General features: G+C 61.9%; 55 protein-coding genes (2 of these 55 only partly in view). 29 read left to right on the forward strand and 26 right to left on the reverse strand.

Annotated features, from left to right (window positions below; all coding sequences use genetic code 11):
* On the forward strand, positions 1 to 419 hold the end of the coding sequence (locus BM026_RS13075) for a carbohydrate porin (RefSeq protein ID WP_092246063.1). It extends 847 nt beyond the left edge of the window; 419 of the gene's 1266 nt are visible here — the last part of the coding sequence; its start codon lies off the left edge, out of view; it ends in the stop codon at positions 417 to 419.
* A gap of 6 nt (positions 420 to 425) precedes the next feature.
* On the opposite strand, the gene rpiB is transcribed toward BM026_RS13075, so the two are convergent.
* On the reverse strand, positions 426 to 908 hold the full coding sequence (gene rpiB, locus BM026_RS13080) for a ribose 5-phosphate isomerase B (RefSeq protein WP_170856088.1): 483 nt from the start codon (positions 906 to 908) through the stop codon (positions 426 to 428).
* A gap of 256 nt (positions 909 to 1164) precedes the next feature.
* Here rpiB and BM026_RS13085 point away from each other — a divergent pair, with 256 nt between their 5' ends.
* From BM026_RS13085 to dhaL, 5 genes are read left to right on the forward strand one after another with little or no spacing between them, the layout of a single operon-like run.
* Positions 1165 to 2652, forward strand: a complete 1488-nt coding sequence (locus BM026_RS13085) for a sugar ABC transporter ATP-binding protein (protein ID WP_093127979.1) — start codon at positions 1165 to 1167, stop codon at positions 2650 to 2652.
* Positions 2649 to 3626: an ABC transporter permease gene (locus tag BM026_RS13090; RefSeq protein WP_076954377.1), complete on the forward strand. Its 978-nt coding sequence runs from the start codon at positions 2649 to 2651 to the stop codon at positions 3624 to 3626. The genes BM026_RS13085 and BM026_RS13090 overlap by 4 nt, the downstream gene beginning before the upstream one ends.
* Positions 3627 to 3640: 14 nt before the next feature.
* Entirely contained in the window at positions 3641 to 4399 is a 759-nt protein-coding gene (locus BM026_RS13095; RefSeq protein WP_071494914.1) for an SDR family oxidoreductase, read from the forward strand.
* Positions 4400 to 4435: 36 nt separating this feature from the next.
* Positions 4436 to 5437, forward strand: coding sequence for a dihydroxyacetone kinase subunit DhaK (locus BM026_RS13100; RefSeq protein WP_093528896.1), 1002 nt, complete (start codon positions 4436 to 4438; stop codon positions 5435 to 5437).
* A 3-nt stretch (positions 5438 to 5440) separates the two neighbouring features.
* Positions 5441 to 6088: a dihydroxyacetone kinase subunit DhaL gene (gene dhaL / locus BM026_RS13105; protein ID WP_071491482.1), complete on the forward strand. Its 648-nt coding sequence runs from the start codon at positions 5441 to 5443 to the stop codon at positions 6086 to 6088.
* 85 nt (positions 6089 to 6173) lie between these two features.
* Here dhaL and BM026_RS13110 read toward each other — a convergent pair whose 3' ends face one another.
* Both BM026_RS13110 and BM026_RS13115 read right to left on the reverse strand, forming a co-directional pair.
* The gene (locus tag BM026_RS13110) at positions 6174 to 7151 is read right to left on the reverse strand and encodes a sugar-binding transcriptional regulator (RefSeq protein ID WP_093513751.1); all 978 of its coding nucleotides are present in this window, start codon (positions 7149 to 7151) and stop codon (positions 6174 to 6176) included.
* Positions 7152 to 7239: 88 nt separating this feature from the next.
* Complete coding sequence (locus BM026_RS13115) at positions 7240 to 8412, reverse strand: XylR family transcriptional regulator (protein ID WP_058427030.1); 1173 nt, start codon at positions 8410 to 8412, stop codon at positions 7240 to 7242.
* 139 nt (positions 8413 to 8551) lie between these two features.
* On the opposite strand from BM026_RS13115, the gene xylA reads away from it, so the two are divergent.
* The 4 genes from xylA to BM026_RS13135 all read left to right on the forward strand — a co-directional run bounded on the left by xylA (position 8552) and on the right by BM026_RS13135 (position 13814).
* Positions 8552 to 9868: a xylose isomerase gene (xylA, locus tag BM026_RS13120; protein ID WP_071491485.1), complete on the forward strand. Its 1317-nt coding sequence runs from the start codon at positions 8552 to 8554 to the stop codon at positions 9866 to 9868.
* Between the two features lie 263 nt (positions 9869 to 10131).
* Positions 10132 to 11124 carry a D-xylose ABC transporter substrate-binding protein gene (gene xylF / locus BM026_RS13125; RefSeq protein WP_071491486.1) on the forward strand — a complete coding sequence of 331 codons (993 nt, stop codon included), beginning with the start codon at positions 10132 to 10134 and terminating at the stop codon, positions 11122 to 11124.
* Positions 11125 to 11129: 5 nt separating this feature from the next.
* Positions 11130 to 12677: a D-xylose ABC transporter ATP-binding protein gene (gene xylG / locus BM026_RS13130; protein WP_093513753.1), complete on the forward strand. Its 1548-nt coding sequence runs from the start codon at positions 11130 to 11132 to the stop codon at positions 12675 to 12677.
* The gene (locus BM026_RS13135; RefSeq protein WP_092246075.1) at positions 12678 to 13814 is read left to right on the forward strand and encodes a sugar ABC transporter permease; all 1137 of its coding nucleotides are present in this window, start codon (positions 12678 to 12680) and stop codon (positions 13812 to 13814) included.
* Between the two features lie 95 nt (positions 13815 to 13909).
* Here the strand turns inward: BM026_RS13135 and BM026_RS13140 are convergent, their stop codons facing one another.
* The 6 genes from BM026_RS13140 to BM026_RS13165 form a co-directional block, all read right to left on the reverse strand.
* Positions 13910 to 14503, reverse strand: a complete 594-nt coding sequence (locus BM026_RS13140; RefSeq protein ID WP_092246078.1) for a LysE family translocator — start codon at positions 14501 to 14503, stop codon at positions 13910 to 13912.
* Entirely contained in the window at positions 14504 to 14671 is a 168-nt protein-coding gene (locus tag BM026_RS29580) for a rubredoxin (protein WP_081049337.1), read from the reverse strand.
* An 18-nt stretch (positions 14672 to 14689) separates the two neighbouring features.
* Positions 14690 to 15520: an iron-containing redox enzyme family protein gene (locus BM026_RS13150; protein WP_256575420.1), complete on the reverse strand. Its 831-nt coding sequence runs from the start codon at positions 15518 to 15520 to the stop codon at positions 14690 to 14692.
* 445 nt (positions 15521 to 15965) lie between these two features.
* Positions 15966 to 17216 carry a glycoside hydrolase family 68 protein gene (locus BM026_RS13155; protein ID WP_071491491.1) on the reverse strand — a complete coding sequence of 417 codons (1251 nt, stop codon included), beginning with the start codon at positions 17214 to 17216 and terminating at the stop codon, positions 15966 to 15968.
* A 251-nt stretch (positions 17217 to 17467) separates the two neighbouring features.
* Complete coding sequence (locus tag BM026_RS13160) at positions 17468 to 18406, reverse strand: pectate lyase family protein (protein ID WP_093528899.1); 939 nt, start codon at positions 18404 to 18406, stop codon at positions 17468 to 17470.
* A 243-nt stretch (positions 18407 to 18649) separates the two neighbouring features.
* Positions 18650 to 20149 (reverse strand): CoA-acylating methylmalonate-semialdehyde dehydrogenase, encoded by a 1500-nt coding sequence (locus BM026_RS13165; protein WP_092246087.1) that lies wholly within the window; start codon positions 20147 to 20149, stop codon positions 18650 to 18652.
* Between the two features lie 109 nt (positions 20150 to 20258).
* Between BM026_RS13165 and BM026_RS13170 the strand changes: the two genes are divergently transcribed.
* From BM026_RS13170 to BM026_RS13185, 4 genes are all read left to right on the forward strand, one after another.
* On the forward strand, positions 20259 to 21197 hold the full coding sequence (locus BM026_RS13170; protein ID WP_092246090.1) for a LysR family transcriptional regulator: 939 nt from the start codon (positions 20259 to 20261) through the stop codon (positions 21195 to 21197).
* 68 nt (positions 21198 to 21265) lie between these two features.
* Positions 21266 to 22210, forward strand: coding sequence for an ornithine cyclodeaminase family protein (locus tag BM026_RS13175; protein WP_093127964.1), 945 nt, complete (start codon positions 21266 to 21268; stop codon positions 22208 to 22210).
* Positions 22207 to 23340, forward strand: coding sequence for an NAD(P)/FAD-dependent oxidoreductase (locus BM026_RS13180; RefSeq protein ID WP_092246096.1), 1134 nt, complete (start codon positions 22207 to 22209; stop codon positions 23338 to 23340). The genes BM026_RS13175 and BM026_RS13180 overlap by 4 nt, the downstream gene beginning before the upstream one ends.
* Positions 23340 to 23966, forward strand: a complete 627-nt coding sequence (locus tag BM026_RS13185) for a helix-turn-helix transcriptional regulator (protein WP_071491497.1) — start codon at positions 23340 to 23342, stop codon at positions 23964 to 23966. The genes BM026_RS13180 and BM026_RS13185 overlap by 1 nt, the downstream gene beginning before the upstream one ends.
* A gap of 188 nt (positions 23967 to 24154) precedes the next feature.
* Here the strand turns inward: BM026_RS13185 and BM026_RS13190 are convergent, their stop codons facing one another.
* Positions 24155 to 24931 (reverse strand): ABC transporter substrate-binding protein, encoded by a 777-nt coding sequence (locus tag BM026_RS13190; RefSeq protein WP_093528902.1) that lies wholly within the window; start codon positions 24929 to 24931, stop codon positions 24155 to 24157.
* A 262-nt stretch (positions 24932 to 25193) separates the two neighbouring features.
* Here BM026_RS13190 and BM026_RS13195 point away from each other — a divergent pair, with 262 nt between their 5' ends.
* The gene (locus BM026_RS13195; protein WP_093513758.1) at positions 25194 to 26876 is read left to right on the forward strand and encodes an AMP-binding protein; all 1683 of its coding nucleotides are present in this window, start codon (positions 25194 to 25196) and stop codon (positions 26874 to 26876) included.
* A 57-nt stretch (positions 26877 to 26933) separates the two neighbouring features.
* On the opposite strand, the gene BM026_RS13200 is transcribed toward BM026_RS13195, so the two are convergent.
* A complete protein-coding gene (locus tag BM026_RS13200; RefSeq protein WP_093528905.1) occupies positions 26934 to 28895 on the reverse strand; it encodes a methyl-accepting chemotaxis protein in 1962 nt (653 codons plus the stop codon).
* A 315-nt stretch (positions 28896 to 29210) separates the two neighbouring features.
* Here BM026_RS13200 and BM026_RS13205 point away from each other — a divergent pair, with 315 nt between their 5' ends.
* From BM026_RS13205 to BM026_RS13215, 3 genes are read left to right on the forward strand one after another with little or no spacing between them, the layout of a single operon-like run.
* Positions 29211 to 29666, forward strand: coding sequence for a (2Fe-2S)-binding protein (locus BM026_RS13205; RefSeq protein ID WP_058427060.1), 456 nt, complete (start codon positions 29211 to 29213; stop codon positions 29664 to 29666).
* Entirely contained in the window at positions 29666 to 31885 is a 2220-nt protein-coding gene (locus BM026_RS13210; RefSeq protein WP_093528908.1) for a xanthine dehydrogenase family protein molybdopterin-binding subunit, read from the forward strand. The genes BM026_RS13205 and BM026_RS13210 overlap by 1 nt, the downstream gene beginning before the upstream one ends.
* A gap of 16 nt (positions 31886 to 31901) precedes the next feature.
* Positions 31902 to 33245, forward strand: a complete 1344-nt coding sequence (locus BM026_RS13215; RefSeq protein ID WP_093528911.1) for a c-type cytochrome — start codon at positions 31902 to 31904, stop codon at positions 33243 to 33245.
* A gap of 2 nt (positions 33246 to 33247) precedes the next feature.
* Here the strand turns inward: BM026_RS13215 and BM026_RS13220 are convergent, their stop codons facing one another.
* Together BM026_RS13220 and gabP are read right to left on the reverse strand one after the other, a co-directional pair.
* On the reverse strand, positions 33248 to 34324 hold the full coding sequence (locus tag BM026_RS13220) for a choline metabolism transcriptional regulator GbdR (RefSeq protein WP_093528914.1): 1077 nt from the start codon (positions 34322 to 34324) through the stop codon (positions 33248 to 33250).
* Positions 34321 to 35730: a GABA permease gene (gene gabP / locus BM026_RS13225; protein ID WP_093528917.1), complete on the reverse strand. Its 1410-nt coding sequence runs from the start codon at positions 35728 to 35730 to the stop codon at positions 34321 to 34323. The genes BM026_RS13220 and gabP overlap by 4 nt, the downstream gene beginning before the upstream one ends.
* A gap of 347 nt (positions 35731 to 36077) precedes the next feature.
* On the opposite strand from gabP, the gene BM026_RS13230 reads away from it, so the two are divergent.
* From BM026_RS13230 to BM026_RS13275, 9 genes are all read left to right on the forward strand, one after another.
* Complete coding sequence (locus BM026_RS13230) at positions 36078 to 36359, forward strand: BrnT family toxin (protein WP_058427065.1); 282 nt, start codon at positions 36078 to 36080, stop codon at positions 36357 to 36359.
* A 3-nt stretch (positions 36360 to 36362) separates the two neighbouring features.
* On the forward strand, positions 36363 to 36737 hold the full coding sequence (locus tag BM026_RS13235) for a BrnA antitoxin family protein (RefSeq protein ID WP_058427066.1): 375 nt from the start codon (positions 36363 to 36365) through the stop codon (positions 36735 to 36737).
* A 4-nt stretch (positions 36738 to 36741) separates the two neighbouring features.
* The gene (locus BM026_RS13240) at positions 36742 to 37185 is read left to right on the forward strand and encodes a GNAT family N-acetyltransferase (RefSeq protein ID WP_093528920.1); all 444 of its coding nucleotides are present in this window, start codon (positions 36742 to 36744) and stop codon (positions 37183 to 37185) included.
* Positions 37186 to 37295: 110 nt separating this feature from the next.
* Positions 37296 to 38396, forward strand: coding sequence for a serine hydrolase domain-containing protein (locus tag BM026_RS13245; RefSeq protein ID WP_093528923.1), 1101 nt, complete (start codon positions 37296 to 37298; stop codon positions 38394 to 38396).
* A gap of 126 nt (positions 38397 to 38522) precedes the next feature.
* Positions 38523 to 39308 carry a flagellar basal-body rod protein FlgG gene (gene flgG / locus BM026_RS13250; protein WP_093528926.1) on the forward strand — a complete coding sequence of 262 codons (786 nt, stop codon included), beginning with the start codon at positions 38523 to 38525 and terminating at the stop codon, positions 39306 to 39308.
* 63 nt (positions 39309 to 39371) lie between these two features.
* Positions 39372 to 40121 carry a response regulator gene (locus BM026_RS13255; protein ID WP_092246127.1) on the forward strand — a complete coding sequence of 250 codons (750 nt, stop codon included), beginning with the start codon at positions 39372 to 39374 and terminating at the stop codon, positions 40119 to 40121.
* Positions 40118 to 41179 (forward strand): ATP-binding protein, encoded by a 1062-nt coding sequence (locus BM026_RS13260; RefSeq protein ID WP_071491517.1) that lies wholly within the window; start codon positions 40118 to 40120, stop codon positions 41177 to 41179. The genes BM026_RS13255 and BM026_RS13260 overlap by 4 nt, the downstream gene beginning before the upstream one ends.
* Positions 41180 to 41400: 221 nt before the next feature.
* Complete coding sequence (locus BM026_RS13270; RefSeq protein WP_092246136.1) at positions 41401 to 41703, forward strand: hypothetical protein; 303 nt, start codon at positions 41401 to 41403, stop codon at positions 41701 to 41703.
* 232 nt (positions 41704 to 41935) lie between these two features.
* Positions 41936 to 43972: an NADH:flavin oxidoreductase gene (locus BM026_RS13275; protein WP_093528929.1), complete on the forward strand. Its 2037-nt coding sequence runs from the start codon at positions 41936 to 41938 to the stop codon at positions 43970 to 43972.
* Here the strand turns inward: BM026_RS13275 and BM026_RS13280 are convergent.
* A complete protein-coding gene (locus BM026_RS13280; RefSeq protein ID WP_093127919.1) occupies positions 43969 to 44640 on the reverse strand; it encodes a TetR/AcrR family transcriptional regulator in 672 nt (223 codons plus the stop codon). The genes BM026_RS13275 and BM026_RS13280 overlap by 4 nt on opposite strands.
* A gap of 139 nt (positions 44641 to 44779) precedes the next feature.
* On the opposite strand from BM026_RS13280, the gene BM026_RS13285 reads away from it, so the two are divergent.
* Entirely contained in the window at positions 44780 to 45556 is a 777-nt protein-coding gene (locus BM026_RS13285; RefSeq protein ID WP_170856089.1) for a hypothetical protein, read from the forward strand.
* 68 nt (positions 45557 to 45624) lie between these two features.
* On the opposite strand, the gene BM026_RS13290 is transcribed toward BM026_RS13285, so the two are convergent.
* From BM026_RS13290 to BM026_RS13305, 4 genes are read right to left on the reverse strand one after another with little or no spacing between them, the layout of a single operon-like run.
* The gene (locus BM026_RS13290; RefSeq protein WP_093528935.1) at positions 45625 to 46473 is read right to left on the reverse strand and encodes an alpha/beta fold hydrolase; all 849 of its coding nucleotides are present in this window, start codon (positions 46471 to 46473) and stop codon (positions 45625 to 45627) included.
* Positions 46474 to 46485: 12 nt separating this feature from the next.
* A complete protein-coding gene (locus BM026_RS13295; protein WP_093528938.1) occupies positions 46486 to 47778 on the reverse strand; it encodes an NAD(P)/FAD-dependent oxidoreductase in 1293 nt (430 codons plus the stop codon).
* A 43-nt stretch (positions 47779 to 47821) separates the two neighbouring features.
* Positions 47822 to 48244, reverse strand: coding sequence for a RidA family protein (locus BM026_RS13300; protein ID WP_092246152.1), 423 nt, complete (start codon positions 48242 to 48244; stop codon positions 47822 to 47824).
* A gap of 34 nt (positions 48245 to 48278) precedes the next feature.
* Positions 48279 to 49418, reverse strand: a complete 1140-nt coding sequence (locus BM026_RS13305; protein ID WP_092246154.1) for an ornithine cyclodeaminase family protein — start codon at positions 49416 to 49418, stop codon at positions 48279 to 48281.
* A gap of 187 nt (positions 49419 to 49605) precedes the next feature.
* Between BM026_RS13305 and BM026_RS13310 the strand changes: the two genes are divergently transcribed.
* On the forward strand, positions 49606 to 50421 hold the full coding sequence (locus BM026_RS13310; protein ID WP_071491526.1) for a helix-turn-helix domain-containing protein: 816 nt from the start codon (positions 49606 to 49608) through the stop codon (positions 50419 to 50421).
* 11 nt (positions 50422 to 50432) lie between these two features.
* On the opposite strand, the gene BM026_RS13315 is transcribed toward BM026_RS13310, so the two are convergent.
* The 8 genes from BM026_RS13315 to BM026_RS13350 all read right to left on the reverse strand — a co-directional run.
* Complete coding sequence (locus BM026_RS13315) at positions 50433 to 51374, reverse strand: helix-turn-helix domain-containing protein (protein WP_092246157.1); 942 nt, start codon at positions 51372 to 51374, stop codon at positions 50433 to 50435.
* Positions 51375 to 51448: 74 nt separating this feature from the next.
* Positions 51449 to 52228, reverse strand: coding sequence for a 2-keto-4-pentenoate hydratase (locus BM026_RS13320; protein ID WP_093528942.1), 780 nt, complete (start codon positions 52226 to 52228; stop codon positions 51449 to 51451).
* Positions 52225 to 53832: a bifunctional 3-(3-hydroxy-phenyl)propionate/3-hydroxycinnamic acid hydroxylase gene (locus BM026_RS13325; protein WP_093127892.1), complete on the reverse strand. Its 1608-nt coding sequence runs from the start codon at positions 53830 to 53832 to the stop codon at positions 52225 to 52227. The genes BM026_RS13320 and BM026_RS13325 overlap by 4 nt, the downstream gene beginning before the upstream one ends.
* Positions 53833 to 53894: 62 nt before the next feature.
* Positions 53895 to 54497, reverse strand: a complete 603-nt coding sequence (locus BM026_RS13330; protein ID WP_071491530.1) for an amino acid synthesis family protein — start codon at positions 54495 to 54497, stop codon at positions 53895 to 53897.
* A 10-nt stretch (positions 54498 to 54507) separates the two neighbouring features.
* Positions 54508 to 54966: a VOC family protein gene (locus BM026_RS13335; RefSeq protein ID WP_071491531.1), complete on the reverse strand. Its 459-nt coding sequence runs from the start codon at positions 54964 to 54966 to the stop codon at positions 54508 to 54510.
* A gap of 11 nt (positions 54967 to 54977) precedes the next feature.
* Complete coding sequence (locus BM026_RS13340; protein ID WP_071491532.1) at positions 54978 to 56018, reverse strand: beta propeller repeat protein; 1041 nt, start codon at positions 56016 to 56018, stop codon at positions 54978 to 54980.
* Between the two features lie 12 nt (positions 56019 to 56030).
* Positions 56031 to 56825 (reverse strand): SDR family NAD(P)-dependent oxidoreductase, encoded by a 795-nt coding sequence (locus BM026_RS13345; RefSeq protein WP_071491533.1) that lies wholly within the window; start codon positions 56823 to 56825, stop codon positions 56031 to 56033.
* 27 nt (positions 56826 to 56852) lie between these two features.
* Positions 56853 to 57125, reverse strand: the 3' end of a protein-coding gene (locus BM026_RS13350) for an aldehyde dehydrogenase family protein (protein WP_093528945.1). 1218 nt of this gene lie beyond the right edge of the window; 273 of the gene's 1491 nt are visible here — the last part of the coding sequence; the start codon falls outside the window, past its right edge; its stop codon occupies positions 56853 to 56855.

The raw sequence follows: 57125 nt of genomic DNA on the forward strand, positions 1-57125 counted from the left end.
TGATCGACCAGGCAGTGTGGGCCTCGGACTCATCCGCCGGCCGTGTGCTGCACGCCTTCGGCCAGTATTCCGCCGCCAGCGAAGCGGCCTCGCCGTTCAGCAAGTGGTACGGCGCAGGCGTGGTGCTGTACAAGCCGTTCGAAGGCCGGCCGCGTGACACCCTGGCCCTGGGTTATGGTCGCGCCGTGCCGAACCCGCGCAGCCGCGAGGTACAGGAACTGGCCGCCTTCAAGGCCGGGACCGACTATCCCGACCTGAACAATGCCGAACAACTGATCGAACTCAGCTACGGCTACCAGGCCACCCCCTGGCTGACCCTGCGCCCGGATGTGCAATACATCATCGAGCCGGGTGCGTTTTCCGGTGACAACATCGACAACGCCCTGGTGCTGGGCCTGCAGGTCAAGGCGGTGTTCTGAAGCGACTCAGTCGTCTGATGGCAACGCCCTGTTCGCCTGCTCGAGCGCAGTGATGCGCTCGACTTTCCTCCCGGAGCGCTCCGCTTCGAACTCCGATTCCAGGAACACTTTGACGATGCTCTTGGCCAGCTCGGGCCCGATCACCCGCGCACCGATGGACAGGATCTGCGCATCGTTGCTCTTGCGTGCGCGCTCGGCCGAATAGGTATCGTGGGCCTGGGCGGCCCGCACACCCTTGATCTTGTTGGCGGAAATCGCCATGCCGATGCCGGTGCCGCAGATCAACACACCCAGGCGCTGCTCACCCGCGCCCACCGCCGTGGCTACGGCTGCTGCGATGTCCGGGTACAGCACCGGGCTGGACGAATGGCAGCCAAAGTCCTCGACCCCATACCCCAGGCTTTCGATAAAGCGCTTGAGCATTTCCTTGAGCTCAAAGCCTGCCTCGTCGCATCCGATGGCCACCGAAAACATCGTTTGTGCACCCATTACTGTTTCTCCATCAGACCGATCAAATGATCACTCACTGAAATTATGCACAATCATTAGCGGACGATCAGCCCACCGCTGTCAAGGCTTATTTCAAGGCGACAGCCCACTAAAACGATAAAAGCACGGGCGAACACTGTACCCAACCATTGACAAAGCCGGCCCGAGCAGTTTAAACATATGATCACTATCCGATCATATGATCAGGCTGTTGGCTAAGCCTACCTAATAAGAAAATCAGCAAGAGGACACACCGATGGCCCCGCCATTACTGCTCCACGCTGAACAAGTTTCCAAGGCCTACGCCGGGGTCCCTGCCCTGCGCGACGGGCGCCTCTCCCTGCGGGCCGGCAGCGTGCACGCACTGTGCGGCGGCAATGGCGCCGGCAAATCCACCTTCCTCAGCATCTTGATGGGCATCACCCAGCGTGACGCCGGCAGCATCCTGCTCAACGGCCAGCCGGTGCAGTTCGACCGCCCCAGCGCAGCCCTCGCCGCCGGGGTGGCGATGATCACCCAGGAGCTGGAACCCATCCCCTACATGACCGTCGCCGAAAATATCTGGCTGGGCCGCGAGCCACGCCGCGCCGGCTGTATCGTCGACAGCAAGGAACTGAACCGACGCACCCGCGAACTGCTGCAAAGCCTGGAGTTCGACGTGGACGCCACCAGCCCCATGCATCGCCTGAGCGTGGCGCAGATCCAACTGGTGGAGATCGCCAAGGCGTTCAGCCATGACTGCCAGGTGATGATCATGGACGAACCCACCTCGGCCATCGGCGAACACGAAGCGCAAACCCTGTTCAAGGCGATCCGCCGCCTGACCGCCCGTGGCGCCGGGATCATCTATGTGTCGCACCGCCTGAGTGAACTGGCGCAGATTGCCGATGACTACAGCATCTTCCGCGACGGCGCCTTTGTGGAAAGCGGGCGCATGGTCGATATCGACCGCGCCCACCTGGTGCGCGGCATCGTCGGCCAGGAGTTGCAGCGCATCGACCATAAAGTCGGCCGCGAATGCGCCGCCGCCACGTGCCTGGATGTCAATGGCCTGAGCCGTGACGGCGAGTTCCAGGACATCAGCCTGCAACTGCGCCAGGGCGAAATCCTCGGCATCTATGGGCTGATGGGTTCGGGCCGCAGCGAATTCCTCAACTGCCTGTATGGCCTGACCCTGCCGGACGCCGGCAGCGCCACCCTGCAAGGCCAGCCCCTGCCCACCGGCACCCCGGCGGCGACCATCCGCGCCGGCATGTCTCTGGTCACCGAAGACCGCAAGGACAGCGGCCTGGTGCTCAGCGCCAGCATCCTCGCCAACATCGCGCTGTCGGCCTACAAGCAATTGTCGAGCTGGTCGGTGATCAATGCGCGCAAGGAACAGGCCCTGGCGCAGAGCATGGTCAAGCGCCTGCAGATCAAGATCTCGTCCCTGGACCTGCCGGTGGAGTCCATGAGCGGCGGCAACCAGCAGAAAGTGGTGCTCGCCAAATGCCTGTCGACCCAGCCGATCTGCCTGCTGTGCGACGAACCCACGCGCGGCATCGACGAAGGCGCCAAGCAGGAGATCTATCACCTGCTCGACGAATTCGTGCGCGCCGGCGGTGCGGCCATCGTGGTCTCGTCCGAGGCGCCGGAACTGCTGCACCTGAGTGACCGCATCGCGGTGTTCAAGGGCGGCCGCCTGGTGACCGTCAGCAGCGACACCGCCCTTTCCCAGGAAGCCTTGTTGAGTCTTGCCTCATGAACAGTAAAGTCCTCGCCGCACCCGTCACTGCCGCGCCGCGCAACCGCCTGCGCTTGTCCCTTGACCGCTTCGGCCTGCCGCTGGTGTTTATCCTGCTGTGCCTGGTGATGGCGTTTTCCAGCGAATACTTCATGACCTGGCGCAACTGGATGGACATCCTGCGCCAGACCTCCATTAACGGCATCCTGGCCGTGGGCATGACCTACGTGATCCTCACCAAGGGCATCGACCTGTCGGTGGGCTCGATCCTGGCCTTCGCCGGCTTGTGCAGCGCGCTGGTCGCCACCCAGGGTTATGGCCTGTTGGCGGCGGTGAGTGCGGGGATGTTTGCCGGGGCCATGCTCGGCGTGGTCAACGGTTTCATGGTAGCCAACCTGAGCATCCCACCCTTTGTCGCCACCCTCGGCATGCTCAGCGTGGCGCGGGGCATGACCTTTATTCTCAACGACGGCAGCCCGGTCACCGACCTGCCGGACAGCTTCCTCGCCATGGGCATCGGCAAGCTGGGCCCCATTGGCGTGCCGATCATTATCTTTGCGGTGGTCGCGCTGATCTTCTGGATGGTGCTGCGCTACACCACCTACGGGCGCTACGTGTACGCCGTGGGCGGCAACGAAAAAAGCGCGCGCACCTCCGGCATCGGCGTGCGCAAGGTCACGTTCTCGGTGTATGTGATTTCCGGCCTGCTGGCGGGGTTGGCCGGTGTGGTGCTGGCGGCGCGCACCACCTCGGCCCTGCCCCAGGCGGGCGTATCTTATGAGCTGGATGCGATTGCGGCGGTGGTGATCGGCGGTACCAGTCTGTCGGGTGGCACCGGCAGCATTGTCGGCACGTTGTTTGGCGCGCTGCTGATCGGTGTGATCAACAACGGTTTGAACCTGCTCGGGGTGTCGTCGTATTACCAACAAGTGGCCAAGGGATTGATCATCGTGCTTGCGGTGTTGATTGATGTCTGGCGCAAGAAAAAACGCTAAGTGGAGTGTGTGCAATGTCCAATTTCTGGAACCAGGCGTTCGACCTCACCGGCCGTTGCGCCGTGATCACCGGGGGCGCCGCCGGTATCGGCCTGGCCTGTGCCCAGTTGCTGGTGGAGCGCGGCGCCCGGGTGGCGTTGCTGGACCGTGACCCGGCGGTGGTCGAAGTGGCTGCCAGCCTCGGCGCGGGTCATGTGGGGCTGGTGGCTGACCTGCGCCAGCTCGATTCGCTGCAGGCCGTCGTCGACCAGGCCGCTGCCGGGCTCGGGCGCATCGATTACCTGGTCAACAGCGCGGGGGTCGCGCTGCTCGACAAGGCCCTGGACGTGGATGAAAACGCCTGGGACACCACCCTGGACATCAACCTCAAGGCCAGCTTCTTCGTGGCGCAGGCCTGTGCCCGCTACATGATCGAACAAGGCGGCGGGCGTATCGTCAACCTTGCCTCCCAGGCCGCCGTCATCGGCCTGGACCGTCATGTGGCCTACTGCGCGAGCAAGGCCGCCGTGGTCGGCATGACCAAGGTGCTGGCCATGGAATGGGCGCCCCACGGCATCAACGTCAACGCCGTGTCACCGACCATCGTCGAGACCGCCCTGGGCAAGAAAGCCTGGGCGGGCGAACTGGGCGAACGGGCCAAATTGCAGATCCCGGTGGGGCGCTTCGCCCAGCCGGAAGAAATCGCCGGCCTGGTGCTCTACCTGGTCAGCGACGCGGCCAGGATGATCACCGGGGAAAACGTAGTGATCGACGGCGGCTACAGCATTCAGTAAGCCGATTCCAGACGAATAAGAACAAGGAAACACCCAATGAATCGAGTCATCAATGATGCGGACCTGGTGGTCGAGGACATGCTCGCGGGCATCCTCCTGGCGCACCCGGAACTGGTGCAGTACGAGAGCAACCCACGGGTCATCCGCAAACGCACGTCCTCACCGGCCGGCCAGGTCGGTATTGTCACCGGCGGCGGTTCGGGGCACGAGCCGGCGTTTCTAGGCTATGTCGGCCCGGGGCTGGTGGATGCGGTGGCGGTGGGCGAGATTTTCTCTTCGCCCACCGCCAAGAGCTTCTTCGACGCGTTCCGTGCCGCCGACCAGGGCGCGGGCGTGGCGTGCCTGTATGGCAACTATGCCGGCGACAACATGAACGTGAAGCTGGCGATGAAAATGGCCGCCAGCAAAGCCATGAACATCCGCACCGTGGTGGCCAACGACGACGTGGCCTCCGCCCCGCTCGCCGAAATCGCCAAGCGGCGTGGCGTGGCCGGCGAGATCTTCATGTGGAAGATCGGCGGTGCCGCCGCCGCCCAGAGCTACGACCTTGACGGCGTGATCCGCGTGGCGCAGAAGGCCGTGGACCATTGCCGCTCCATCGGCGTGGGGCTCACGCCCTGCACCATTCCGGCGGTAGGCAAACCCAACTTCCAGATTGCCGACGGCCTGATGGAACTGGGCATCGGCCACCATGGCGAACCCGGTATCGAAGTGGTGCCAGTGGAGTCCGCCGCCGCCATGGCCGAGCGCATGCTTGCGCCGATCCTGGCAGACCGCGACTTCACCCAGGACCAGAGCGTGGTGGTGCTGGTCTCGGGCCTGGGCGCCACGCCGGTGATGGAGCTGTATATTTTCTACGCCGAGGTCGAGCGCCAACTGCGCGCCAAGGGCCTGCGCATACACCGCTGTTACGTGGGCAACTATTTCACGTCCCTGGAAATGATGGGCGTGACCCTGACCCTGCTTGGCCTCGACGCCGAGCTGAGCCGTTTGATCGACCAACCTTGCCGCTCCATCGGCATGACCCAGTCGGAGTGAAGCATGAGCGAACATTTCCCGAGCAACACCGGCAGCGCCATCGTCACCAACCTGGTGTCGATCATCGTCGCCAACCGCGAATACCTCAGTGAAGTGGACGGCGCCATCGGCGACGGCGACCACGGCATCAACATGGCCAAGGGATTCTCGCGCTGCGGCAAGACCCTGGAGGGCCGCGAACTGTCCCTGGCCGAGGCGCTGGACGAACTGACCCTGGCGTTGATGGAAGGCATCGGCGGCTCCATGGGCCCGCTGTATGGCAGCCTGTTTATCGGCATGGCCGACGAAGTGCGCGGCCGCGATAGCATCGATGGGGCGACCTTCGCCAGGCTCCTGCGTGGCGGCCTGACCTCACTGCAAGACATCAGCGACGCCGGCGTGGGTGACAAGTGCCTGATGGATACGTTGATTCCAGCGGTCGAGGCGTTCGAACAGGCCCAGGCCAGCGGCGCGACGTTCCGCGAAGCCTTGCACCGGATGAAAAGCGCCGCGTCCCAGGGCCGTGATTCCACCCGCGACCTGGTGGCCAAGATCGGCCGCGCCAGCCGCCTGGGGGAGCGCTCCCTGGGAGTACTGGATGCGGGCGCGGTGTCGTGCTGCCTGATCCTGACCAACCTTGCCGAATCGGTTGAGGCGCGGTTGGTGGCCTAGGTGTGGGAGCGGGTTTGCCCTACACAGCCTCTTTGGTGGACGGGGCTTTCTGTGGCGAGCGGGCTCACCACATATAAGATGTCACCTAGCGGCGCGTTGCATCATCCAGGGCAAGGATCGTGTAGGCATTCGAGACGGTCGTCGCCAGGGTGTTGATCACCCCGGAGCGCAACGCACCGAGGGTGGCCGCCGCCTTGGTGTTTTCGCTGGCAATCGCTACCACGTCGGGAATGCGCACCAGCTCCTGTACCGTCAGGCCGATCACCCGGCCCTGCATGGCGTTGACCGCCGGCTGGCCGTGGATGTCGATGAAGTCGTAGCCCATCATGTCACCGACCGTACCGGACACCCGGGCCTGGGCGATTTCCTGGGGCGAGAACCAGCCCATGCGCACCATGTTGCTGTTCTCGCTCATGTCGCCGATGCCGATCAAGGCGATATCGGCGCGGCGCGCACGGTCGAGGGTGGAGCGCACGGTGTCGTTGTTGATCAGCACGCTGCGCAGTTCCGGGTTGGCCACCAGGGCCGGGGCGTACAGGGTTTCGCTCTCGGCGCCGAAACGCAGGGCCAGGCGCCGGCAGATATGGTCGGGGTTCATGTATTCGCCGGCCTTGAGCGAGCCGCCGATGGCGCAAACGAAGGTGCAGTTGCGCGTCACCGGCAGGAACACGTTCTCGGCCACGGCGCCCACGTTGCGGCCCATGCCGACGGCGACGATCATGCCGTCGCTGAGGGTCTTGTTCAGGTAGTTGGCCACCAGGCTGGCCACGGCCGAGCGCTGGGTGTCGGGGTCGCCGTGGTCGACCGCGATCAAGGCGCGGTCCAACTGGAAACGCTCGACCAGCGCCTGCTCCAACTCCGTGTTCAGGGCCGGATGCTGCAACACCCGCACCTCCACCACCCCTTCATCACGGGCGCGCTTGAGCAAGCGGCTGACCTTGACCCGCGACAGGTCGAAGCGCTTGGCAATGGCTTCCTGGGTGATGTTGTCGAGGTAATAAAGCATGGCCACTTCGGTCATCAGGTCGATGTCGCTGGCGGCACGCTGGGCACTGTCGGTCATGGGAGCTTCCATTTACGCCACAAAAAACCATTCTCCCTAGTCTGTACGGTGCAAGTCCAGCGGCGAATGGGCGATGCCTGCAAAGTTTCTAATGGCTGTGCTGGTATTCCCGTGGCGTGCAGCCGAACTCGCGGCGGAACACGGTGTGCAGGTACTGCGCCGACTTGAAGCCGCACTGCTGGGCGATGTCGGCAATCGCCAGGTGGTTGCCCTGCAAGCCCTTGGCGGCGCTGGCGAGTTTGAAGCGCAGGATCTCGTCGTGCACACTGCACCCGCGCGCCTTGCGAAAGTGCGATTCCAGCGATGAACGCGACACGCCGACATAGGCCGCCACCTGCGCCGTCTTGATGCCCTGGCAGGCGTATTGGCGGATAAACAGCAACGCCTGCATCACATAAGGGTTGCCCAAGGGTTGGTGCAGGCTCGACGCCTGCACGTTGATCGCATCCGGCGGCACCAGCACCTGCGTGCCGGTGCAAGGCTTGCCATGCAGCATCTGGTGCAACAGCGCGGCGGCGGTGCGGCCCATGGTTTCGGTGCCCTGGATCACCGAACTCAACGGCACGCGCGTGAGGGTGCGGGTCAGTGGGTCGTTGTCGATACCGATCAGCGCCACCTCTTCCGGCACCGCGATGCCGGCGGTTAGACAGGCTTGCAGCAGTTGCCGGGCGCGGGCGTCGGTGACCGCAATGATCCCGATGGGCTTGGGCAGGCTTTGCAGCCAGGCGATCTGCTGCTCCACCGCGCTGTCCCACAGCGGCGCACTGGTGCCCAGGCCGCGATAGATCTGCACTGGCAAGCCATCGCGTTGCAGCAAGCGCTTGAAGGCCTTTTCGCGCTCCTGGGCCCAGCGATTGGCCTGGGCTTCGGGCAGGCTGAAACAGGCGAACCGCGTCACACCGGCCTCGATCAAATGTTCATAGGCCAGCTTCATCAAGGCCGCATTGTCGGTGGCCACATAGGGAATGCCCTTGGGGTAGGCGCGCGCATCCTCATAAGAACCGCCCACTGCCACCACCGGCACCTTGCTGCCGGCCAGCGCCTCGCCGATCAGCGGGTCGTCGAAGTCGGCGATGATGCCGTCGCCCTGCCAGCGCTCAATGCCTTTGAGGCGGCACAGGAAGTCCTCTTCAAGGAACAAGTCCCAGGACGCGCGGGTACTGCTCAGGTAATTGCCGATCCCGGCGATGATGCCACGGTCGTAGATTTTGCTGCCGTTGAACAGCAAGGCGATGCGGTGCACGGGCGGTAGGGTTTTCATTGTTGTTGTCCTGGGGCCGGTCGCAACAGCCTAGACCCTGCCACTCAAAATCGCACCCTCCCTTGGTGATTTTCATAATCGGCAGCCCATTGGCCGTTGCTAGTATCGGGGCACCGCCAAGAACAATAAGGAAAACGCCATGCCGTACTTCCCCGGTGTCGAGAAGGTTCGCTTCGAAGGCCCCAGCAGCGACTCTGCCCTCGCCTTTCGCCATTACGACGCCAATAAAATCATCCTCGGCAAACCCATGCGCGAACACCTGCGCATGGCCGCCTGTTATTGGCACACCTTCGTCTGGCCAGGGGCGGATATGTTTGGCGTGGGCACCTTCAAACGGCCATGGCAACGCAGTGGCGAGCCGATGGATCTGGCCATCGGCAAGGCCGATGCGGCCTTCGAGTTTTTCACCAAGCTGGGCATCGACTACTACAGCTTTCACGACACGGACGTCGCCCCCGAAGGCAGCTCGCTGAAGGAATACCGCAATCACTTTGCGCAGATGGTCGACCACCTGGAACGCCATCAGGAACAGACCGGCATCAAACTGCTGTGGGGCACCGCCAACTGCTTCAGCAACCCACGCTTTGCCGCCGGCGCCGCGAGCAACCCAGACCCGGAGGTGTTTGCCTACGCCGCCGCCCAGGTGTTCAGCGCGATGAACGCGACGCTGCGGCTCAAAGGCGCCAACTATGTACTGTGGGGCGGCCGTGAAGGCTATGAAACCCTGCTCAACACCGACCTCAAGCGCGAACGCGAACAGCTCGGACGCTTTATGCGCATGGTGGTAGAGCACAAGCACAAGATCGGCTTCAAGGGCGACCTGCTGATCGAGCCCAAGCCCCAGGAGCCGACCAAACATCAATACGATTACGACAGCGCCACCGTGTTCGGCTTCCTGCATGAGTTCGGCCTGGAGCATGAGATCAAGGTCAACATTGAGGCCAACCACGCGACCCTGGCCGGGCACAGCTTTCATCATGAGATCGCCACCGCCGTGTCCCTCGGGATTTTCGGCAGCATCGACGCCAACCGTGGCGACCCGCAGAACGGCTGGGACACCGACCAGTTCCCCAACAGCGTCGAGGAAATGACCCTGGCCACTTATGAAATCCTCAAGGCCGGGGGTTTCAAGAATGGCGGCTACAATTTCGATTCCAAGGTACGCCGCCAGAGCCTCGATGAAGTGGACCTGTTCCACGGGCATGTGGCGGCCATGGATGTGTTGGCGCTGGCGCTGGAGCGGGCGGCGGCCATGGTCGAGAACGACCGGTTGCAGCAGTTCAAGGACCAGCGTTACGCCGGCTGGCAGCAGCCGCTGGGCCAGGCGGTGCTGGCGGGGGAATTCAGCCTGGAATCCCTGGCCGAGCATGCCTTTGCCCATGAGCTGAACCCGCAGGCGGTGAGTGGTCGGCAAGAGATGCTGGAAGGTATTGTGAATCGCTTTATCTACCGCTGACTGTGTGACATGCGGGTTTTTCTTGTGGCGAGCTGGCTTGTTGTGGCGAGCGGGCTTGCCCCGCGTTGGGCTGCGAAGCAGCCCCAGAACCAGGCGCCTAGGTGTGTCAGGTGAAAACATGTCGCCAGGAAAGGGGCCGCTTCGCGCCCCAACGCGGGGCAAGCCCGCTCGCCACAACAGCTCACTTGCCACAACACGCTTCATCGCCACAAGTACGGTGTTTGCCTAGAGTCTTTCCAACAACAATAAAAGGACGCATAACCATGAAACGCACCCTCATCGCCACTGCCCTTGCCCTGTTCGCCCTGCCGGTGCTGGCCGACTCGGCCCACCCGAAGATCGGCTTCTCCATCGATGACTTGCGCCTGGAACGCTGGTCCCGCGACCGCGACTACTTCGTCGCCGCCGCAGAGAAACTCGACGCCAAAGTCTTCGTGCAATCCGCCGATGCCAACGAGCAAAAACAGATCTCCCAGATCGAAAACCTGATTTCCCGCGGCGTCGATGTGATCGTCATCGTACCGTTCAACGCCACCGTGCTCACCAACGCCGTCGCCGAAGCCAAGAAAGCCGGGATCAAGGTGGTGTCCTATGACCGCCTGATCCTGAATGCGGACATCGACGCCTACATCTCCTTCGATAACGAAAAGGTCGGCGAAATGCAGGCCAGCGGCGTGCTGCAAGCGGCGCCCAAGGGCAACTACTTCCTGCTCGGCGGCGCGCCCACCGACAACAACGCCAAGGTGCTGCGCGAAGGCCAGATGAAAGTGCTGCAACCGGCCATCGACAAGGGCGATATCAAGGTGGTCGGTCAGCAGTGGGTCAAGGAATGGAACCCCACCGAAGCCCTGAGTATTGTCGAAAACGCCCTGACCCGGAACAACAACAAGATCGACGCCATCGTCGCCTCCAACGACGCCACCGCCGGCGGTGCGATCCAGGCCCTGGCCGCGCAGAAACTGGCAGGCAAGGTGCCGATCTCCGGCCAGGATGCCGACCTGGCGGCGGTCAAGCGCGTGATCGACGGCACCCAGACCATGACCGTGTACAAGCCGCTCAAGCTGATCGCCAGCGAAGCCGCCAAACTCTCGGTGCAACTGGCGCGCAATGAGCAACCCACCTACAGCTCGCAGTACGACAACGGCAGCAAAAAGGTCGACACCATCCTGCTCACCCCGACCCCGCTGACCAAGGCGAACATCGACCTGCTGGAGAAAGACGGGTTCTACACCAAAGAGCAGATGGCCGGGCAGTAAGCGCCATGGCCGACTACCTGCTGCAAATGAACGGCATCGTCAAACGCTTTGGCGGGGTCAACGCGCTGAACGGCATCGATATCAAGGTGCGGCCGGGAGAATGCGTCGGCCTGTGCGGCGAGAACGGTGCCGGTAAATCCACCTTGATGAAGGTGCTGTCGGCGGTGTATCCCCACGGCACCTGGGACGGCGAAATTCTCTGGGACGGGCAGCCGCTCAAGGCCCAGTCGATCAGCGAAACCGAAGCGGCCGGTATCGTGATCATCCACCAGGAACTGACCCTGGTGCCCGACCTGTCGGTGGCCGAAAACATCTTCATGGGTCATGAACTGACCCTGCCGGGCGGGCGGATGAACTACCCGGCGATGTTCCACCGCGCCGAAGCCTTGATGCGCGAGCTCAAGGTGCCGGACATGAACGTGGCGCTGCCGGTGTCGCAGTACGGCGGCGGCCACCAGCAACTGGTGGAAATCGCCAAGGCCCTGAACAAACAGGCGCGGCTGCTGATTCTCGACGAGCCCTCCTCGGCCCTGACCCGCTCGGAAATCGAGGTGCTGCTGGACATCATCCGCGGCCTCAAGGCCAAGGGCGTGGCCTGCGTGTACATCTCCCACAAGCTCGATGAAGTGGCGGCGGTGTGCGACACCGTTGCGGTGATCCGCGACGGCAAGCACATCGCGACCACCGCCATGGCCGACATGGACATCGCACAAATCATCACCCAGATGGTCGGCCGCGAGATGAGCAACCTCTACCCCACCGCACCCCATGCGGTGGGCGAGGTGATTTTCGAGGCACGCAACGTCACCTGCCATGACGTCGACAACCCCAGGCGCAAGCGCGTGGACGATGTGTCCTTTGTGCTCAAGCGCGGGGAAATCCTCGGCATTGCCGGGCTGGTCGGTGCCGGGCGCACAGAGCTGGTGTCGGCACTGTTCGGCGCCTACCCCGGTCGCTACAGTGCCGAGGTGTGGCTGGACGGCCAGGTGATCGACACGCGCACCCCGCTCAAATCGATCCGCGCCGGGCTGTGCATGGTGCCCGAGGACCGCAAGCGCCAGGGCATCATTCCCGACTTCGGCGTGGGCCAGAACATCACCCTGGCGGTACTCGACACCTACGCGCACCTGACGCGCATCGACGCCGAAGCCGAACTGGGCAGCATCGACCAGCAGATTGCACGCCTGCACCTCAAGACCGCCAGCCCGTTCCTGCCGATCACCAGCCTGTCCGGTGGCAACCAGCAAAAGGCCGTGCTGGCGAAAATGCTGATGGCCAGGCCTCGCGTGCTGATCCTCGATGAGCCCACACGCGGGGTGGACGTGGGCGCCAAGTATGAGATCTACAAATTGATGGGTGCGCTGGCGGCCGAGGGAGTGTCGATCATCATGGTCTCCTCGGAGCTGGCCGAAGTACTCGGCGTATCCGACCGCGTGCTGGTGATCGGCGACGGCCAGTTGCGCGGCGACTTCATCAATGACGGGCTCACCCAGGAACAGGTGCTCGCCGCGGCGCTCAGCCAACACAATAATAATGATCGGAAGACCGCGTAGATGAATCAGCTCAAACAGCTGTTTACCCGCTACAAAATGCTTGCCCTGGTGATCGCCGTGGCGGTGATCTGGCTGTTTTTCAGTTGGCAGACCGAGGGGGGCTTCCTTACACCGCGCAACCTGTCCAACCTGCTGCGGCAGATGTCGATCACCGGGATCCTAGCGTGCGGCATGGTGCTGGTGATCATCAGTGGCGAGATCGATTTGTCGGTGGGCTCGTTGCTCGGCTTGCTGGGCGGGTTGGCGGCGATCCTGGACGTGGTGTATCACGTGCCGCTGTTGGCGAACCTGAGCCTGGTTGCCCTGTGCGGCTTGATGATCGGGTTGGCCAACGGCTACATGACGGCCTACCTGCGTATCCCGTCGTTTATCGTTGGCCTGGGGGGGATGTTGGCGTTTCGCGGGATTCTCCTGGGGATCACGGGCGGTACCACCATTGCGCCGGTGTCGCCTTCCTTGGTGTATGTGGGCCAAGGGTATTTGCCCCATTCGGTCGGGATCGGCCTCGGTGTCTTACTGTTTGCCCTGACCCTGTTCCTCACCTGGAAACAACGGCGCAACCGCGCACTGCATGGCCTGGCTGCGCATTCATTGGTGCGTGATGTGCTGCGCGTGGTGGTGATCGGCGCGGTGCTGGCCGGGTTTGTCACCACCCTCAACAGCTACGACGGCATCCCCGTGCCGGTGCTGCTGTTGCTGGTACTGCTCGGTGTATTCAGCTACGTCACCAGCCAGACCGTGTTCGGCCGCCGGGTGTACGCGGTGGGCAGCAATATGGAAGCCACGCGCCTGTCGGGCATCAACGTGCAGGCAGTGAAACTGTGGATCTTCGGCATCATGGGCGTGATGTGCGCGCTCGCCGGATTGGTCAACACCGCTCGCCTGGCTGCCGGCTCGCCGTCGGCGGGTAACATGGGTGAGCTGGATGCCATAGCCGCGTGTTTTATCGGCGGCACATCGATGCGCGGCGGCTCGGGCACGGTGTATGGCGCATTGCTCGGGGCGTTGGTGATTACCAGCCTGGATAACGGCATGTCGATGCTGGATGTGGACAGTTACTGGCAGATGATCGTGAAGGGCAGCATTCTGGTGCTGGCGGTTTGGGTGGATGTGAGTACCCGCACAGGTCGGCGCTAGGAACGCAGGATTAATGTGGGAGGTGGCTCGCCCCGATGGCGGTGGATGAGTCAGCTTACCTCTAGCTGACTCATCCACCGCCATCGGGGGCAAGCCTATAGCGATAGAGCACAAGCCATCTGCCAGCCCGCAAATCCAATCAGACACACCCCGCTCGCTCGATTGAGCACACCAAAACCTGAACGTTCAGCAAACAGCTTCTTCATCCCCCCACCCCCTGCTGCATACAACATTTGCCCGAGAAACGAGCCCACTAGAACACCCAGCAAATTCCAGTAGATTCCCTGCCCCTGAAGCTGGGCGCCGCTGGCGATGGCATAGGAAGAAATCGCCGCAATGGTGAACGGGCTAGTCAACGTCAGTAAAAAGACCGGTACAAATCCTGCGGTGCACGTTATCTGCATCGTGCCAGCAGCGTTCTTGAATGTGGTAACACCAAGATAAAGGAGGTAGGCAATCGCTCCCCACGTCAATAGCTGATGATTGTCGACCCAAAATGCTTCGACCACCTTCAAGCCTGTAAAGGCGACAGCTGCAAATACCGCGTCGGCAACTGCCGCCCCCAGGGCTGCGGGCAATGCACTGCGAAAGCCAAAGACGATGGACTGCCTTAGAATGATCAAGGCTATCGGTCCAACGCTTATTGAAAGCAGTGTCGAAAATAGCATTGCACTCAGAAAGTCGTGCATTTACCTCACAATCTCTCTGAACATTTTTTTCTTTGCCCGACAGTGCGGACACTGAAAATTGTCGTCTAGCTCGCCCCACCTTGTTCCTGCCTCAACGTCGACTAGAAGCTCACCCAATGCCTCGGAATAAACGTAGTGACAGATCTGACACTCATAAGACTTATACATGTAGACAATCTCCAGAATTCAAAGACTCTGCGGGTCGGCAAGGCGACGATTAAGTGCCGAAAACATATGTTCAAAACCGTCCATGAATGCCATCGCACCGCGCATGGCTTGTGGAGCGATACCTGGGTTTTTCTCCAAGTATGAAATTACGATCTCCCGCCCGGTCGCTACGTGCATGGGTTCGACTTCGCAGTGGATAGCGAAGAACGCCAAGACCGGGTCTTCCTCATCCACCAAGCCATACTCACGGGCGTATTTTTTAAACCCTTCAAGAAAGTACTGAAACTCTCTGGACGAGGTCATTTCCGAAGCCAAATGAAAACCCAACGCTTCGCCCAAAAACTCGGAGCGGTACATCCTATGCGTGTTATTCCCCATCGCAGTACCCTCTGGGAGTACGTTAGACGGATTAAACAGATCAGCATCGGAAAGCCCCAGATGAGTCGTCAGTTGTTTAAACATCTGATGATGGGTAGGCAGCATATGTTTACTATGCTGGTGCAGACCATACTCATCAACCGAAGCATAAAGAATATGCGCAGCCTTGGCTGTGCCATTCCACATATCCTCCTTGATCCATTCATCCGTAACACGTGCAGCCAACGCAACGATTCCCGCAGGCACGTCTTTAAAAAAAGCCCAAAGGGTGCCAAAAAACAAGGCCATACCCTGATGCGTCAGAGGACGAGCAGAGATAATCTCGCCGAATTTTTCAAGTTCCCTAAGCGCGGCATGCCGGACAATTGCATTAGCCACCTCGTTGTAACCGGCCTCGCATACTCTATAAATCTCATTCTTAGAGAGCCTTTCATTTGATCTGTTTTTTACTGAATTTTGAGCATCCATCATTTTCATCCTTGTTTTTATAAAAAAATGATTTCACACCTTTTAAAGCAAGCGATTAAATTATTTATCCGCACATAAATTTGTCAAGCCAAAACACCTCATGATTTTGTATCACACATCTTAAACGCTCACTGTAGAGCGTTCCTGCACGATAAAAAAAAACCGCCAGCAAACCAGCAACTAAGTCCTACCGATAATACTGTAGGCTGCGTTTGTAAGACGAATACCATCCGAAGGAAATTCCCATCACCAATTAAACCATCCATTAGTTTATTTATTCATCAATTAAACATGCTCGCACTGACACACCCTGCTCTACATCGCCAGCTTGCTCGACAGTGCTTCGGCCACCGAACTGGATTGCGGTTAAAAAAGTGGGAGGAGGCAAGCCCCCTCCCACTTTTGCATCGGTTTACACCAGATGATCAGGCTGACGATTGCACGGCAGTCACTGGCTCAACACTACATCGCGCATCGCCGGGATGTAGCCATAGTCATAAGCCTCCTGCACAAACGAACGATCGCCCTTCAACACAATCCTGACCGTCGGCGCTTCGGTGCCGCCGATACGGTAGTCATCGCCAGTGGTGGGCACACTGTCGATAAACGATGTCACGAGGCCGTTGGGCATTACACAGTGGGAGTATGTCTGGAAGGGCTGCGAAGGCGGATTGCCGAGCACCAGGCCGGAGGCGTTCATCGGTGTGTAAGGGCCGAACAGCCGGTCGCTGACGAAACCATACACACCATCCGGGCCCGTCACGCCGTCCGCGTAGGTGAACTTGTGACTGATGGTGAACAGGTAGTACTTGTTGTCCTGGAACACATAGTGCGGCCGTTCGGTCTGGTCGTTCACACCAACGGCGGTCACCAGCGGTGGCAAAATCTCCCACTCGTCACCGTTGAGGTCTTTGGCCACCGCAATGCCGATGCAGCCGACCTGATAACGCGCACCGCCGACATCTTCATGCCCGGGCGGCACCAGGCCTATTTCATTCGGGCCTACTTCGTGTGTCCCGCGCTCGCCGGCAACGTTGCCTTCGAACACCATGTACAACCTGCCATCTTTTGGATCGATAAAGGGGCTGGGATCGCGAAAGTTCCAAGTCGAATTTTGCGCTTCGGTTTGGTAATAGATACCGTCGGCATCAAACAACGATTTGACCTGATCAAAGCCCCGCAGGGTCACGCCGGTATCCGAGGTGACCACCTGGCCCCTGACTTTGGCAATGGTGGCGCCCGGTGTGACGCAGGTGTAATACAGGTCGATATCGCCGTTGTTATTCAGCAGGATCGGTGTACCTGCCCATTCCCGCGTGGTCGGCGAAACCCCTTCGGCCATGACACGGCCGCCGAAGATCCAGTCCTTGCCGGTGCGCGAATACCAGTAGCAGATACGCGCATGGCCATGGCGGTCTTCCCAGTCGCGCTTGATGTCGTAACGGCCATCGGCGTTGATGAATTGTGGATCATGGGGGCGACGATCAGCCGTCAGGGTGAAGATCACTGACCAGCCATTGACCGATACCACCGTACCATCCAGTTCACGCAAGGGCATGGTGTCCCAGATAAAGACCGTGTCACTCATGACAGGAAAGTCAGGACTCACTAACGGCTGTGTCGTCGTCGGGTCATTCTCATTAACTTTCAGCGCATCGGCCCGTGTCCAGCGAGTGGGTGTGTGATTCGCATGTTTCATGATGATGTCCTTTTGCTGACGCTTAAGTGACAAGCGAAGATTAAATAGCACATGACAGCCAACAACTTGATAGTGGCTGAAAGAGCAAGGGATAGTTGGCTCTGCAAGTGCGAAACAAGGTTTAACATGGAAGCCTGCCTGTCGCAATATGAAGAATTATTTAGATTAGAAAGGCCATCACTGTATTTATATCCTTGATATAAATACAGTGGCACTCGCATTAATTGATCACTAAGTAGAAAGCTAGCTAATCAACTACCAAAGACCAGTGCAACCGACTGGGCGCCGGCATTCTTCTGGGTAAAATCCTTGGCTTGTGCGGCGGTCTTCAAGGTATAGCCATAGTTGGATGAGGCCGTCCACTGCGCCTTGGGCGACTTCTGATTAGTGATTGGCGGCACACTGTTGATGTCGGTGAAGGTCCCGGTGCCCTTGTCATCCAACATGCCTTTATTCTGGCTGCCTTCGCCAAAGTAATTACTTTCAGAAAGGATGTTGGCATTTTGTGCCAGGGTAAAACCGAGGTGGAAGTTATTGATGTAGTTGTTGTACACATGAAAATAACCGTAACGCATCAAGCCAGGCGCACGCACTTCCATGTTGTCGAAGCGGTTATGGCACAGTGTCAGGCGTGGGTAGCCATTGAACGCGGCATTATTATCATCCGCCGGGTGACCGAAGATCAGACCATACTTATGACTGCCAAAGAAGCAGTGACTGATGGTGGCATAATCGACCTTTTCCCCGATATACAGCAGTTTATCTTCGCTGCCGTCAGTGGTGGACCAGCTGTGCCCGACGAAAGAGCAATGGTCAATCCAATACTTGCTGCCGTAGTTCAAGTAGACCTGGATATCGTCATTGGCCTTGATACTTGCCGAGTGCTTGAAGATAAGATTCTGCAGAATGATGTTCTGCGACTGCGCCGTTGCACGCAGGTGAATATTCTCCAGGGTGCGGTTCTGGAACGAGCCAATCAGGGTCTTGTTGGCGCCCATGTTGACTTTGGTCAGGCTCGACGCCGAGATATTACTGTTGATCACCAGTACCCGTGGGGTGGTGTCGCCGATATTGGCCTTGAGTTGATCGAGCGTGGTGATACTGACCACGGGGCCGGACCAGCCACCTGTCACTTTTGCCGCTTGGGCGAAACCGATCAGACCGGTGAGTCTGCTTTCTGGGTAGGACATGAGTTCCCTCTCTATCAATAAAAATGGCTCGGTAAGACGAGCCTGTGCATCAAGTTAATCCGTTAACTTGCACACAGTGTCTGGCAGGACTGAGGTTGCCGGTGTTGGTCGATCAGCGCTTAAACACTGTGTTTATATACAGTATTGTGCATTCGCACGACCGTCAACCCTCAAGTGGAAAACAATCGAAAGTGGGAGGGGGCAAGCCCCTCCCACATTTGCCCTGCTGTGTTCTTTTGCCCGTTATTTGGACACCGGCATCGCAAACTCCGCGCCCTGCTCGATGCTTTCCGACCAGCGCTGCATGATCGACTTTTGCTTGGTATAGAAGCGCACGCCCTCGGTGCCATAGGCGTGCATGTCGCCGAACAAACTCTTCTTCCAACCACCAAAGCCATGCCAGGCCATCGGCACCGGGATCGGCACGTTGATGCCGACCATGCCCACTTCAATGCGCCGTGCGAATTCGCGGGCGATGTGGCCGTCGCGGGTAAAGCAGCTGACGCCGTTGCCGAATTCGTGGTCGTTGACCAGCTTGATCGCCTCGGCAAAGTCATTCACGCGCACGCACGCCAGTACCGGGCCGAAGATCTCTTCGCGGTAGATGCTCATCTCTTGGGTCACGTGGTCGAACAGGGTCGCGCCGAGCCAGAAGCCATTTTCCAGGCCGGCCTCGGTGGGCACATAGTCGCGCCCATCGAGCAGCAACTGCGCGCCGGCCTGCACGCCTTGTTCGATGTAGCCGCTGATGCGCTCCAGGGCGGCGCGGGACACAATCGGGCCCATCTCGGCCTTGAGGTCGCGGCCGTCGGTGATGCGCAGGTGCCTGGCGCGCTCGGTCAGCGCCGCGATGACTTTGTCGCCCACATCGCCCACCAGCACCGCCACGGAGATGGCCATGCAGCGTTCGCCGGCACTGCCGTAGGCGGCGCCCATCAAGGCGTCGACGGTTTTGTCGAGATCGGCGTCGGGCATTACTACCATGTGGTTTTTTGCGCCGCCCAGGCCTTGCACGCGCTTGCCGTTGCGCGCACCGGTCTCGTAGATGTACTGGGCAATCGGCGTGGAGCCAACAAAGCTCACGGCCTTGACGTCCGGGTGCTCGATCAGCGCATCCACCGATTCCTTGTCGCCCTGCACCACGTTGAACACGCCTTTGGGCAGGCCGGCTTCGCGCAGCAGTTCGGCCATGAACAGCGAGGCGCTCGGGTCGGTGGGGCTTGGCTTGAGGATGAAGGTGTTGCCCGCCGCGATGGCGATCGGGTACATCCACATCGGCACCATCACCGGGAAGTTGAACGGCGTGACACCCGCCACCACGCCCAGCGGTTGGCGCATCGTCCAGTTGTCCATGCCACGGGAAACCTGGTCGGAATGCTCGCCCTTGAGCAGGTTGGGGATGCCGCAGGCGAACTCCAGGATATCGATGCCACGATCCACTTCACCCTGGGCGTCGGTGAAGACCTTGCCGTGTTCGGCGACGATGATGCGCGCCAGGTCGTCCTTGCGCTCACGCAGCAGGTGCAGGTATTCGAACAGCACGCGGGCACGGCGGATCGGCGGGGTGTCGGCCCAACCGGCGAACGCGGCCTGGGCGGCGGCGACGGCTTCGGACACGGTCTGGCGGCTGGCCAGGGCGACGCGGCCGGTCTTTTCGCCGGTGGCCGGGTTGTAGACATCCTGATAGCGATCGTCGCGGGACACGCGCTGGTCGTTGATGTAGTGCTCGATGGTGGTGGTCATGGCAGTAGATCCCAGGTGGATAGCGTTGGGGACCACGATAGGCTTTCGATTTGTTCCAAACCAGAGCAGAATCCAGAACTTATTGTCCAGCATAGCGAACAATCCACCCATGGAAAAATCCGAGATCGAAGGGCTGTGGACCCATATCCACTGGCTGTCGGTGCTGGAGGAACAAGGCACCTACACCGCCGCCGCCGCACGCCTGGGCGTGAGCAAGTCGGCGGTGAGCCAGCGTATTTCCGACCTGGAAAAAGCCACCGGCACGCGGCTGGTCACCCGCACCACGCGCAGCGTCAGGCTGACCGATGCGGGGCTGTCGTTGACCCGTGAAGTGCGCAGCGCCTATGAGCAGATCGCCCGCAGCTTTTCCTCGGTACGCGACTCGGTTGGCGAGATTCGCGGGCTGGTACGGCTGACCGCGCCGGTGGCGTTCGCCCGTCAGCAATTGGTGCCGCACTTGTCGGAATTCCTGCAACAGTACCCGCAGGTGCGCATTCAACTGGACGTGTCCGACGCCCTGAGTTCACTGGCCGCCGAAGGCTACGACCTGGCCGTGCGCCACGGCTTCCAGGTGCCGGAAACCCATGTGGCCTGGAAGCTGTGCGACACCGGCTCGGTGCTGGTCGCCACCCGGGAATACCTGCAACGCCACGGCGAGCCTCGCGAACCCAATGACCTGTGCGCCCATAACTGCCTGTTCTACCCTCGCGGCGCCGACCAGCCGGCCTGGACCTTCGAGCGTGGCACTAAAAACGTCGAACGCCTCACCGTGCCCATCGCCGGCAGCTTCGCCACCAACAACAGCGAAGCCCTGCGCGATGCGGCCCTCAATCACTTGGGCATCGCCCTGCTCCCCGACTTCAGCGCCCACGCCGCCCTGGCCGGCGGCAAGCTGGTGCAGGTGCTCAAGGGCTGGACGCTCAAGGGCGCATTCGCCAATGAGATCTACCTGATCCGACCGTATTCGCCCCATGTGCCTAAGGCGGTGAGTGCGTTGGTGGGGTTTCTGAAAACTGAATTGTCGGGAGGGTTTCGCTTTACGGGGTGATCTTTTACGCTTGCCCAACGAAACTAAAAGTCCATAATAGACAAATTAGTTTACTTGCGGAGAACCCCATGTCCAGCACACCCCATGTGATCCACCAGGCCCAGGCCCGCGAATTGCTCGGAAAAGTCGATGTGCCGCAGATCCTGCGCAAGCTGTTCCAGGACCTGGCGGCCGGGCAAGCCGTGCAGCCAGCGCAGCAACTGGTGGAGTTCCCGCACGCCGCCGGCGACTTTATCAACTACCTGGGCGTGCTGGCCGAGGATGGGGTGTACGGGGTCAAGACCTCGCCCTATATCGTGGGTGAGCAAGGGCCACTGGTGACCGCGTGGACCTTGTTGATGTCGATGCAGACCGGCCAACCCCTGCTGTTGTGCGATGCGGCCGAACTGACCACGGCCCGCACTGCGGCCACCACAGCGCTGGCGGTGGAAGCATTGGCGCCTTTATCAGCAAGGCGCCTGGCGATCATTGGCAGCGGCAAGGTGGCGCAGGCGCATTTGCACTACATCAAGCAACTGCGTGACTGGCAGCACATCAGCCTGTTTTCCCCCAGCCTGGCCCACGCCAGCGCCGAGGCTATCGCCCACCTCAAAAACCTGGACCCACGGGTGGTCATCGCCGACAGCTGCGAGGCGGCCGTGGACGACGCCGATGTGATCCTGCTGTGCACCTCGTCGGCCGGGCCGGTGCTCGACCCTGCCCGCTTGAGCAAACCGGCGCTGATTACCTCGATCAGCACCAATGCGCCCCGCGCCCATGAAGTGCCGCCCCACAGCCTCAACGCGATGCAGGTGTTCTGCGACTATCGCCAGACCACCCCGGGCGCGGCGGGTGACATGCTGATCGCCGCCGAGCAACACGGGTGGGACCCGCGTGCCATCGTGGGGGACTTGCCCGAACTGCTCAGCGAATGGGTGCAACCTCCGACCTACGACCGTCATGTATTCTTCCGCTCCATCGGCCTGGGCCTGGAAGACATCGCCCTGGCCAATGCCCTCTGGAGAGAGCTATGAACCACGCAGATTTCATCATCATCGGCGGCGGTATTGCCGGCGCCTCCACGGGGTTCTGGTTGTCGCAGCACGGCAAGGTGCGGGTGCTTGAGCGCGAAAGCCACCCGGCCTATCACTCCACCGGACGTTCGGCGGCACTGTTTACCGCCGCCTACGGCACCCCGCAGGTGCGGGCGCTGACCCTGGCCAGCCGGGCGTTTTTCGATAACCCGCCGCCCGGTTTCTGCGAACACCCGTTGCTCACGCCCCGGGGCGAAATGACCGTGGACTTCATCGGCGATGCGGCCGAGTTGAACACCCAGTACCAGAGCGCCAAGGCCACCGTGGCCGAGGTCGAATTGCTCAGCGCCGACGAGGCCTGTGCGAAGTTGCCGATCCTGCGCCGGGAAAAAGTCCACGGTGCACTGTATGACCCCACCGCCAGCGACATCGACACCGACGCCCTGCACCAGGGCTACCTGCGCGGTATCCGCCGCAACGGTGGCCAGGTGCATACCGATAGCCACGTACTTGGCTTGAGCCGCGACAGCGACGGCGTCTGGCAGGTGCAAACCCAGGACACAACCTACACCGCGCCGGTCATCATCAACGCCGCCGGCGCCTGGGCCGACCACATCGGCGGTCTCGCCGGGGCCGCGTCCATCGGCTTGCAGCCCAAGCGACGTTCGGCGTTCATCTTCGCCGGCCCCGACGGCGTCGACAGCCACCGCTGGCCGATGCTGGTGGCGCTGGACGAATCCTTCTACATGAAACCCGACGCCGGCATGTTCCTCGGCTCCCCAGCCAATGCCGACCCGGTGGCGCCTCAGGATATTCAGCCCGAAGAGCTGGATATCGCCATGGGCATCTACCAGATCGAAGAAGCCACCACCCTGACCATCCGCCGCCCGACCCGCACCTGGGCCGGCCTGCGCAGCTTCGTGCACGACGGTGATCTGCTCGCGGGTTTTGATCCGGTGGTACCGGGGCTGTTCTGGGTCGCGGCACAGGGCGGTTATGGCATCCAGACCTCACCGGCCATGGGCCAGGCCAGTGCCGCACTGGTGCGCGGCGCAGCGCTGCCGGAGGCGCTGACACGCTTCGGCCTCGACGCTGGTATGCTCTCCCCTGCCCGCCTGGAGCCCCATTGATGAACACCGCTGAACAAGACACCGTCATGCAGAACTTCCGCGCGATGGCCGACGCCATCGCCACGCTGTTCTTCCCCCACGCCGAAGCGGTGCTGCATGACCTGCGCTCGCAAAAAGTCGATTACATCGCCAATAACCTGTCCAAGCGCAGCATCGGCGATGACTCGGCGCTGGAGGACATGCTCGACGCCGACGTCAGCGAGGTCAATATCGGCCCGTACGAAAAGCTCAACTGGGATGGCCAGAAAATCCGCAGCCTGAGCACCGTGCTGCACGACCACAAGGGCCGACGCCTGGCGGTGCTGTGCATCAACCTGAATATTTCACTGTTTGAAAACGCCAAGGCGGCGCTGGACCTGTTCCTGTCGCCGAGCAAGCTGATCCCGCAGCCGGACTCGTTGTTTCGTGATGACTGGCAGGAGCGCATCAACACGTTTTTGCATGCCTGGATGCGCGAGCGGCAGTTGAGCCTGAATGTGCTGACCCGCGACCACAAGCGTGAGCTGGTGCTGGCCCTGCACGCCGAGGGGGCGTTCAAGGGCAAGAGCGCGTCGAACTATGTGGCCAATGTGCTGGGCATGGGGCGGGCGACGGTCTACAAGCATCTGAAGGAACTGAAGGGCTGAGGTGCGCACGACCGCATTTTGTGGCGAGCGGGCTTGCCCCGCGTTGGGTTGCGAAGCGACCCCAAAGATGGGCCTGCTACGCAGTCCAACGCGGGGCAAGCCCGCTCGCCACAGCAAGCCCGCTCGCCGCAACAAGTCCGTTGGCCTCAGGGGTTCTAATTGGCCGCGCGACAGCGCGCGTGTACCTCTCAATCGCCGTAGATATCGGCCTTGAAGTACTGTTGCGAAATCTTCTGGTACTCGCCACTGGCGCGAATGCCGTCAATGGCCGCATTCAACTGGCTGACCAATTCAGTATTGCCCTTGCGTACCGCGATGCCCGCGCCCTCGCCCACGTATTTCGGGTCCTTGAGTTCCGGGCCGACAAACGCGTAGCCCTTGCCACGGGGCATCTGCAGGAAATCATTCAAGGGGATGGTGTCGGCAAAGATCGCATCCAGCCGCCCGGCAGCCAGGTCCATGTAGATCTCTTCGTTATTGCCATAGCGCCTGACGTTGATGCCCTTGGGCTCGAACACCTCGGTGGCGTAGCGATCCGTGGTGGTCGCACGCTGCACCCCCACCGTCTTGCCCTTGAGGCTGGCGTACTGGTCATCCACCACCGCCCCCTCCTTCATCACCAGGCGCGATGAGGTGAAGTAGTACTTGTGGGTGAAATCCACCGACTTCTTGCGGTCTTCGTTGATGGTCATGGACGACAGCGCCATGTCGATTTTCTTGACCTTGAGGGACGGAATCAGACCGTCGAACTCACCTTCGACCCACACGCACTTGACCTTCATCTGCGTGCACAGCGCATTGCCGATGTCGTAGTCGAACCCGACGATCTTGCCTTCCTCGGTCTTGGAGGCGAACGGTGGGTAAGCCGCCTCGATACCGATGCGCAGGGTTTTCTCGGCGGCGACCAAGGGGCCGGATGCAAGCAGGCTCAAGGCCAGGGCGGTAATGAGGGAGCATTTCTGCATGATCGTGGTCTCGCAAGTTGTTGTTGGTTTGGCAAGAGTGAGAAAGAGATGAATCGCGCTATTTTGTACTTATAATTCCATCTTGGACTTTTACGTCTCAATCGTCAATCTCACCGCTGCCTGGCGCGACACCCATGACTTTTTTGCACAACGCACCGGTGTTTTTGGGCGTTCTGCTCTGATTTATGCGTGCCTATACTCGATCCAGCCTCTCGGCTAAACCGAGGGTCAGTCCCCACAACAATAATTAAGGACAGCCACCATGACCCAGCCCTTCCTGGCCGCTCGGGATTTTCTGCTCGCTCACCGCACCGACTACGCCACTGCCGTCCGGGACTTCCGTTGGCCGCAACTGGATGCATTCAACTGGGCCTTGGACTATTTCGACACGATGGCCGAGGGCAATGCGGCGCATGCGCTGTGGATCGTCGAGGAAGACGGCAGTGAGCAACGCTACAGCTTCCAGCAACTGGCCACGCGCTCCAACCAGGTGGCCAATCACTTGCGCGCACTCGGTGTACGTCGCGGTGACCGGGTGCTATTGATGCTCGGCAACGATGTGGCGCTGTGGGACACCATGCTCGCCGCGTTCAAGCTCGGCGCCGTGGTCATTCCCGCCACCGCCCTGCTGAACCCCGACGACCTGCGCGACCGCATCGAGCGCGGGCAGGTGCGCCATCTGGTGGTCGGCGAGGCCCACGTACCTAAATTCGACGGGCTGGCAGACGGTTGCAACCGCATCTGTGTGGGCGCGGCACCGCAGGGTTGGGTCGCCCACAACGCCGCCTTTGAATACCCCGATCAGTTCGAGGCCGAAGGCCGCACCCTGGCCACCGACCCGATGCTGCTCTATTTCACCTCCGGCACCACGTCCAAACCGAAGATGGTGCTGCACAGCCACCAGAGTTACCCGGTGGGCCACCTGTCGACCATGTACTGGATTGGCCTGCAGCCGGGCGATCTGCACCTGAATATCTCCTCGCCCGGTTGGGCCAAGCATGCCTGGAGTTGCCTGTTCGCCCCCTGGAATGCCGGTGCGTGCATCTTTATCCATAACGTCGCGCGGTTCAGCGCGCCGGCCCTGCTCAGTGCCTTGGAACGCTACGGCGTGACCAGCCTGTGTGCGCCGCCCACGGTATGGCGCATGCTGATCCAGGAGGATCTTGCCAGCTATAAATCGCGCCTGAGCCTGCGCGAACTGGTAGGCGCCGGTGAGCCGCTGAACCCGGAAATCATCGAGCAGATCCAGCACGCCTGGGGCCTGCCGTTGCGCGACGGTTTCGGCCAATCGGAAACCACCGCGCTGGTGGGCAATACCCCAGGTCAGGTGCTCAAGCCCGGTTCCATGGGCCGTCCGCTGCCGGGCTACAAGGTGGCCTTGCTCGACCCGGATGGCAATCCCGGCAGCGAAGGCGAAGTCGCCCTGCCCCTGGACGTGCGCCCTCTCGGGCTGATGCTCTGCTACGAAGACAGCCCGGAGAAAACCGCCGAGGTCATGCGTGACGGCTACTACCGCACCGGCGACACCGCGCAGGTCGACGCCGACGGCTACATCACCTTCGTCGGTCGCGCCGACGACGTGTTCAAGGCCTCCGACTACCGCATCAGCCCGTTCGAGCTGGAAAGCGCCTTGATCGAACACCCGGCGGTCATGGAAGTGGCCGTGGTGCCGAGCCCAGACCCGCTGCGCCTGGCGGTGCCCAAGGCGTTCCTGATCCTGGCCCACGATGCTGCGGGCGACGCCGAGCTGGCCCGGCACATCCTGGCTTTTGCCCGCGAGCACCTGGCGCCGTACAAACGGGTGCGGCGTATCGAGTTCGTCAGCGAACTGCCCAAGACCATCTCCGGCAAGATCCGCCGCGTGGAGCTGCGCCAGATGGAGGTGGTGCGGCGCCAGGGCGATACGCGTGGCGAGCGGGAACACTTCGAGGAAGATTTCGCTTAACCAAAGCCCCGTGATGCAGGTGGCTGCACTCGGCGGGGCGCGCTGCACGCCAGTCGATCAGGCCACCTTGAAACGATTGACCAGGCGTTGCTGCTGCTCGGCCAGGCGCGCCAGCTCCTGGCTGGTAGCGGCCGTCTGTTCAGCCCCGGCACTGACCTGGATCACCAGGTCATTGATCTCGTTGACGTTGCGGTTGATGTCCTCCGAGACCGCACTCTGCTCTTCGGCGGCCGATGCGATCTGCATGTTGCGATCACTGATCCCCGACACCCCTTCGGCGATCTCTTGCAGCAACTCACCCGCTCGTTCCACCTTGCTCGCACCGTCCTGCGCCTTACCCAGGGTTTCTTGCATGGACGTGGCCGCACGGTCGGAGCCGGTCTGCAGGTTGCTGATCATCTGTTGAATACTGCCCGTGGACTCCTGGGTCTTCTGCGCAAGCACACGGACTTCGGACGCCACCACCGCGAACCCACGGCCGTGATCGCCGGCCCGCGCCGCTTCGATCGCCGCATTCAAGGCCAGCAGATTGGTTTGCTCGGCGATGCCCCGAATAACGTCAAGCACAGTGGAAATGCCGTCGCTTTCCTGCTTGAGATCGCCAATGATCAGCGCGGTTTCCTCGGCCTGCCCCGAGAGCTGGCGGATCAGTGCGATGGTGCTTTCTATTTCGGCACGCCCTTGTGCGGTGCTGGTATTGACCCGTTGCGACATCTGCGCCGCATCGTTGGTGCTGTGCGCCACTTCGCGCACGGTGGCACTCATCTGGTTGATCGCCGTCGCCACCAGCTCGGTGCTCTGGCGTTGCTGCTCGACGCTCTGGCTGGTCTGGATCGTGACCGTGGAGGACTCCTCCGCCGCCGTCGCCACTTGGGCGGTGGCGTTGCCGATTTCCTGCACGACGCCACTGATCTCTTGCGCCATGCGGTTGAGGTTGTGTGAGATCTGGCCGAATTCGTCGCGGCTCTGGTACGTCGCCCGTGCCGTGAGGTCGCGCTGCGCCAGGTCGTTCAGCACCCGGTTCAGGTCGCGCACCGCCGAGCCGATCATGCAGATAATCAGCCAGGACAACACCACAACCGCCAACAGCGCCACCACCACCGCGCCCAGGGTCAACCACAGGGCACGACTGGCGGCATCGCGTTCATGCTTCGCCAGGTCGCTGACACTTTGGCCCAGGGTTTCTTCCACTTGGCTCATCAGGTCGATGCGTCGAGTGGAGGTTTCAAACCACGCCTCTGGCTTGATGCCCAGCGCCTGCCCCATCGGCACCTCAAATGCCAGGCGTTGCAGTTTGCCGACTTCCACGGCGGCGGGGTTTTGCATCTGCTCATCGAACTGTTGAAGCGTGGCTACCGGTGCCTTGCGGCGGAACGCATCGTAGTAGGCATTGAACTCACCCAGGTTACGGCTGAAGCGTGACAGCAGCGTCGCATCAAAGCGATCCTGATTGAATACCAGCCCCAGTATCACGCGCTCGCGTCCGGCGCGCTCTTTCATTTCGATGAATTGGTTCAACGCGCCGAGGGCATAGACCAGGGTTGCGTTGTTGACGCTGGCCTCCAGGGAATGGGTATACCCCACCAGGGCCTGGATGATCTCGGTGTAGCGCGCGCCGGATTCGGTGCTATTGATGCCCAGCTTGTCGATCTGTGCACGGGTCGCCGGCAGTTGGTCCAAGGCACGCTGCACGCCATCCAGGCTCGCACCACCCGACGCCCTCAAGCCGCGTACCACCTCGACCGCCGCGCTGGAGTCCTGGCGCATCTGCAACATCCTGTCGCCCATCGACTGGCCACCACTGCCCAGGAAAACCCCGCTGGCACCACGCTCACGTTGTAGCGTGGTGATGAGTCGGCTCAGCTTCTGCGCGGTGGCGCTGGCCGTCACCGTGGCGTCCATGTCGCGCAGCGTCTTGTAGTTGTCCACCACGAACACGCCGGCCAATGTCAGGAACCCGAGCATGGGCAGCAGCAGGATCAACAACAGTTTCAGACGCAGTGGTGCATTCTTGAGCATTTGCCTAAAGCCTCATTTCCATGGATCGCAATGACGCACCGCGCCAGAATAGTGGCGCCATGATATCACCGCTACACACCGCTCTACGCTCGCCATGCCCATTCGTGGCCCCCGATTCGAGCTTGTATTGACCTGGGTCAATCGCCGCTTCGATAACACCAGACTGGCTCATTTCTCTTGAATACTTGCCTGATCCTCCGACTTATCGATTAACGGATAGATAGCCCTTGCGCGCTGGTCTAGAGTTCGACAATAAGCGGCCACTGCGTTCACATCTAAAACAGGCCGCACCTACCGATGATCAGCAGGTGAGCCATGGAATTACGAATCAACCAAAAGGCCTATCAGGTCGATGCCGACGCGGACACACCATTGCTGTGGGTGATCCGCGATGACCTGGGCCTGACCGGCACCAAGTACGGCTGCGGCCTGGCCCAGTGCGGCGCCTGTTCGGTGCTGGTGGACGGCAATGTGGTGCGCTCCTGCGTCACGCCGGTGGCCGGGGTGGTCGGGCGTGAAATCACCACCATCGAGGCGATTGAAGACGACGAGGTCGGCAAGCGTGTGGTCGCGACCTGGGTCGAGCAACAGGTGGCGCAATGCGGCTACTGCCAGTCCGGGCAGGTGATGGCGGCCACGGCGCTGCTCAAGCACACCCCCGCGCCGAGCAAGGCGCAGATCGACGCCGCCATGGTCAACCTGTGCCGCTGCGGCACCTACAACGCCATCCATGCGGCCGTCGACGCCCTGGCCAAGCAGGAGGGCGCGTGATGAACATCCTCGACGAACTGCTCGACGCACCGGTCAACCTGTCACGCCGCCGCTTTCTGGCGAGTACCGCCGTAGGTGCGCTGGTCATCGGTTTCGGCCTGCCATTGGGCTCGGGCCGGGTACAAGCCGCCACTGCCGCTGAACGCGGCACCCAGGTGCCAGCGTTTCTGGAGATTCGCCCGGACGGCACGGTGCGCCTGCTCAGCCCGTTCATGGAAGGCGGGCAAGGCACCCATACCGCCATGGCGCAGATCGTCGGCGAAGAGCTGGATGCCGACCCCGCCACCTTCATCGTCGAGGCCGCCCCGCCTGGCGAAGCCTATGTGGTGATGGAAAACGGTATGCGCATCACCGGCGGCAGCATGTCGGTGCGCATGAGCTACCCGACCATGCGCCGTCTCGGTGCCCTCGGCCGCGCCATGTTGTTGCAGGCCGGCGCCAAACAATTGGGCGTGCCGGTGGGCGAACTGACCACCCAACCTGGCCGAGTCGTGCACGCGGCATCCGGCCGTTCGCTGGGGTATGGCGAACTGGCCAGCAGCGCCCTCGACATGCCAGTGCCCGATCCTGCCAGCATTACCCTGCGCGACCCGAGCCAGTTCCGCTGGATCGGCAAGCCGGTCAAGCGCCTGGACGCCTACGACAAATCCACCGGCAAGGCGCTCTACAGCATCGACCTGAAAGTCGACAACATGCTCCACGCCGCCGTCCAGCATGCGCCACGCCTGGGCATGACTGTGGGCAGCCTGCGCAACCAGGCGCAGGTCGAAGGCATGAAGGGCGTGCATTCGGTACACGTGCTGCCGGGCGCGGTGGCGGTGGTGGCTGAACGCTGGTGGCACGCCAAGCGTGCGGTGGAAGCGGTCCAGGTCGACTGGCAGGAAGCGGCGGCCGGCTCGACGCTGCGCGTGATGCCGGCGGACTTCTCCAGCGACAAGCATTTCGAGTTCCTCGCCGCCCAGCAGGGCCCGGCCCGTGATGACGAAAACGAAGGCGACGTGGCCGCCGCGCTGAAAGGCGCCAAGACCCAGGTCGAAGCGACGTATCACAACCAGTACCTCAACCACGGCCAGTTGGAGCCGCCCTCCGCCCTGGCCCGCTTCAACCCGGATGGCACCCTGGATATCTGGCTGCCCAACCAGGCGCCGGACATGTTCCGCGCCGATATCGCCAAGCGCACCGGCCTGGACCCTGCGCAGATCAACCTGCATTCACCGTTGCTCGGCGGTTTTTTCGGCCGGCATTTCCTGTATGACTCAGCCAACCCCTACCCGCAGGCCATCGCGCTCGCCAAGGCGGTGGGTCGTCCGGTCAAGCTGATCTGGAGCCGAGAAGAAGAGTTCCTGCGCGATGTATTGCGCCCGGTGGCCGTGGTCAAGTTCCGCGCCGCACTGGATGACAAAGGCCTGCCGGTGGCCATCGAAGCGGTAAGCGCCACCGAAGGCCCGACCGAAGCCCTCGCCGGCAAACAGGGCGACAAGATCGACCCTACGGCACTGGAAGGATTGTCGGGCAAGTCCTACGCCATCCCCAACAAACGCATCGCACAGATCTACGTCAAAGGCGCGCCCATGCTCGGTTACTGGCGTTCGGTGGGCAATTCGCTGAATGACTTTTTCTACGAGTCGTTCCTCGACGAACTGGCGGACAAGGGCAAACACGACCCCTATGAACTGCGCCTGCACCTGCTGCGCGACAACCCACGGCTGACCACCTTGCTGCAAGCGGCGGTTGAACTGTCCGGCGGCTGGAAGCGCGGCCCCTTTACCGCCGAAGACGGCAGCCGGCGTGCACGCGGCGTGGCCATGGCCTCGCCGTTCGGTTCCCACACGGCGGCGATTGCCGAGGTGTCCATCGAGAATGGCAAGGTCAGGGTGCACGATATCTGGCAGGCCATCGACCCGGGCAGCATCGTCAACCCGGCGATTGTCGAGGCTCAGGTGAATGGCGCGGTGGCGCTGGGCTTGTCACAGACCTTGCTGGAAGAAGCGGTGTACGTGGACGGCAAGCCACGGGCGCGCAACTACGACCTGTATCCGATCCTGGCACCGGCGCAGATGGCGCGGGTGCATGTGCGGGTCGTCGAGAGTGGCGAAAAGATGGGTGGTATCGGCGAGCCGCCGTTGCCTGCCGTGGCACCGGCCGTGGCGAATGCGGTGGCGCAATTGACCGGCCAGCGTGTTCGCAGCCTGCCCTTGAGCCGACACACCTTCAGCTGACTTTCAGGAAATGCCCATGAACAACCGTCGATTCGCAAGAACCGCAGGCTGGCTGGCGCTGCCCTGCCTGGTCGCGGCAGGCCTGCTGGCCTGGTACGTCACCCGTGAGCCCGCCACACCGTTTGCACAAGCGCCGGCCACCGCCACCTTCGAGCCGGCCCTGGTCAGCCGCGGCGAATATGTCGCGCGTCTCAGCGACTGCGTGGCCTGCCACAGTCTGCCGGGCAAGGCGCCGTTCGCCGGTGGCCTGGAAATGGCCACGCCGTTGGGGGCAATCCATGCCACCAACATCACGCCGGACAAAACCACCGGGATCGGCAGCTACAGCCTGGCCGACTTCGACCGTGCGGTACGCCACGGCGTGGCGCCGGGTGGTCGACGGTTGTACCCGGCGATGCCCTACCCGTCCTACGTCAAGCTCAGCGACGATGACGTGAAAGCGCTGTACGCGTTCTTCATGCAAAGCGTGCAACCGGCCAACCAGGCGAATATCCCCAGTGATATTCCCTGGCCGCTGAATATGCGCTGGCCCATCGCGCTGTGGAACGGCGTGTTCGCGCCCACTGCAACTTATGCAGCCAAACCCAACCAGGACGCGCTGTGGAACCGCGGCGCCTACATCGTCCAAGGCCCCGGCCACTGCGGCAGTTGCCACACGCCACGCGGGCTGGCCTTCAACGAGAAGGCGCTGGACGAATCCGGTGCGCCGTTCCTCGCCGGTGCCCTGCTCGACGGCTGGTATGCACCGAGCCTGCGCCAGGACCCCAACACCGGGCTGGGCCGCTGGGACGAGGCGCAGATCGTGCAGTTCCTCAAGACCGGGCGCAATGCCCATGCGGTGGTCTACGGCTCGATGACCGAAGCGTTCAACAACTCCACGCAGTTCATGCAGGACGACGACCTGGCCGCCATCGCCCGCTACCTCAAGTCACTGCCCGGCGATCCGCAGCGCGACGGCACTCCCTGGCAGTATCAGGCGGCCGCCACCAACCCGGACGCCCCCGGCGCCCACACCTACGCCACCCGCTGCGCCTCCTGCCATGGCCTCGACGGCAAGGGCCAGCCCGACTGGATGCCGCCCCTGGCCGGCGCCACCTCGGCCCTGGCCAAGGAAAGCGCCTCGGCGATCAACATCACCCTCAACGGTTCGCAACGCGTGGTAGCCGCCAGCGTGCCGGACGCCTATCGCATGCCGGCGTTCCGCGAGCAACTGACCGACCAGCAAATCGCCGAGGTGCTCAGCTACGTGCGCGGCACCTGGGGTAACAACGGCGGTGCGGTGGATGTGGAGGCGGTGGGCAAGTTGCGCGGGCATACCGACCCGGCGAGCAGCAGTCCGATCATCTTGCATATGCGCTGAGTTCAGGACTTCAGGTTTTTCACACTGGCAAATGTTGCCTCGCCCCGCGCCTGCTCCAATACATTCATTGGTGCGGGCGCCGGCAATGTGTGCAACGCTGGCTTGAGCATGATGGACCGCTCGCTGTCCGTGACGGAACGCTCGTCACTGGGGGGCACGCCGAAGTACTCGCGATAGCATTTGGAGAAATGCGGCGTGGACACAAAGCCGCAGAGCACGGCCAATTCGACGATTGAAATGGGTGTCTGCTTGAGCAACTGCCGCGCGCGGATCAGCCGCAGCCGCAGGTAGTAGCGCGAGGGCGAACAGTGCAGGTACTTCTGGAACATGCGCTCAAGCTGGCGACGCGACAGCGCGACATACGCCGCCAGTTCATCCAGGTTGATCGGCTCTTCCAGGTTGGCCTCCATCAATGCCACGACTTCCTGCAGCTTGGGCTGCTGGGTGCCGAGCATGTGCTTGAGCGGTACGCGCTGGTGGTCCTGCTCGTTGCGGATGCGCTCGTAGACAAACATGTCCGAGATGGCCGCCGACAATTCGTGCCCGTGCTCACGGCCGATCAGGTGCAGCATCATTTCCAGGGGCGCCGTGCCGCCTGAACTGGTGAGCCGGTCGCGGTCGAGGGTGAACAGGCTGGAACTGACGGTCACCCGTGGAAACGCCTCCTGCATCGCCGCCAACCATTCCCAATGCACGCTGCATTCATACCCGTCGAGCAAGCCGGCCCGCGCCAACACAACGCTGCCGGTGCAAATCCCACCCAGTCGCTTGGCATAACGCGCCTGGCTGCGCAGCCACTTGACCAGTTCGCCGGTCACGGTGCCCTGGATGCCGATGCCGCCGCACACCATCACAATGTCGGCGGGCGGCACGCTGAGGATCGAACCGTCGGGCGTGATCGGCACACCGTCGCTGGCCCACACCGGGTTGCCGTCCGGGCTTGCCGTGTGCCACTTGTAAAGCTCCTGGCCCGACAACTGGTTGGCCATGCGCAACGGCTCGACCGCTGCCGCCAGCGACATCAGGGTGAACTGGTCCAGCAGCAGGAAAACAATACTGCCGACCGGGCGGCCACTCATGATTGCGAAACTGCGGCCACCGGTTTTTGCGTGGGTTCCGGGTGCCGGGCGGTGAGCAAGCCGATCAAGGAAATCATCAGGGCCAGGACGAGGGTCGAAGAGACTTCGAAACGGTGTTCAGGCGTGACCAGCATCACCATCAAGGCCGCGCAGATGAACGCGATGACCAGCCAGGTCAGCCACGGAAACAGCCACATCTGGAAGCTCAGCGTGACCTTGAGCTGGCGCAGGGTCTTGCGCATGCGCAACTGCGAAACCGCGATCACCAGGTACACCAGCAAGGCGATGGCCCCCGAACTGGCCAGCAGGAACTGGAACAGCCCGGCCGGCATGAAGTAGCTGAGCAGGGTCACGCCCGCGCCCAGGATGGTGCTGGCGATCACCGCCGCCCTCGGCACACTCGCCGCCGAGGTCTTTTTCATCAGTGCGGGTGCATCTCCACGCTTGCCGAGGGAAAACAGCATGCGCGAGGCAATGTAGATCGAAGAGTTCATGCAACTGGCCACGGCGATCAGTACCACCCCATCCACCAGCAGCTTGGCGTGGGGAATGTTCATCAATTCCAGTGCACGCTGATAAGAGCCGACCGAGGCCAGCAACGGGTCATCCCATGGCACCACGGAGATCACCACGAAGATCGACAGCAGGTAGAACACCCCGATGCGCCACATCACCGAGCGCGTGGCCCGGGCGATGTTCTGCGCCGGGTTGCTGGACTCGGCCGCCGCAATGGTGACGGCCTCCGTGCCGATAAAACTGAACATGATGGTGATAAAGGCGCCGACCACCGCCGACAGCCCGTTGGGCGCAAACCCGCCATGGTCCTGCATCAACTGGCCAAGCCCACTGGCCTCGCGTTCCGGCACCCAGCCCATCAGCACCGCAAAGCCCACGCCGATAAAACCGATGATCGCGATCACCTTGGCCATGGCGAACCAGAACTCGAACTCGCCGTACTTGGACACGCTGAACAGGTTGGTGACCACCAACAAAAAGATCGACAACAAGGCAAACAGCCAAGCGTCGATCTGCGGGAACCACTGGTTGAGGATATGCCCGGCGGCCAGGGCCTCGATGGGGATCACCAGCACCCAGAACCACCAGTACAGCCAGCCGATGGTAAAGCCGGCCCAGCGGCCGATGGCTTGGTCGGCGTAGGTCGAGAATGAGCCGGTGTCCGGGTTGGCCACCGCCATCTCCCCCAGCATGCGCATGACCAGCACCACCAGCAGGCCGGAAAACAGATAGGCCAGCAGCACCGCCGGCCCCGCCGCCGCAATCGCATGCCCGGACCCGACAAACAACCCCGCGCCGATAATCCCCGCAATGGAAAGCATGGTGACATGGCGCGGCTTGAAGCCTTGCGCCAACTGGCCGTTCGAGTCGTTGGAATTGAGGCTATTCATTGTTTTTGTTGTTCTCGGTGACCGGCGTGAGGACTGACTGGAGGGTCAGGCGATCGTCATTTTTGAATGATGGGTCACCTTACGCGGGCTGACTGGCGCGAAAATAGCCTGGAAACGGCGGGGGTTGGTCTGATATCGACATAAGACCTTATCTGGCTATGGAATCGGAATCTGACTACTTAACGGATCACCGGTTACGCACGGACATACGCGGGCACCCTCCTCAAAATCGATCCCTCACTGATAGGTAGGGATGTGCGTACCCGAATCGGGACCCGCAGACGCTGAACCAATGCCCTGACTGTCGCTTTGTCCAATTGCTTTTATATACATATAAAATATGCATAATGAGAACTTTCAGGATTCAATACGACAAAGCAAAAAGCATCACTAATCAGCAAAAGCACAAGGGCGTGAGCCTTGCCGATGCAGAACCGGTGTTTTACGACGAGACCGCTCTAACCATACAAGACAATGATCACGACGAAGAGCGTTGGATAATCATGGGTACGGACGCAAAGGGACGCGTATTGGTAGTGGCCTACACCTACCGCGATCCAAATTTTGTACGGATTATCAGTGCCAGGCGCGCATCCAAAAATGAACGGCGCCAGTACTTGGAGGCTTGAACCATGAAAGACGAATACGACTTCAGCTCCGGCAAGCGCGGTGCAGTCGCCAGCAACAAAGGCAAAACCCGAATCACTATCATGCTGGATGATGCGGTGATTGCAGCCGCCCGCGAGCGAGCGGAAAATGCAGGTACCGGTTATCAAACCGTGATCAACAACCTACTGCGCCAAGTGTTGGTTTCCCAAGACGCGCATAACCTCGGATCCGCACTGACGAGAAAAGCCAAAACCCTGCAAGTCATCAAGGAGGGAATCAGCCTTTGCGAAGTCGAAGCGCTGGAACAGCAGCTGATCGCGCTCGCCGGAGAGTTGAATCGAGTATTAGTCACACCAAAACCGACCAAACCAAAGGCTAAACCCACTCCGCTGAGGTAATCACTTGCCTACACGCTCGATAAACATCCGCCAGGCCACGCCCGACGACGTGCACGCCCTGATCGAACTGGATGCGTACGCCACGGCCCATACCCACCGCCGCGTATTCATCCATGATGCGGTGGTTCGCCAACACTGCCTCGTCGCCGTCGATAGCGCTGGCCGGTGTGTGGGATACCTGGTGCTGGCCCATGATTTTTTCGATCATGGCTTCGTGTCGCTGGTGGTTGTGTCACCGGTTTATCAGCGCCAAGGCGTTGCGCTGCGGTTGCTGACGGCGGCACAAGCAGCGTGCAAGACGCCCAAGCTGTTTACTTCAACCAATGCGTCGAACACCGCCGCCCAGGCGCTGTTTGCAAAGGCCGGGTTCGTGCCGAGCGGGCACATCGAAAACCTTGACGATCACGACCCTGAGCGGGTGTATGTGAAATTCATCCAACCCCTGTGAGTGCTGGCCTCATCAGCTCCACGCCGCCTCCATCGAACCTCCCACAAACATCCACCCCCCTCGCGCACACTGGCACCTCCTGAAACCGCAAAAACGCTTCAGAGGTGCCCATGTTCCGAACCCTTGCGGCGAGTGTCCTGCTGATGTCCGCGCCCCTGGCGATAGCCACCCCGCTCACGGACGAACAACGCTCGGCCATCGACCGCTATGTCAACGCAGAAATAACCCGTCAGCAGTTGCCGGGCCTGGCCCTCGGTATCTTCCGAAACGGCCAGGCCGTGCTCGCCAAGGGCTATGGCCTGGCGAATGTGGAACTCGACGTGCCCATGAGCGCCGACAGCGTGTTGCAGTCCGGCTCGGTGGGTAAATCCTTTACCGCAACGGCCGTCATGATGCTGGTGGAGCAAGGCAAGGTCGGCCTGGACGACAGCATCCGCCAGTACTTCCCCGAGGCGCCGGCAAGTTGGGCGCCGATCACGGTCGCCCATCTGTTGTCCCACACGTCTGGCTTGTCGGCCTACGACACGCCAGCGCTGCAAAAGCCTGGTGGCCCATTGGATATACGCCGCGACTTCACCGAAGCGCAGCTGGCCAAGGCGATTGCCAAGCTGCCGCTGGACTTCAAGGCCGGGCAGAACTGGGCCTACGAAAACACCAATTTCGTGCTGCTCGGCATCCTGATCCAGCGTGTCAGCGGGATACCTTATGGCGAGTTTCTCCAGCAGCGTATCTTCACACCGCTGGGCATGCGCTCGACACGGGTCATCTCGGACCTCGCGATTGTGCCCAACCGGGCGTCGGGCTACGAAAGGGTCGACGGTGAGCTGAGGAACCAGGAATGGGTGTCGCCGACCTTCAATGCCACGGCCGACGGCACGCTCTATTTCAGCGTCCGCGACCTGGAGCGCTGGGACCGCGCCCTCTACGATGAAACCCTGCTGACACAAGCCTCGCTGCAACGGATGTGGACGCCCTACCCCTACGCCGGCAAACAGCGGGCGCAAGGCTACGGGTTCGGCTGGGAAATCCGCACAGTCAACGGCCACCCCGTGATCGAGCACGGCGGCTCCTGGCAAGGCTTTACCTCGTCCATCTCGCGCTACCTCGACGACCGGTTGACGGTGGTGGTGCTAACCCTGGATGCCGAACACAGCTACCCGGAAGTCATCGGACGTGGCGTAGCCGGCCTGATCGAACCCGGATTGAAGTGATCAGGGCCAACAAAAAATGCCGCTCTCCATCATTCCTCCACAAAACCTCCCCTGAATGCGCACGTTCGTTGCGCACAATGGCTTTCATCAGAGTGCCCGGTCGACCGGGTTCACACGGAGAACGGCATGATTCCAGCCCTGTACGTCGCAAAAACCGGCTTGTCGGCGCAGGACACGCAGCTGACGACAATTTCCAACAACCTGGCGAACGTCTCGACCACCGGTTTCAAACGTGATCGCGCCGAGTTCCAGGACTTGCTCTACCAGATCAAGCGCCAGCCGGGCGCGCAGTCGACACAGGACAGTGCGTTGCCGTCGGGGTTGCAACTGGGCACCGGCGTACAGATCGTCGGCACCCAGAAAAACTTCAGCGCCGGCAGCCTGCAAACCACCGGGCAACCGCTGGACCTGGCGGTGAACGGGCGCGGTTTTTTCCAGGTGTTGCAGCCGGACGGCACCACCGGCTATACCCGCGACGGCACCTTTCACCTGAATGCCAATGGCCAGGTGGTGACGGCCAGCGGCTTTGCACTGGAACCGGCCATCGTGGTGCCGGATAACGCCAAGACCTTTACCGTGGGCCAGGATGGCACGGTGTCGATCACCGTGGCCGGCAACCCTGCTGCGCAAGTGATCGGCAACCTGCAAACCGCCGACTTCATCAACCCCGCCGGCTTGCAGGCAATCGGCAACAACCTGTTCCTGGAAACCGCCTCCAGCGGCGCGCCCCAGGTCGGCCCGCCGGGGCTCAACGGGTTTGGCACCACACTGCAACGGTCTCTGGAGACCTCCAACGTGAGCACCGTTGAAGAGATGGTCAACATGATCACCACACAACGGGCCTATGAAATGAACTCCAAAGTGATTTCCACCGCCAACCAGATGTTGGGCGCCCTCACCCAGAAGCTATGATCAACACTTGCAAGCGTGGCCAGGGAGCGGCAAACACGACAAGGCTTATTCACCGAGCAGACTATGAACGATTTTCCCGTTGCATCCTCGCCCCTTCCGAACAGCGTCCGAGACACCCAGGCGCTGATCCTGATCGCCGAAGACGAGCCCGAGATCGCCGACATCCTGATTGCCTATCTCAAGCGCAGCGGCTTTCGTACCGCCCACGCCCTCGACGGCCGGCGCGCCCTGGAATTGCACCAGGCCCTCAAGCCCGATCTGATGCTGCTGGATGTACTGATGCCCCAGGTCGATGGCTGGAAGGTCCTGGCCGAGGTGCGTCATCGCGGCAATACGCCGGTGATCATGCTGACCGCCCAGGACCAGGACATGGACAAGCTGATGGGCCTGCGCATCGGTGCCGACGACTATATCGTCAAGCCATTCAACCCGGCCGAGGTGGTGGCGCGTACCCAGGCCGTGCTGCGACGCTCCATCGCCTACAAATATGCCGCCGGCGCCAATGTGTTGCGGGTCGATGGTTTTGAAATCGACATCGAAAGCCATCAGGTCACGGTGAATATCGAGGGCAAGGTCCTGCCGCTGCTACTGACCGTCACCGAATTCAAACTGCTCGCGCAATTGGCCCGGGCACCGAAACGCGTGTTCAGCCGCGCGGAATTGCTGGCGCTGTGCTCACCGGAAAGCGACAGCCTGGAGCGCACGGTCGACAGCCATATCAGCAAGTTGCGCCGCAAGATCGAAGACCTGGGGCTGCAAGGCGTGCCGGCGAGCATTCGCGGCGTGGGCTATCGGTTCGGGAGTGGCGTGTGAAGAAGCTCAATGGCTTGAGCCGCCAGATCATTGCCGCCATGTCGGCGGTGGTGCTCTGCGTGATCGCCCTGGCCGTGATCGGCTCCTACGTGTTTTATGCGCTGTTATGGACCTATTGGCCGCTCTCGGACGAGCAGGCCGATGCCTGGCTGCCGGCCAATGTCGAGTGGGCGTGGATGGCCTTGACCACCTGCGTCAGCCTGGCGGTGGGTGCCTTCGTGGCCACGCGGCTGTCGCGGCGGATCCTGATGCCGCTGAACTCGGTGGCCGAGAACCTGCGCAAACTGGCGGATGGCGACCTCGATGTGCAAGCCGTCGCCGGTGACCAGTCCATCGGCGAAGCGGCGATCCTGGTGGATGATTTCAACAGCATGGCCCAGCGCTTGAAGCGCATGGCACAGGAGCAGGCATTCTGGAATGCGGCGATTGCCCATGAACTGCGCACGCCGCTGACCATCCTGCGCGGCCGCCTGCAAGGCTTGGCCGAGGGTGTATTCGAACCGGACACGGCGCAGTTCTACAGCCTGCTCGGTCAGGTCGAAGGGCTGGCGCGGATGATCGAGGACCTGCGGGTAGTCGGCCTGGGCGACAGCGGCTACCTCGAACTCAATGTGCAGGACGCCGACCTGGCCGCCGGCATTGAAGAGGATGTGCGGCTGTTCGAACCGAGCCTGGTCGCCGCCGGTTTTACCCTGCAACTGGACCTGCAACGCCGGACCCTGCGCTGCGACCCCGCCCGGATACGCCAGGCCCTGCTGGCCCTGCTCGACAACGTGCGTCGGCACGCCACGCCCGGCAACGTCAACGTGCACCTGAGCACCCGCGATGGCATGCATTACCTGAGGGTACGCGACGACGGCCCCGGCATCGATGAGAACCTGGCCACGCACCTGTTCGATGCCTTCCAGCGCGGCGAAAACTCACGTTCCCGCGCCCAGGGCGGCAGCGGCCTGGGCCTGGCGGTGGTGCGCGCGATTGCCCTCGCCCACGGCGGTGCGGTGACGTGCCGGAAAATGGAAAACGGCGGAACGCTGTTTGAACTCAGTTGGAATCTTTGAGTAACCCAGGCCCCACCATGCGCATCTTTTCCATGATGTTCAGAACAACCCGGCGCTATCGATGCTTTGTCTTATTGGACGCCGAGGGTACGTGCGTTGCATTCAAAAGCTGTGCAGCACTGCCCGGAAACGGGCACTGGATCGAAGTTGAATGCATCAACTTGTCGTGGCTGGGCAACCCCTTTCCCAGTCACGCCCGGATAGCTCAGCGAGCGTGAGAAATGAATTCGTCCTTATCACCCCTTGAAGAGTCGTTGAAACTGCACACTGCCCGGCTGAAACGGCTGCAGCGTTACTGGGTGCCGTTGCAACAGCGCGCGCCCAAATGGGTATTGGCGCTGTGGATTATCGGCGTAGCCGTGTCGCTGGCGACTCAATGCTGGTGCCATTGGTTCGTGACCGCGCCGCTGATCTGCGCGTTGATCATCGCGGAAATCGTGATCGACGAGGCGCAGATGACCCTGCTGTTGCGCACCGATGCCGTGCGCGATTTATTGAATACAGCCCGTGGTCGCTGCTGCTGAGCCTGCTCACCACAGCACGTCCACTCAGCACCACAAGCCCGCTCACTACAACCTGAACATTCCCTCAAACCGCGTGTTGTCCACCGTGCTCCCGCGCGCCTGCATCATTTGGAGAACATCAGCAGGTCGAAATTAAAATGTACATGCATGTCGAGATTTGTTGACGTATATGTACATTTATCCTAATTTCAAATCGCCAAGCCTGATGATGCCCACGACGGAGCACACTCGAATGTCCAGCGATCCCCTGCTGCAGCCCTATAAGATCAAGCACCTGACCCTGCGCAATCGGATCATGACCACGGCCCACGAACCGGCCTACCCGGTGGACGGCATGCCGCAGGCGCTGTACCGCGCCTACCACGTCGAACGCGCCAAGGCTGGTGTGGCCTTGACCATGACCGCAGGCTCCGCCGCGGTGTCGCGGGACAGCCCGCCGGTGTTCAACAATGTGCTGGCGTACAAGGATGAAGTGGTCGGCTGGCTGAAGGATTTGACCGACGAGTGCCACGAACATGGCGCGGCGGTGATGATCCAGTTGACGCACCTGGGCCGTCGCACACGCTGGGACAAGGCCGACTGGCTGCCAGTGGTGTCGCCTTCACACCGGCGCGAGGCCTCGCACCGCTCCTTCCCGAAGAAGCTGGAAGACTGGGACATCGAGCGAATCATCAAAGACTACGTCGACGCGGCCGAGCGCATGCAGGCCGCCGGGCTGGATGGCCTGGAGCTGCAAGCCTACGGGCATTTGATGGACCAATTCTGGTCGCCGCTCACCAACGCGTTGGATGGCCCGTACGGCGGCCCGCTGGAAAACCGCATGCGCTTTACCTTCGATGTCCTGCGCGGCATTCGCCAGCGGGTCGGTGAAGACTTCCTGCTGGGCGTGCGCTACACCGGCGACGAGGCGCTGCCGGGCGGGTTCAATGCCAGCGAAGGTTTGCAGGTGTCGCACCTGCTCAAGGACAGCGGCCTGGTGGACTTCCTCAACGTGGTGCGCGGGCATATCGATACGGATGCGGGCCTCACCGATGTGATCCCGATCCAGGGCATGCGCAACTCGCCGCACCTGGAGTTTGCCGGTGAGATCCGTGCGTCTACCGGGTTCCCCACCTTCCATGCGGCAAAAATCCCCGATGTCGCCACGGCGCGCTACGCCATCGCATCAGGCAAGGTGGACATGGTCGGCATGACCCGCGCACATATGACCGACCCGCATATCGTGCGCAAGATCATCGAGCGGCGTGAAGAAGACATTCGGCCCTGCGTCGGCGCCAATTACTGCCTGGACCGCATCTACCAGGGCGGTGCGGCGTACTGCATCCACAACCCCGCCACCGGTCGCGAAACCAGCATGCCCCATGACATTCCCAAGGCAGCGGTGCCGCGCAAAGTGCTGATTGTCGGCACGGGACCTGCCGGGCTGGAAGCGGCGCGGGTCGCCGGTGAGCGCGGGCATGATGTGACGGTGCTGGAAGCGGCGGGCCGGCCCGGTGGGCAGATCCGCCTGACCGCCCTGAGCGAGCGGCGCCGCGAAATGATCGGCATCATCGACTGGCGCATGAGCCAGTGCGAACGCCTGGGTGTCAAGTTCAACTTCAACACTTGGGCCGAGGCCGAGGCCGTGCTGGCGCTGGAGCCGGATGTGGTGATCGTGGCGACCGGCGGCCTGCCGCATACCGAGGTGCTGGCCCAGGGCAATGAGCTGGTGGTGTCGACCTGGGACATCATTTCCGGCGACGTCAAGCCGGGGCGCCATGTGCTGATCTTCGACGACGCCGGAGACCACGCCGCCCTGCAAGCGGCCGAGGTGATTGCGCAAAGTGGTGCCAGCGTGGAAATCGTCACGCCGGACCGCTCGTTCGCGCCGGAAGTCATGGCCATGAACCTGGTGCCCTACATGCGCAGCCTGCAGGACCTGGACGTGACCTTTACCGTGACCTATCGGGTCGAAACGGTGGAGAAACGCGACGGTCGGCTGCTGGTCACTTTCGGCAGTGACTACGGCGCGGTGCACAAGCAGCGGGTGGTGGACCAGGTGGTGGTCAACCACGGCACCCTGCCCCTGGATGACCTGTACTTCGACCTGCGGGGGCATTCCAGCAACGGCGGCGCGGTCGAGCAGCACGACTTGATCGCCGGCAACGCGCAGCACCTGGTGACCAACCCCGAGGGCCGCTTCCAACTGTTCCGCATCGGCGATGCGGTGGCCGCACGCAACACCCATGCGGCGATCTACGACGCGCTGCGGTTGGTCAAGGATCTCTAAAGCGGCTCGAACACCCCCGGTGCGGTCTCGGCGTAGCCAAACGCCCCAAAGAAGCGGTCCAGTTCGCGCCGCTTCAAGGCCTTGCCGGTGAACACGCTGACGTACTGAGGAATGCGCCGGAAGCGCACCACCACGTCCTCGCTGGTGTTCATCGAGATGTAGCCGATCTGCGTCAGGTAGATGGTCCGCGCGCGCACATCGGCAGCCTCCTCATCGTAGCCAAAGCGCCGGAACATGCCGGTCAGGGCGTTGATACGGGTGTCATCGGCCAGGGCGATTTCCGCGCTGACTTCTGCCGACTGCATGGCCCAACTGCGCACGGCAAATTCGAACTGCGAGTCGAACAGCTCCGGGTTCAGCCAGCATTCAAAGACGTTCAGAATCGCCTCGGAAATGCTTTCGGCGTAACGCTCGCACTGGAACACCAGGTTGCCGGTGTTCTTGTCGCGCCAGCGCGCCAGCAAGGCGGCGAGCAGTTGCTCGCGGTCCTCGAAAAACCAATAGAAACTGGTACGCGACAAGCCCAGCTGCTTGGCCAGCGGCATCACGCGCACGGCGTCGATGCCGGACTCTTTCAACGCCGCGTAGGCGGCGTCCAGCCACACATCGACCGAGCCTCGCCAGCCCGTGTCCTGGTTCTTGCCTCGCGGTTTTGCCGATTGAGCCATCCGGGGGTCACCTTTGCCTGGGAAATGCCGGTCACTTTACACGCCCCCTTCCCTGCGTGCAGTTCGTCGGTAAAACCGCACAAAGAAAAAATCCAGACTACTGTACATACATACAGAAACGTAGTTGAGGATGAGCATCATGAATGAAGATTTGAAGCAGGCAGGTTCTACCACCACCGCACAGCCGACCACCTCATTCGAGCAGGCTAAGACCGGTCGAGCACTGGATTTCACCTGGGCGCCTGACGCCAACACGACGAACACCATCGTCTCGGCGGATTGTGTCGACTATCGGGTCGATACCTCCCGGGGCAGCCCCACCGGTGACAGCCACTCCATTGCACGGCTGACCTACGTCCAGGGGAATGGGGGTGGCCAGATCGGCACGCTGTTTCTCGAAGAGGTGCGTGCGGGCGTAGGCGCCAATACCCAGATAGGGCTGATGGTAGGACGCAAATGGGCAATGGACGCCGACACAGCGAATACCGGCAGCATCGGCACCTACGTCGTGGAACAGTTCGATGACATGCGTGCCAGCGTCAACTACGTCGGGGCCTTCGCCCGTGTCTTCGCCGACCCCAGGATGGTCAGTTATCACGCCGGGGGCCATGTACACACCAATATCTCGATCACCGGCAGCAGGGCCCTGAGCATGGCGGATTCAGGCAAGTCGATTCTGGTCCTGAGCAACACGGACGTGACCCTGACGCTGGGTGATGATGTGACGGAAGGGTTCAGGGCCACGTTGATCCAGGCGGCGGCAGGCAAGATCAACATCGTCGCATCGGGCGACCACACGCTCTACAGTAATGCGGGAAGCCGTACACGCACGCTGAGCCCCCTGGATGAGCTGGAGCTCAGCACGTTTCCAGGCGGCCCGGTGTTCCTGGCCTTCCGGGTGAGGCCGGCAGCCTGAGGTAGCAGGCCAGGCCCCGGGCATTCGGCAGCAAGCAGCCTTGAAGATCAACGCGGCCAACGAGTTCCCTAGGAACACTCAGGCGCAAGTTCCCTGAGGAATGCCCAAACCAATGCGTTGAACACCTCGCCCTGGTCGTCATGCACATAGTGACTCGCGTCGGCCACCTCCACGGTCCGAATATGCGGGTTGCTCGCGGTCATTGCTTCCAATGTTGCTGCCGGCAGGAAGTCCGAGCGGCCGCCGCGAATAAACAGGGTCGGGCAATCCAATGCACGCACCGCCGGCCACAAATCCGTCGGCTCGATGCTCAGGCGCGCCTGGGCAATCCCCTGCTGATCATGGCGCCAGGTGATCCCTGCGTCGTTTTCTTTCATCGAATGCGCCAGCCTGGAGTTCAGGCCCTGCTCCGACAGACCGGGGCGTGACGCCTGCCAGAACGCACGGGCCAGCTCCCAGTTCTCGAACTGCAACGGTGTCTGGCTCATCTCGCGACGGATGCGCGCAGCGCCATCGCCCTGGCTTGAAGAACCGGGGCCGATGTCTTCAATCATCAGCCCCATCAGCCGCCCCGGGTGCTGCCGCGCATATTCAAGGGCGTTGGCGCCGCCCAATGAATGCCCCAGCAAGACAAACCGCTGCAAGCCCACATGGGCGACGAAGTCAGCGAGGTCTTCGACATAGGACTGCGTGTGGTAGGTGTCGGGCGCGGCCCAATCACTCAGGCCCCGCCCGCGTTGGTCCAGGGCATAGATGCAATAGCCTGCGCCCAGGGACTGCACCAGCGAATCCCAGGTTTGCGCATAAGCGCGCAAACCATGCAGCAGCACCAGCGGCACGCCACCCGGCTTGCCCCAACGCAAGAAATGCAGGCGCAGGCCGCTACGGTTGGTGAAGAAACAACTGTCAGCAAGCATCGGTGTGTTCCTCTAGAAACGATCGAAGCGATAAGGGCTTGGGTCGATGATCGGTGTATGCCCTCTGACCAGGTCTGCCGCGAGATGACCCGCTGCGGGCGACGTACCGAAGCCATGCCCGGAGAAACCCGTGGCCACGGTCAGCCCGGGGATCTGCGCAACCGGCCCGATCACCGGGTTCGAATCCGGCGTGACATCAATCGTACCGGCCCAGGCCTGGGCGATGCGCGCCTGCTCGAACACCGGCCAGGCGGCGATGAGGTTGTTCATCGCATCGCCGTTCAGCCGTGGGTTGGCCGGAGGGTCCTGCACCCGGACGCGCTCGAACGGGCTCACACTGCTGGAGTGCCAACGCCGTGCAAGCTTCAGGTCGTGCAGGAACGGCTTGCCCAGCGATACATCGAGCACATGGCGCTGCGCCCGGAACTGCGGCATGTACTGCTTGGCGAGCAACAGGTGATCAAGGGTCAGGAAGGCGTCCAGCTTGCCGCGCTGGGTGACGATGAAACCGCCGTCCTTGTGCTTGCGGAACGAAAAGTCCGGTGCGCCGACGGCAATCTGCGTCGGCCCTTCCATCGGGTGGGTGCGCAGTACCGAGCAGGTCAACGGCAGGGTCGGCAACGACACCCCCAGGTTACCCAGGAAGCGCCGCGACCACATGCCTCCCGCCAGCAATACGTGGTCGCAGCGGATTTCACCTCGCTCGGTGACCACGCCACTCACGGCCCCGGCAGACATCTGCAGCGTACGCACCGCACACTGCTCGACAATCACCACGCCCAGCGCCATGGCCGCCTTGGCGATGGCGCTGCTGGCCAGGGTCGGTTCGGCGCGTGCGTCAGACGGCGTGAAGATGCCACCCGCCCAATCGCCCACGCCGCCGGGCACCAACCCATCGATCTCACGCTTGCTGAGCAGCCGTGAATCCAGGGACAGATGCTCCACGGACTTGAGCCAGCCTTCATGCATCGCCATCTGCGCCGGGGTGCGGCCGACAAACATAATGCCTTCCTGGCGATAGCCGACATCCGCGCCAACCCGCTCGGGCATCTTGGCCCATAACCGGTCGGCCGCGAGGGCCAGGGGAATATCGGCGGCGTGGCGGCTGGTCTTGCGTACCCAGCCCAGGTTGCGCGACGACTGCTCGGCGGCGATGCGGCCTTTTTCCAGCACCACCACCGCGATGTTGCGTTCGGCCAGGGTCAATGCCGCCGTCAAGCCAATAATCCCGCCACCAATGATGACAACGCTGGTGGCGGCAGGAAACGCGGCGGATGTGTTCACGGGCGCAATAGTCGGTGCCATGATCAAGACTCGCTGATGGGCAAATAGGAGCAACCGCTGGCGGTCACTGCGACAGACGAATGACTTCGACCTGCGCCTTGGATGCGTTGCGATAGGCCGTCACTTCCAGCTCCACCTTGTAGACCGTCGACCCCAGTGGCGGGCACGTGACGGTGCTGGCCGGGTCGACGCCGCGAAACTTCTCGCCGATCAGGCCCATCACCGCCGGCACGTCCTTGGGGTCCTGGATGAACACCCGCGAACACACCACATCGGCCAGGCTTGCATCCACCGCCGCCAGGGCGGTTTCGATGTTGGCGAAGACCTGGTGGGCCTGCTCCAGGACGTCTTCCGGGATCAGTTTGGTCTGTGGGTTGCGACCTGCGGTGTTGGACACGTAGATCCAGTTGTCGACGACCACCAGGCGCGAATAGCTGGCCTGGTCTTCGAACGGCGAGCCGGTCTTGAGCTTGATGATGTTTGTCATGTCGAATGCCTCGTCAGAATAGGGGTTGAGTGACTTAACGCAGTACCGGGGTTTCCCACAGGTTCAGGCTGACGCCGATGCCTCGCCTGATCGCATTGCGGTACACCACCGTGCCCCAGGCCACGTCTTCCACGGGCATGCCGCCGACCGACATGATGATGATTTCCTCATCGGTCCTGCGGCCAGGGGCGGCGCCGGCGATGATCTTGCCGATGTCCTCGACGTCTTCCAGGCGCAAGGTGCCTTCGGCAATCATGTCCATGAAGCGCACGCCAATCACCGGCACGCAGTGATGCGCAGGCTTGGGCAACTCTTCAAACCAGGCCTGGTAAAGACCGGTGTTATCCAGCACCTTGCGCACGTCCGCCTGCTCCATGCCTTCATCGAGCGAGCAGGCCGCCGGCATCGCCAGAAATGCGCCCGGCTTGACCCATTCACGCCGCACAATTGGGTAGTTCGAGGGGTCGCCCGTTTCGCCGGAGCTACAATAAGTAACAAGGTCCGAATCGCGGACCACCTCTTCCAGGGTGTCCACCACCTTTATCGTGGTGATTTGCGGATAGGTCGCTTCAACCCACGCAATAAAATCGGTCAGGCTCTTCTGGCCACGGCCTTTGATTTTCAGCGTATCGATGTGCGGGCAGACCGCGATGAACGCCGCCAAGGTGGTCTTGCCCATCACGCCCGGCCCCAGCAGGCCCACGACTTTCGAGTCCTTGCGCGCCAGGTGGCGTGCGCCCACACCGGGAATGGCCCCGGTGCGATACGCCGACAGCAGGTTGGCCGACATGTGTGCCAACGGCGCACCGGTGTCGGGATCATTCAGGGTGAACATCAGGATCGAGCGCGGCAGACCCTTTTCGCGGTTGGCGATATTGGAGCCGTACCACTTCACGCCAGCGGTGCAGAAGCTGCCGCCCAGGTAGGCCGGCATGGCCATCATGCGCCGGTCGGCCGTGGGCTTGGGCATGTTCGGGAACGGCGAATCCTTGGGGAAAATCACCATCGCACCATGGGAATCATTGTTCGGCCCGGCCATGCGGTAGTCGCCGGCGTACAGCAGGCTGAACATCTCTTCCATGGTATTCACGCACGCCAGCATGTCGGTCACGCCCGCGCGGATCATGTCCGGCTCGGAGAGGTAGATAAAGTCGATTTTTGTAGTCGTAGACATAGTTATTCTCGGGTCGAAGGTGATACCGCTGCGGTAGGCGCAGCGCCACGCTGTCGAGGTCAAGTATCGAGGGCGCGGGGCCGGGTCGTATTGTAGTTTTCGGACACGCCAGGCCTTGTGTTACCGCCAGAGTTGGCGCGAATCCTGCGTGAAAAATCGCGCCTCTGAGCCTCTCGACAGTGCACCTATGATCTCGACTCCACGGCACCACACGGCAAACGAACAACCCTGGTTCGTTCTCAATTCGTCACGGTATTCGGTCATGCCCTCCGACCACCCGGCGATCTCGCACTTCTATGCGTTCGATGCAGCTCAATCGACTCAGGTACTGGCCGTTCCGGATGGGTGCGTGGACATCGTCTTCGACTGTGATGCCGTGCGTCCGAGCGCCAAGATCTGCGGGACGCCGCTCGCCGCCAAGGCGGTCGAATTGAACCCGAACCACCATTACTTCGGCGTGCGTTTTTCACCCGGCGTCATTCCCGGTTTCATCAATGTGCTGGCGGAGGAATTGACCGAGCGGGAGCTCGACTTGCTGGAGGTTTCGACGTTTGCCCGGCGCATCTTCGACAACATCGTGCAGGCGCCGCAGTTGAGCGAGCAAATGCGCCTGTTCAATGACTATCTTGCACCCCGCCTGATGGGCAAGGCATCACCGCTGACCGCCCTGGTCATTCAACAAGCCATGCGGCATCGCGGGTCTATTCGCATCCACCAGCTTGAAGACCTCAGCGGTTACACCAGCCGCACGCTGCACCGCCAGTTCAGCCAGGACACCGGCATGTCGCCCAAGGCCTTTTGCCGGATCATCCGCTGCCAGGCCGCCCTGGACACCCTCAATACCTGCCGGGACGTGTCGTTCTCGGCGTTGGCGCTCGACCTGGGTTTTGCCGACCAGTCGCACTTCCTGCGCGACTTCAAGCAACTGGTCAGCACCACGCCCTGCGACTACCAGCGCAAAATGCTGCAGAACGCCTACGCCGAGCGGATCAGCTACGCCTGAGAATGGGCGCCCTAGCGGGTCGCCCTGAGGGTTTCGGAGGGTGACTCGCCAAACAGTTCCCGGTAATGCCCGGCAAAATGGCTCAGATGAAAAAAGCCCATCGCCACGGCAATTTCGCCAACGTTCTGGGAGCAGGCAGAGGTGCTGTTCAAGCGGCGGCGCACGGCATTCAGACGCAGGTTGCGCAAGTATTCGACCGGGCGCATGCCGGTCACGGCCTGGAAACTGTTCTGCAGGGTGCGCCGACTGACCCGCAGGTGTTCGCACAGATCAAGAATGCTCAGGGGCGTGTCGCCACTGGCGTCGATCAACTCCTGGCAACGCTTGACCAGGTAAGCACTGACAGTGACATTGCCACGCCGGCAACGCACCTCATCGGTGGCGTTGCTGAACAGATCGAGGAAGGCGTTGAGCAATTCGTCTTCAAGCATTTTTTCAGCCGCCGGGCTGACCGCCTCGGACTGTTCCACCAGGTGACAGAACAGGGGATGGATACGCTGGCGAATGCGCAAGAGTAACGCATCGTCCACGCTCAACTGAGAAGTGGTCTTCAGCCGCTTGAGCTGCTCGTTGGACAATTCGAAGGCCGCCAGTTTGGCGAAGCGCACCGCGTCGATATTGAACGCAAAAAAGTGCGTGCCCTCGGGCGCATGCAACACAAACTCCTCGCCATCGCGCAACAGCACCACGCTGTGGGTGCCTACCTGTTGGCCTTGCACCACCGGCGCGGGGCCCAGCGACATGGCTGCGCACAGCCGCCCTTTCGGGGCGAAACCGCGCTGGACCACGCGTTTGTCCAACACCTCCTGGAACACCTGGAAGCGATCGGCGGACAATTGCCGCAGCTCACTCGTCAGGCAACCACGGCCAAGCTGGTCATACACTTGGCGCCAGCCGTGGATAGACCCGGCGTGTTGTTGAGGGTCATTGAAGGTTCGCGCTTCAGCGAGCATGGTTGTCGTTCCTCGGTGGTCTGGTGTCTTCATCGACCTGAAAGGGACGCTGTCATCCTTGACCGCACGTGGGTTTACACCGGCACGGTGTCAGCGGTGAAAACCAAAGCCAGTTCCGTGCCAAACATCTGCAGGCGATAGGTGGTCGGCTGGATGCTCATGGGCGCCAGCAACGACCCGGACAGCACGACCTGTCCCGCCTCCACCGGTTGACCGTCGGCCAGCAGGCGCCGGATCAGCCAGCACAGGTTGGCCAGCGGTGTGTCTTCGCGCTCCAGGGTATTGCCGTCGCCGTACAGCGCACCGGCGCACTCCAGGCGGTAGGTTGCATTGAGGTGCAGGGCTGGATCAAACGGCGTCCGTGGCCCGATGCAATAAAGCCCCGCCGCGGCGTTGTCGGCCAGGAACGCGCCGGCGCCAAAGGTCCAGGCTTGCCAGCGGCAGTCGGCGATTTCGAAGGCAGGCGCGACGTCACGGATGGCCGCCAGGATGTCCTCGTCGCTGTAGTCACCGGGCGCCAGGGTGCGCCCGATGACCACCGCCACTTCAATCTCCAGCTTGGGCTGGATCAACCGTGACAGGGCCACCGTCGTGCCCGGCTTGACGCTCATGTTCTCGGTCAACGCGCCGTACACCGGCTGATCGAGGCCAAAACGCTGTTGCGCGGCGCTGCCGGCGAAGGCGATCTTCCACCCGCTCAGGCGCTCGCCGGCCGCCAGGCGGGCGTCCAGCCCCAGGCGTTGCAGCGCGTAACCGGAATACGGATCCAGCGTCTCGGCGGGCAGCGGCGGCAGGGCCTGCCGGGTCAGGGTGGCCTGGTGCAAGCGGTTGAGCAGTTCGTTGTTGTGGCTCATGACAGTTGCTCCGCCAGTTTGCGCAGTACCCCATCCAGTCGCTCGGGCGTGGTGATCGCGGCGACAAAACGGTCCGGCCGCACCACTACGATGCAATCGCGCACCTTGGAGAACCACTCGCCCAGGCGGTTATCCACGTCTTCCACGCTGATGGCGTCCATCGCCGTCAACGGCTGGTGACGGCCCAGGCCGCTGCGCGAACGATTGACCTGGATGAAGCGTGTGTCCCAGCGCGCCCAGAATGTCGCCATCTCGTCACTGAGTTGCTCGCGCGGGTTGACCCGGTAACCCAACACCGCATAGGAATGCCCCAACACGTCATCCAGGCGCCGACGCTGACCCTTGGCGTCTTCGATATAGGGCTGCACAAACAGCTGGCCGACCAGGTCGTCCTCACGCAGTTCGGCACGTTCGTGATAGACCAGGCCCTTGGTGATGGTGGCCTTGGGTTTGAACTTGAACTCCAACAGGTGCGAGCGCAGGTTGTCGACGCTGTTCACTGCCTGGAACAACCAGTCGCGCACGCCGGCCATCAAGGGGTTGGTCAAGCCCAATACCGCGCCCATGTTGTCGGCCAGCGCCACCAGCTCGGTGGCGTGCCCGCGACGCTCTTGGTCGTAGCTCACGAGAATCCCATGGGCGGCACGCCCCTGGATGATCGCCGCGAGTTTCCAGGCCACGTTGGCCACGTCGCGCAGTCCGGAGTTGAGCCCTTGCCCGGCCCAGGGCGGCGAGATGTGCGCCGCATCGCCCACCAGCGCCACGCGGCCCTGGACAAAGCGCGCCGCGACCCGTGAATGGTGGGTGTAGGCGCGGATACGGATGATGTCCAACTGGTCGACCGCATCGCCGATATGCCCACGGATCAGGTCGCGGATGGTGCTTTCGTCGCACATCTTCGCCTCGTCCTCGCCCTCCATCAGCATGAACTCCCAACGCCGCTGCTGGTAAGGCAAATAGATGCACACGAACGGTCGCTGCGGGTCGGCATGCAAGGCAGTGTAAGGCGCGTCCAGCGTGTCATTGGCGGTGTCGACCACCACCCACTTGCGCGCATGGGTCAGCCCCAGCAACTCGACCCCGAGTTTTTTACGCACGGTGGAGCGGCCGCCGTCGGCACCGATCACATAATCGGCGCGCAATTCATAGACCTCGCCCCGGGCATCGCGCACCTGCAAGGTCACGCCCTCGCCGTCCTGCTCCAATTCGAGCATTTCGTGGCCTTGGCGCAACTCGACGCCGGCATGCCGGCCGAGGGTTTCGCGCAGCGTGCCTTCGAGCAACTGCTGCATGAAGATGTTGCGCATCGGCCAGCCGTAGTGGGCGGTGCTCGGCTTGACCTCGGCGAAACACACGCCACGTGCGTTGTAATAGCGCAACGGCACGTCGCAGATCATGTCCCGCGCGGCCAGTTCGGCAACGCCGATGCCCTGCAACACCCGCAGCGCTTCATCGTCCATGCCCACCGCACGCGGGTAAGGCAGGATGCAATCAGCCAGTTCAAGGACGACGCAGTCGACACCGTACATCCCCATATAGTGTGCGGCCGTGATCCCATTGGGACCGCCGCCGACAATGACAACTTGGGTCTTCTCCTGCTTCATCGCTCATCACCGCTTTCTTGTTGTGGTTGTAATCCGGTACAGCTCAAGGCGCACGCCTGCTGTCAGTGCAGCCCATCCAGGCCTTTGACGTCTTTAGCCTGCAGGCCGCCCAGGCGCGCATGCAAGCGTCCACGCGTAGCGAAGGCCCAGATGATCACGACCTCGTCGGGCGCCGGCCCGTCGCCAAACATCAGCGATATGCTGTCGTAGTGGGAACGGACGTACAGGGCATCCTTGTGCGCCAGCGGTACGTCGATGGTCGACCCCGGCCCGCCACGCTTGCCGGTGGACGGTACCCAGGATTTGCCGCCGCCCAGCGCGACGCGGATCGGGTCGGCTGCCGGGTTGGTCAGGAATGCATTACCGTGCTCGTACTCGCCCTCGCTGCCCACCAGGATCGCCTTGCCATAGCTGACAATCTCACGGGCGCCGGCCAATGCCTGGATGCGCCGGCCAAACTCTTCGCCCAGCAGCGGCGAAGGGTCGACCAGTTCGGCGAGCGACTCGCTGTAGCGACCGGCATAAGGGTTGGCGATCACGGCGGCAATCGCATATTTGAACAGTGGCTCGCCATCGGCCAGTTGGCCGGTTTCGTTGGCCAGGGTTTCTTCGACAAAGCTGTACCATTTGCGGATGTGATAGCTAGCAAAATTCGCGGTTTTCATCGGGGTTGCCTCAAAGTGGGTCCAGTGGGTCCAGGTTGAAATGTCGGCTCGGTGCGCCAGCGGCCTTGAACCGGGCCTTGCCGCGCGCATCGTCATGCTCGGTCTCGAGGAAGAATTCCATGCGGTTGCCGTCGGGGTCGTTGAAGTACACGCCATGGCCGATTTCGTGGTCGGTGATCTTGACCACCTCGACACCCTTGCCCAGCAACATGCCGTAGAGCTGGCGCAGGGTGGTCATGTCTCCGTCGATTTCCAGGCCGTAGTGTTGCAACCCCAGCCCACCCTGATGGGCGCCAGGGTCGGCGCGGATCAAGGCGATGTCGTGGTGCTTGCCGCCAAACGCCATCATGACCCAGCTCTCGCCCCGGGCACTTTCGTGCATGCCCAGAATGTCGGCGTACCAGCGCGCCGACACGTCCGGGTCACTGACCCAGAGCGATAAGTGAGTACGCAGGATCTCGACTTTCATGGCGATATACCTCAGTGCTTCTTGACGATGGATTGATGCCCGGCCTTGATCTGCGCCACGGCCGGCGTCCACAGCACATCGGCGATCTCGCTGAAGTCGCGCCACTGTTTCTGCCAGCCGTCACCGCCGTTGTCGGAGGTGAACAGATGCCCGTACTTGGTGCCCGCCACGATCTGCCGGGGGTTGGCCGGGTTGAAGGCAATCGCCCACACGCAGGAATTGGGCTGCTGGGAAAGCGGCAGCACTTCCCAGCTGAGCGCCGCATCGCGGGACACCAGGATCTTGCTGGTGGTGCCCGGCGTGCCATCGGAAATGCTCAGGTACAGGTCGCTTTGCGAGCCCAACGGCGCGTTCATGGCGCGGATGTAATACAGGCCGAAGGCTTCGCGGCCGATGATGCCAGTCCAGGTCAGCCCTTCGTCCAGGCTGCGGTAGACCGCGTTGACGCAGACCACCACGATGACTTTCTGGCCATGGTTGGGCAGTACCAGGATGTTGTGCACGTCCGAGTTGAACTCCCACAACAGGCGGTCATCGACGCGGGTCCAGCTGTCGCCGCCGTCGCGGGAGTGGAACAACCCACCCTCTTCAAGGCCGAACCACAGCTGGTCGGGGTCGGTCGGGTCGTAGGCAAACGCCAGCAGGCGTGGGCGACTGACGCCGTCGCAAAACTCCGGAATTTCCACCGGTGCCCGATCCCAGCTCAGCCCACCGTCCAGGGTGCGCCACAACACAGCGCGGGAAGGTGCACCGGTGCCGACGAAAATCCGTTGTGCGTTCCGTGGGTCCACCGCGACTTTCCACACCGTCTGCCCGTTGAACGGCGAATCGACGCGCTGCCAATGGCCGCCGGTGTCACGGCTGACGCACAAGCCCACGTCGGTGCCGGCATAAATCACCTCGGGCGCGTCGGGGTGCAGGCTCAGTGAGCGAGTGATCGCATCGAATTCCAGGTCCTGCCCCAGGCCCAGGCGATGCCAGGTACGGCCATCGTCGGCACTGCGGATCACCGCTTGCCCGACGGTGGCCACCAAAAGGGTTCCGTTACTCATCACAGATGCTCCTCAGATATAGATACCACGGGTCAAACCGCCGTCGATGCCGATGGACTCGCCGGTCACCGCGCCGGCCTTGGGCGACGCCAGGAAACCAATCAGCCAGCCCATTTCAATCGGGGCGAGGGTGCGGCGAATCGGCGTCGCGTCGATGTAAGCCTGCTCGACCTGCTCCGCGGTCTTGCCTTGCTTGACTGCTTCGCGGTCATACAGCTCCTGGATATGCGGGGTATCCACAACGCCTGGGTGAATCAGGTTGACCGTGATGCCCGAGGGGCCAAGCTGGTCGGACAGAGTCTTGGTCATGTGGGCGATGGCCAGGTTGCGCATGCCCGACAGCACCTTGCTACTGCGTCCGGTGAGGCCACCGATGTTGATGATGCGACCGAAGCCGGCGGCCTTCATGTGCGGGGTCACGGCCTTGGCGCAACGGAAGTAGCCGATCACTTTGGTGTTGAGGTCCGACAGCAGCTCATCGTCACCGGCGTGTTCGATGTCATTGCGCACTACGCCAGACGGCGCAGCGGCACCGTTGACCAGGATGTCGATGCGGCCGAAGTGCTTGTAGGCGGCTTCGACCATTTCCGACACGGCGGACATCTCATTGGTGTCGCAGAACAGCGGCAGCACTTCGTTGCCGGTCTGGGCGCTGATCTCTTCGGCGGCCAGTTGCAGGAACGCCATGCGGCGCGCGCAGATCACCACCTTGCAGCCTTCTTCGGAGAGAAAACGTGCGACTTCCTTGCCGATGCCCATGCCGCCACCGGTAACGATGGCCACGCGGCCTTTCAATTCCAGATCCATAACAATTACCTCGTGTGATTATTCAGTTCAGGCCAGATCGACAAACACGCTTTTGGTCTCGGTGTAGGCATCGATCACGTTCTTACCCATTTCCCGGCCCCAGCCGGATTGCTTGTAGCCGCCGAATGGCGAGGCCGCATCGACCACGTTCCAGCAGTTGACCCACACCGAGCCCGCCTTGAGTTGCGCCGCCACGCGGTGTGCCGAGCGCAGGTCGCGGGTCCACAGGCCGGCCGCAAGGCCATAGGGCGAATCGTTGGCGCGCAGCACCAGGTCATCGATTTCGGTCCAGCTCATTAC

Origin of the sequence: Pseudomonas sp. NFPP24, from assembly GCF_900112095.1 — a bacterium.
Lineage (GTDB): Bacteria > Pseudomonadota > Gammaproteobacteria > Pseudomonadales > Pseudomonadaceae > Aquipseudomonas > Aquipseudomonas extremorientalis.

Bases quoted from the DNA above. Each gene is read 5' to 3' on its own strand.
- rpiB (WP_170856088.1), bottom strand. From the start codon at position 908: ATGGGTGCACAAACGATGTTTTCGGTGGCCATCGGATGCGACGAGGCA.
- BM026_RS13085 (WP_093127979.1), top strand. From the start codon at position 1,165: ATGGCCCCGCCATTACTGCTCCACGCTGAACAAGTTTCCAAGGCCTAC.
- BM026_RS13090 (WP_076954377.1), top strand. From the start codon at position 2,649: ATGAACAGTAAAGTCCTCGCCGCACCCGTCACTGCCGCGCCGCGCAAC.
- BM026_RS13095 (WP_071494914.1), top strand. From the start codon at position 3,641: ATGTCCAATTTCTGGAACCAGGCGTTCGACCTCACCGGCCGTTGCGCC.
- BM026_RS13100 (WP_093528896.1), top strand. From the start codon at position 4,436: ATGAATCGAGTCATCAATGATGCGGACCTGGTGGTCGAGGACATGCTC.
- dhaL (WP_071491482.1), top strand. From the start codon at position 5,441: ATGAGCGAACATTTCCCGAGCAACACCGGCAGCGCCATCGTCACCAAC.
- BM026_RS13110 (WP_093513751.1), bottom strand. From the start codon at position 7,151: ATGACCGACAGTGCCCAGCGTGCCGCCAGCGACATCGACCTGATGACC.
- BM026_RS13115 (WP_058427030.1), bottom strand. From the start codon at position 8,412: ATGAAAACCCTACCGCCCGTGCACCGCATCGCCTTGCTGTTCAACGGC.
- xylA (WP_071491485.1), top strand. From the start codon at position 8,552: ATGCCGTACTTCCCCGGTGTCGAGAAGGTTCGCTTCGAAGGCCCCAGC.
- xylF (WP_071491486.1), top strand. From the start codon at position 10,132: ATGAAACGCACCCTCATCGCCACTGCCCTTGCCCTGTTCGCCCTGCCG.
- xylG (WP_093513753.1), top strand. From the start codon at position 11,130: ATGGCCGACTACCTGCTGCAAATGAACGGCATCGTCAAACGCTTTGGC.
- BM026_RS13135 (WP_092246075.1), top strand. From the start codon at position 12,678: ATGAATCAGCTCAAACAGCTGTTTACCCGCTACAAAATGCTTGCCCTG.
- BM026_RS13140 (WP_092246078.1), bottom strand. From the start codon at position 14,503: ATGCACGACTTTCTGAGTGCAATGCTATTTTCGACACTGCTTTCAATA.
- BM026_RS29580 (WP_081049337.1), bottom strand. From the start codon at position 14,671: ATGTATAAGTCTTATGAGTGTCAGATCTGTCACTACGTTTATTCCGAG.
- BM026_RS13150 (WP_256575420.1), bottom strand. From the start codon at position 15,520: ATGATGGATGCTCAAAATTCAGTAAAAAACAGATCAAATGAAAGGCTC.
- BM026_RS13155 (WP_071491491.1), bottom strand. From the start codon at position 17,216: ATGAAACATGCGAATCACACACCCACTCGCTGGACACGGGCCGATGCG.
- BM026_RS13160 (WP_093528899.1), bottom strand. From the start codon at position 18,406: ATGTCCTACCCAGAAAGCAGACTCACCGGTCTGATCGGTTTCGCCCAA.
- BM026_RS13165 (WP_092246087.1), bottom strand. From the start codon at position 20,149: ATGACCACCACCATCGAGCACTACATCAACGACCAGCGCGTGTCCCGC.
- BM026_RS13170 (WP_092246090.1), top strand. From the start codon at position 20,259: ATGGAAAAATCCGAGATCGAAGGGCTGTGGACCCATATCCACTGGCTG.
- BM026_RS13175 (WP_093127964.1), top strand. From the start codon at position 21,266: ATGTCCAGCACACCCCATGTGATCCACCAGGCCCAGGCCCGCGAATTG.
- BM026_RS13180 (WP_092246096.1), top strand. From the start codon at position 22,207: ATGAACCACGCAGATTTCATCATCATCGGCGGCGGTATTGCCGGCGCC.
- BM026_RS13185 (WP_071491497.1), top strand. From the start codon at position 23,340: ATGAACACCGCTGAACAAGACACCGTCATGCAGAACTTCCGCGCGATG.
- BM026_RS13190 (WP_093528902.1), bottom strand. From the start codon at position 24,931: ATGCAGAAATGCTCCCTCATTACCGCCCTGGCCTTGAGCCTGCTTGCA.
- BM026_RS13195 (WP_093513758.1), top strand. From the start codon at position 25,194: ATGACCCAGCCCTTCCTGGCCGCTCGGGATTTTCTGCTCGCTCACCGC.
- BM026_RS13200 (WP_093528905.1), bottom strand. From the start codon at position 28,895: ATGCTCAAGAATGCACCACTGCGTCTGAAACTGTTGTTGATCCTGCTG.
- BM026_RS13205 (WP_058427060.1), top strand. From the start codon at position 29,211: ATGGAATTACGAATCAACCAAAAGGCCTATCAGGTCGATGCCGACGCG.
- BM026_RS13210 (WP_093528908.1), top strand. From the start codon at position 29,666: ATGAACATCCTCGACGAACTGCTCGACGCACCGGTCAACCTGTCACGC.
- BM026_RS13215 (WP_093528911.1), top strand. From the start codon at position 31,902: ATGAACAACCGTCGATTCGCAAGAACCGCAGGCTGGCTGGCGCTGCCC.
- BM026_RS13220 (WP_093528914.1), bottom strand. From the start codon at position 34,324: ATGAGTGGCCGCCCGGTCGGCAGTATTGTTTTCCTGCTGCTGGACCAG.
- gabP (WP_093528917.1), bottom strand. From the start codon at position 35,730: ATGAATAGCCTCAATTCCAACGACTCGAACGGCCAGTTGGCGCAAGGC.
- BM026_RS13230 (WP_058427065.1), top strand. From the start codon at position 36,078: ATGAGAACTTTCAGGATTCAATACGACAAAGCAAAAAGCATCACTAAT.
- BM026_RS13235 (WP_058427066.1), top strand. From the start codon at position 36,363: ATGAAAGACGAATACGACTTCAGCTCCGGCAAGCGCGGTGCAGTCGCC.
- BM026_RS13245 (WP_093528923.1), top strand. From the start codon at position 37,296: ATGTTCCGAACCCTTGCGGCGAGTGTCCTGCTGATGTCCGCGCCCCTG.
- flgG (WP_093528926.1), top strand. From the start codon at position 38,523: ATGATTCCAGCCCTGTACGTCGCAAAAACCGGCTTGTCGGCGCAGGAC.
- BM026_RS13255 (WP_092246127.1), top strand. From the start codon at position 39,372: ATGAACGATTTTCCCGTTGCATCCTCGCCCCTTCCGAACAGCGTCCGA.
- BM026_RS13270 (WP_092246136.1), top strand. From the start codon at position 41,401: ATGAATTCGTCCTTATCACCCCTTGAAGAGTCGTTGAAACTGCACACT.
- BM026_RS13275 (WP_093528929.1), top strand. From the start codon at position 41,936: ATGTCCAGCGATCCCCTGCTGCAGCCCTATAAGATCAAGCACCTGACC.
- BM026_RS13280 (WP_093127919.1), bottom strand. From the start codon at position 44,640: ATGGCTCAATCGGCAAAACCGCGAGGCAAGAACCAGGACACGGGCTGG.
- BM026_RS13285 (WP_170856089.1), top strand. From the start codon at position 44,780: ATGAATGAAGATTTGAAGCAGGCAGGTTCTACCACCACCGCACAGCCG.
- BM026_RS13290 (WP_093528935.1), bottom strand. From the start codon at position 46,473: ATGCTTGCTGACAGTTGTTTCTTCACCAACCGTAGCGGCCTGCGCCTG.
- BM026_RS13295 (WP_093528938.1), bottom strand. From the start codon at position 47,778: ATGGCACCGACTATTGCGCCCGTGAACACATCCGCCGCGTTTCCTGCC.
- BM026_RS13300 (WP_092246152.1), bottom strand. From the start codon at position 48,244: ATGACAAACATCATCAAGCTCAAGACCGGCTCGCCGTTCGAAGACCAG.
- BM026_RS13305 (WP_092246154.1), bottom strand. From the start codon at position 49,418: ATGTCTACGACTACAAAAATCGACTTTATCTACCTCTCCGAGCCGGAC.
- BM026_RS13310 (WP_071491526.1), top strand. From the start codon at position 49,606: ATGATCTCGACTCCACGGCACCACACGGCAAACGAACAACCCTGGTTC.
- BM026_RS13315 (WP_092246157.1), bottom strand. From the start codon at position 51,374: ATGCTCGCTGAAGCGCGAACCTTCAATGACCCTCAACAACACGCCGGG.
- BM026_RS13320 (WP_093528942.1), bottom strand. From the start codon at position 52,228: ATGAGCCACAACAACGAACTGCTCAACCGCTTGCACCAGGCCACCCTG.
- BM026_RS13325 (WP_093127892.1), bottom strand. From the start codon at position 53,832: ATGAAGCAGGAGAAGACCCAAGTTGTCATTGTCGGCGGCGGTCCCAAT.
- BM026_RS13330 (WP_071491530.1), bottom strand. From the start codon at position 54,497: ATGAAAACCGCGAATTTTGCTAGCTATCACATCCGCAAATGGTACAGC.
- BM026_RS13335 (WP_071491531.1), bottom strand. From the start codon at position 54,966: ATGAAAGTCGAGATCCTGCGTACTCACTTATCGCTCTGGGTCAGTGAC.
- BM026_RS13340 (WP_071491532.1), bottom strand. From the start codon at position 56,018: ATGAGTAACGGAACCCTTTTGGTGGCCACCGTCGGGCAAGCGGTGATC.
- BM026_RS13345 (WP_071491533.1), bottom strand. From the start codon at position 56,825: ATGGATCTGGAATTGAAAGGCCGCGTGGCCATCGTTACCGGTGGCGGC.